Annotated in this window: 49 protein-coding genes and 1 other RNA gene (2 of these 50 cut by a window edge); 20 read left to right on the top strand and 30 right to left on the bottom strand. The window is 70.1% G+C overall.

What is annotated here, in order from left to right; translation table 11 throughout:
* Positions 1 to 178 carry the end of a BON domain-containing protein gene (locus EJ913_RS00455; RefSeq protein WP_126993769.1) on the top strand. It extends 1,007 nt beyond the left edge of the window, so only the last 178 of its 1,185 coding nucleotides appear in the window; its start codon lies beyond the left edge, outside the window; the stop codon is at positions 176 to 178.
* 237 nt (positions 179 to 415) lie between these two features.
* Here the strand turns inward: EJ913_RS00455 and glyS are convergent, their stop codons facing one another.
* From glyS to EJ913_RS00435, 4 genes are all read right to left on the bottom strand, one after another.
* Positions 416 to 2,506, bottom strand: coding sequence for a glycine--tRNA ligase subunit beta (gene glyS / locus EJ913_RS00450; protein WP_425321105.1), 2,091 nt, complete (start codon positions 2,504 to 2,506; stop codon positions 416 to 418).
* A gap of 16 nt (positions 2,507 to 2,522) precedes the next feature.
* Positions 2,523 to 3,404 (bottom strand): glycine--tRNA ligase subunit alpha, encoded by an 882-nt coding sequence (locus tag EJ913_RS00445; protein ID WP_126993765.1) that lies wholly within the window; start codon positions 3,402 to 3,404, stop codon positions 2,523 to 2,525.
* 69 nt (positions 3,405 to 3,473) lie between these two features.
* Positions 3,474 to 3,752, bottom strand: a complete 279-nt coding sequence (locus EJ913_RS00440; RefSeq protein WP_126993763.1) for a hypothetical protein — start codon at positions 3,750 to 3,752, stop codon at positions 3,474 to 3,476.
* Positions 3,753 to 3,896: 144 nt separating this feature from the next.
* The gene (locus EJ913_RS00435) at positions 3,897 to 4,289 is read right to left on the bottom strand and encodes a hypothetical protein (protein WP_244939194.1); all 393 of its coding nucleotides are present in this window, start codon (positions 4,287 to 4,289) and stop codon (positions 3,897 to 3,899) included.
* A 457-nt stretch (positions 4,290 to 4,746) separates the two neighbouring features.
* Here EJ913_RS00435 and EJ913_RS00430 point away from each other — a divergent pair, with 457 nt between their 5' ends.
* The 6 genes from EJ913_RS00430 to EJ913_RS00405 all read left to right on the top strand — a co-directional run bounded on the left by EJ913_RS00430 (position 4,747) and on the right by EJ913_RS00405 (position 10,824).
* On the top strand, positions 4,747 to 5,352 hold the full coding sequence (locus EJ913_RS00430; protein ID WP_126993761.1) for a hypothetical protein: 606 nt from the start codon (positions 4,747 to 4,749) through the stop codon (positions 5,350 to 5,352).
* Between the two features lie 31 nt (positions 5,353 to 5,383).
* On the top strand, positions 5,384 to 6,685 hold the full coding sequence (locus tag EJ913_RS00425; protein ID WP_126993759.1) for a YcaO-like family protein: 1,302 nt from the start codon (positions 5,384 to 5,386) through the stop codon (positions 6,683 to 6,685).
* Complete coding sequence (locus EJ913_RS00420) at positions 6,682 to 8,064, top strand: TfuA-like protein (RefSeq protein WP_126993757.1); 1,383 nt, start codon at positions 6,682 to 6,684, stop codon at positions 8,062 to 8,064. Before EJ913_RS00425 ends, EJ913_RS00420 begins: the two co-directional genes overlap by 4 nt.
* Complete coding sequence (locus tag EJ913_RS00415; RefSeq protein WP_126993755.1) at positions 8,061 to 8,357, top strand: MoaD/ThiS family protein; 297 nt, start codon at positions 8,061 to 8,063, stop codon at positions 8,355 to 8,357. The genes EJ913_RS00420 and EJ913_RS00415 overlap by 4 nt, the downstream gene beginning before the upstream one ends.
* Positions 8,358 to 8,368: 11 nt before the next feature.
* On the top strand, positions 8,369 to 9,526 hold the full coding sequence (moeB, locus tag EJ913_RS00410; protein WP_126993753.1) for a molybdopterin-synthase adenylyltransferase MoeB: 1,158 nt from the start codon (positions 8,369 to 8,371) through the stop codon (positions 9,524 to 9,526).
* A 161-nt stretch (positions 9,527 to 9,687) separates the two neighbouring features.
* Complete coding sequence (locus EJ913_RS00405; RefSeq protein ID WP_126993751.1) at positions 9,688 to 10,824, top strand: MFS transporter; 1,137 nt, start codon at positions 9,688 to 9,690, stop codon at positions 10,822 to 10,824.
* 27 nt (positions 10,825 to 10,851) lie between these two features.
* Here the strand turns inward: EJ913_RS00405 and EJ913_RS00400 are convergent, their stop codons facing one another.
* Positions 10,852 to 11,535 (bottom strand): LuxR C-terminal-related transcriptional regulator, encoded by a 684-nt coding sequence (locus EJ913_RS00400; protein ID WP_126993749.1) that lies wholly within the window; start codon positions 11,533 to 11,535, stop codon positions 10,852 to 10,854.
* Between the two features lie 230 nt (positions 11,536 to 11,765).
* On the bottom strand, positions 11,766 to 12,446 hold the full coding sequence (locus EJ913_RS00395; RefSeq protein ID WP_126993747.1) for a LuxR C-terminal-related transcriptional regulator: 681 nt from the start codon (positions 12,444 to 12,446) through the stop codon (positions 11,766 to 11,768).
* A 536-nt stretch (positions 12,447 to 12,982) separates the two neighbouring features.
* Here EJ913_RS00395 and EJ913_RS00390 point away from each other — a divergent pair.
* From EJ913_RS00390 to EJ913_RS00365, 6 genes are all read left to right on the top strand, one after another.
* Complete coding sequence (locus EJ913_RS00390; RefSeq protein WP_126993745.1) at positions 12,983 to 15,310, top strand: ATP-dependent helicase; 2,328 nt, start codon at positions 12,983 to 12,985, stop codon at positions 15,308 to 15,310.
* Between the two features lie 93 nt (positions 15,311 to 15,403).
* Positions 15,404 to 16,633 (top strand): DNA polymerase Y subunit UmuC family protein, encoded by a 1,230-nt coding sequence (locus EJ913_RS00385; RefSeq protein ID WP_244939193.1) that lies wholly within the window; start codon positions 15,404 to 15,406, stop codon positions 16,631 to 16,633.
* Positions 16,634 to 16,782: 149 nt separating this feature from the next.
* Positions 16,783 to 17,676: a 50S ribosomal protein L11 methyltransferase gene (locus tag EJ913_RS00380; protein ID WP_126993743.1), complete on the top strand. Its 894-nt coding sequence runs from the start codon at positions 16,783 to 16,785 to the stop codon at positions 17,674 to 17,676.
* 65 nt (positions 17,677 to 17,741) lie between these two features.
* Positions 17,742 to 18,212, top strand: a complete 471-nt coding sequence (locus tag EJ913_RS00375) for a tellurite resistance TerB family protein (protein ID WP_126993741.1) — start codon at positions 17,742 to 17,744, stop codon at positions 18,210 to 18,212.
* A gap of 88 nt (positions 18,213 to 18,300) precedes the next feature.
* Positions 18,301 to 20,316: an aminopeptidase P family protein gene (locus tag EJ913_RS00370; protein ID WP_126993739.1), complete on the top strand. Its 2,016-nt coding sequence runs from the start codon at positions 18,301 to 18,303 to the stop codon at positions 20,314 to 20,316.
* 255 nt (positions 20,317 to 20,571) lie between these two features.
* On the top strand, positions 20,572 to 20,937 hold the full coding sequence (locus EJ913_RS00365; RefSeq protein ID WP_085557122.1) for a chemotaxis response regulator CheY: 366 nt from the start codon (positions 20,572 to 20,574) through the stop codon (positions 20,935 to 20,937).
* On the opposite strand, the gene EJ913_RS31440 is transcribed toward EJ913_RS00365, so the two are convergent.
* A complete protein-coding gene (locus EJ913_RS31440) occupies positions 20,916 to 21,113 on the bottom strand; it encodes a hypothetical protein (protein ID WP_185909671.1) in 198 nt (65 codons plus the stop codon). The two genes, EJ913_RS00365 and EJ913_RS31440, sit on opposite strands and share 22 nt — an antisense overlap.
* A 39-nt stretch (positions 21,114 to 21,152) precedes the next feature.
* Here EJ913_RS31440 and EJ913_RS00360 point away from each other — a divergent pair, with 39 nt between their 5' ends.
* From EJ913_RS00360 to EJ913_RS00340, 5 genes are all read left to right on the top strand, one after another.
* Positions 21,153 to 22,175 (top strand): protein phosphatase CheZ, encoded by a 1,023-nt coding sequence (locus EJ913_RS00360; RefSeq protein ID WP_238521888.1) that lies wholly within the window; start codon positions 21,153 to 21,155, stop codon positions 22,173 to 22,175.
* Positions 22,176 to 22,331: 156 nt separating this feature from the next.
* On the top strand, positions 22,332 to 23,078 hold the full coding sequence (locus tag EJ913_RS00355) for a protein phosphatase CheZ (protein ID WP_126993735.1): 747 nt from the start codon (positions 22,332 to 22,334) through the stop codon (positions 23,076 to 23,078).
* A 108-nt stretch (positions 23,079 to 23,186) separates the two neighbouring features.
* Positions 23,187 to 24,002, top strand: coding sequence for an outer membrane protein assembly factor BamD (locus EJ913_RS00350; RefSeq protein ID WP_126993733.1), 816 nt, complete (start codon positions 23,187 to 23,189; stop codon positions 24,000 to 24,002).
* Positions 24,003 to 24,010: 8 nt separating this feature from the next.
* Entirely contained in the window at positions 24,011 to 25,678 is a 1,668-nt protein-coding gene (recN, locus tag EJ913_RS00345; protein WP_126994686.1) for a DNA repair protein RecN, read from the top strand.
* A gap of 178 nt (positions 25,679 to 25,856) precedes the next feature.
* A complete protein-coding gene (locus tag EJ913_RS00340; RefSeq protein ID WP_126993731.1) occupies positions 25,857 to 28,415 on the top strand; it encodes an HWE histidine kinase domain-containing protein in 2,559 nt (852 codons plus the stop codon).
* Positions 28,416 to 28,422: 7 nt separating this feature from the next.
* On the opposite strand, the gene EJ913_RS00335 is transcribed toward EJ913_RS00340, so the two are convergent.
* Positions 28,423 to 28,965, bottom strand: a complete 543-nt coding sequence (locus EJ913_RS00335) for a hypothetical protein (protein WP_126993729.1) — start codon at positions 28,963 to 28,965, stop codon at positions 28,423 to 28,425.
* Between the two features lie 130 nt (positions 28,966 to 29,095).
* On the opposite strand from EJ913_RS00335, the gene ligA reads away from it, so the two are divergent.
* Both ligA and EJ913_RS00325 read left to right on the top strand, forming a co-directional pair.
* Positions 29,096 to 31,477 carry an NAD-dependent DNA ligase LigA gene (gene ligA / locus EJ913_RS00330; RefSeq protein WP_126993727.1) on the top strand — a complete coding sequence of 794 codons (2,382 nt, stop codon included), beginning with the start codon at positions 29,096 to 29,098 and terminating at the stop codon, positions 31,475 to 31,477.
* A gap of 173 nt (positions 31,478 to 31,650) precedes the next feature.
* Entirely contained in the window at positions 31,651 to 32,070 is a 420-nt protein-coding gene (locus EJ913_RS00325; RefSeq protein ID WP_126993725.1) for a bacteriohemerythrin, read from the top strand.
* 323 nt (positions 32,071 to 32,393) lie between these two features.
* Here EJ913_RS00325 and lpxC read toward each other — a convergent pair whose 3' ends face one another.
* The 22 genes from lpxC to EJ913_RS00215 form a co-directional block, all read right to left on the bottom strand.
* Entirely contained in the window at positions 32,394 to 33,332 is a 939-nt protein-coding gene (gene lpxC / locus EJ913_RS00320) for a UDP-3-O-acyl-N-acetylglucosamine deacetylase (RefSeq protein WP_126993723.1), read from the bottom strand.
* A gap of 322 nt (positions 33,333 to 33,654) precedes the next feature.
* Positions 33,655 to 35,520, bottom strand: coding sequence for a cell division protein FtsZ (gene ftsZ, locus EJ913_RS00315; RefSeq protein ID WP_126993721.1), 1,866 nt, complete (start codon positions 35,518 to 35,520; stop codon positions 33,655 to 33,657).
* A 127-nt stretch (positions 35,521 to 35,647) separates the two neighbouring features.
* A complete protein-coding gene (gene ftsA, locus EJ913_RS00310) occupies positions 35,648 to 36,922 on the bottom strand; it encodes a cell division protein FtsA (protein ID WP_126994684.1) in 1,275 nt (424 codons plus the stop codon).
* Positions 36,923 to 36,972: 50 nt separating this feature from the next.
* Positions 36,973 to 37,935, bottom strand: a complete 963-nt coding sequence (locus EJ913_RS00305; RefSeq protein WP_126993719.1) for a cell division protein FtsQ/DivIB — start codon at positions 37,933 to 37,935, stop codon at positions 36,973 to 36,975.
* Positions 37,920 to 38,867 carry a D-alanine--D-alanine ligase gene (locus tag EJ913_RS00300; RefSeq protein WP_126993717.1) on the bottom strand — a complete coding sequence of 316 codons (948 nt, stop codon included), beginning with the start codon at positions 38,865 to 38,867 and terminating at the stop codon, positions 37,920 to 37,922. Before EJ913_RS00300 ends, EJ913_RS00305 begins: the two co-directional genes overlap by 16 nt.
* Positions 38,864 to 39,796: a UDP-N-acetylmuramate dehydrogenase gene (gene murB / locus EJ913_RS00295; protein ID WP_211098851.1), complete on the bottom strand. Its 933-nt coding sequence runs from the start codon at positions 39,794 to 39,796 to the stop codon at positions 38,864 to 38,866. Before murB ends, EJ913_RS00300 begins: the two co-directional genes overlap by 4 nt.
* 17 nt (positions 39,797 to 39,813) lie before the next feature.
* Positions 39,814 to 41,232: a UDP-N-acetylmuramate--L-alanine ligase gene (gene murC, locus EJ913_RS00290; protein ID WP_126993713.1), complete on the bottom strand. Its 1,419-nt coding sequence runs from the start codon at positions 41,230 to 41,232 to the stop codon at positions 39,814 to 39,816.
* A 7-nt stretch (positions 41,233 to 41,239) separates the two neighbouring features.
* The gene (locus EJ913_RS00285; protein WP_244939192.1) at positions 41,240 to 41,425 is read right to left on the bottom strand and encodes a hypothetical protein; all 186 of its coding nucleotides are present in this window, start codon (positions 41,423 to 41,425) and stop codon (positions 41,240 to 41,242) included.
* A gap of 62 nt (positions 41,426 to 41,487) precedes the next feature.
* A complete protein-coding gene (murG, locus tag EJ913_RS00280) occupies positions 41,488 to 42,669 on the bottom strand; it encodes an undecaprenyldiphospho-muramoylpentapeptide beta-N-acetylglucosaminyltransferase (protein ID WP_126993709.1) in 1,182 nt (393 codons plus the stop codon).
* 5 nt (positions 42,670 to 42,674) lie between these two features.
* Complete coding sequence (locus tag EJ913_RS00275) at positions 42,675 to 43,796, bottom strand: FtsW/RodA/SpoVE family cell cycle protein (protein WP_126993707.1); 1,122 nt, start codon at positions 43,794 to 43,796, stop codon at positions 42,675 to 42,677.
* Positions 43,793 to 45,229 (bottom strand): UDP-N-acetylmuramoyl-L-alanine--D-glutamate ligase, encoded by a 1,437-nt coding sequence (gene murD / locus EJ913_RS00270; protein WP_126993705.1) that lies wholly within the window; start codon positions 45,227 to 45,229, stop codon positions 43,793 to 43,795. Before murD ends, EJ913_RS00275 begins: the two co-directional genes overlap by 4 nt.
* Positions 45,230 to 45,239: 10 nt before the next feature.
* Positions 45,240 to 46,325, bottom strand: coding sequence for a phospho-N-acetylmuramoyl-pentapeptide-transferase (gene mraY / locus EJ913_RS00265; RefSeq protein WP_126993703.1), 1,086 nt, complete (start codon positions 46,323 to 46,325; stop codon positions 45,240 to 45,242).
* Between the two features lie 9 nt (positions 46,326 to 46,334).
* Entirely contained in the window at positions 46,335 to 47,828 is a 1,494-nt protein-coding gene (locus EJ913_RS00260; RefSeq protein WP_126993701.1) for a UDP-N-acetylmuramoylalanyl-D-glutamyl-2,6-diaminopimelate--D-alanyl-D-alanine ligase, read from the bottom strand.
* Entirely contained in the window at positions 47,825 to 49,312 is a 1,488-nt protein-coding gene (locus EJ913_RS00255; RefSeq protein ID WP_126993699.1) for a UDP-N-acetylmuramoyl-L-alanyl-D-glutamate--2,6-diaminopimelate ligase, read from the bottom strand. The genes EJ913_RS00260 and EJ913_RS00255 overlap by 4 nt, the downstream gene beginning before the upstream one ends.
* Complete coding sequence (locus tag EJ913_RS00250) at positions 49,275 to 51,086, bottom strand: peptidoglycan D,D-transpeptidase FtsI family protein (RefSeq protein WP_126993697.1); 1,812 nt, start codon at positions 51,084 to 51,086, stop codon at positions 49,275 to 49,277. The genes EJ913_RS00255 and EJ913_RS00250 overlap by 38 nt, the downstream gene beginning before the upstream one ends.
* Positions 51,083 to 51,817 carry a cell division protein FtsL gene (gene ftsL / locus EJ913_RS31435; protein ID WP_185909633.1) on the bottom strand — a complete coding sequence of 245 codons (735 nt, stop codon included), beginning with the start codon at positions 51,815 to 51,817 and terminating at the stop codon, positions 51,083 to 51,085. Before ftsL ends, EJ913_RS00250 begins: the two co-directional genes overlap by 4 nt.
* Positions 51,814 to 52,797 (bottom strand): 16S rRNA (cytosine(1402)-N(4))-methyltransferase RsmH, encoded by a 984-nt coding sequence (rsmH, locus tag EJ913_RS00240; protein WP_126993695.1) that lies wholly within the window; start codon positions 52,795 to 52,797, stop codon positions 51,814 to 51,816. The genes ftsL and rsmH overlap by 4 nt, the downstream gene beginning before the upstream one ends.
* Positions 52,797 to 53,243 (bottom strand): division/cell wall cluster transcriptional repressor MraZ, encoded by a 447-nt coding sequence (locus EJ913_RS00235; protein WP_338019138.1) that lies wholly within the window; start codon positions 53,241 to 53,243, stop codon positions 52,797 to 52,799. Before EJ913_RS00235 ends, rsmH begins: the two co-directional genes overlap by 1 nt.
* A gap of 662 nt (positions 53,244 to 53,905) precedes the next feature.
* Positions 53,906 to 54,312, bottom strand: an RNA gene (rnpB, locus tag EJ913_RS00230) — RNase P RNA component class A.
* Positions 54,313 to 54,401: 89 nt separating this feature from the next.
* Complete coding sequence (locus tag EJ913_RS00225) at positions 54,402 to 54,983, bottom strand: Uma2 family endonuclease (RefSeq protein ID WP_126993691.1); 582 nt, start codon at positions 54,981 to 54,983, stop codon at positions 54,402 to 54,404.
* A 70-nt stretch (positions 54,984 to 55,053) separates the two neighbouring features.
* Entirely contained in the window at positions 55,054 to 55,743 is a 690-nt protein-coding gene (locus tag EJ913_RS00220; protein WP_126993689.1) for an N-acetylmuramoyl-L-alanine amidase, read from the bottom strand.
* 13 nt (positions 55,744 to 55,756) lie between these two features.
* A protein-coding gene (locus EJ913_RS00215) for a DMT family transporter (RefSeq protein WP_126993687.1) crosses the window boundary here: on the bottom strand, positions 55,757 to 56,153 show its 3' portion. 482 nt of this gene lie beyond the right edge of the window; the window shows 397 of its 879 coding nt (coding positions 483–879); the start codon falls outside the window, past its right edge; its stop codon occupies positions 55,757 to 55,759.

Below are 56,153 nucleotides of genomic sequence, written 5' to 3'. Positions count from 1 at the left end.
CGGCGCCAGCAGCACTGGGGCTGGCGCCTCGGCGATGGCCGGGGCCGGCGGCACCAACCCGACGAACACGCTGGCCGGCGCCAACACGCTGGGCGGCACCACCGGGGGGGCGGCGGCCAGCACGGCGGGCACCGGGTCCTCGGTCGGCACGACCACGGGCACCGTGCGTCGGAGCTGACAGGACGGAAACGGGTGAGGTGGCTGCGGTTGCCCCCTCCCTAACCCTCCCCCGCCTCCAGCGGGAGAGGGAACTCCGCCGAATGCCGACAAGCGTCCAACCCCCTCTCCCGCGAAGCGGGGGAGGGATGGGGAGGGGGCAAGCGGCGTGCATACCCCGCCGGCCGCTCCACCAAACGAAAAAGCCCTCCCCCGCATCCAGCGGGGGAGGGCTTTTTCCGTTCCGAAACGCCGTCGCCTACCCTTCGATCTTCGAGAAGTCGGCCACCGCGTTCAGCGTCGTGCGGATCTGCGTCAGCAGGCGCAGGCGGTTGACGCGCAGGTCCTTGTCCTCGGCGTTCACCGTCACCTTCTCGAAGAAGGCGTCCACCGGACCGCGCAGAGCGGCCAGCGCCGCCATGGTGCCGGTGAAGTCCTTGGCGTCGAGCAGCGGCTTGGCGGTGGCCGAGGCTTTGTTCAGCGCGGCGGCGAGCGCCTGCTCCTCCGGCACGGCCAGACGGGCGGCATCGACCGGCTGGTCGAAGCTGGCGCCGTCCTTTTTCTCCTCGATGCGGACGATGTTCGAGGCGCGCTTGTAGGCGGCCAGCAGGTTGGCGCCCTCGTCGGAACTGACGAAGTTTTGCAACGCCTTGACCCGCGCCAGCAACTGAACCAGATCGTCCTGCTTGCCGAGCGCGAAGACCGCGTCCACCAGATCGTGCCGCACGCCCCGCTCACGCAGCACCACCTTCAGGCGGTCGGCAATGAAAACGAGCAACTGTTCGGCAACCGCGCCCGGAGCGCCGATGTCGCCGCGGTTATAGGCCTGGACTCCATCGCGAAAAGCCGCCGTGAGGTGGAGCGGCAACCCGTTCTCCAGCACCAGCCGGATCACGCCCAGCGCCGCGCGGCGCAGCGCGTAGGGATCCTTCGACCCCGTGGGCTTCTCGTCGATGGCGAAGAAGCCGACCAGGGTGTCGATCTTGTCGGCCAGCGCCACCGCGACCGAGACCGGCGCGGTCGGGCAGCTATCCGACGGACCCAGCGGCTTGTAGTGGTTGGCGATGGCGTCGGCCACCTCCGCGCTCTCGCCCTGGCCCAGCGCGTAGTAGCGGCCCATGATTCCCTGAACCTCGGGGAATTCGCCGACCACCTCCGACACCAGATCGGCCTTGGACAGCAGCGCCGCGCGGGACGCGGCGACGGCGTCGGCGCCGATGGTGCGCGCGATTTCGGCGGCCAGCGCCTGGACGCGGGCCACCTTCTCGGCGACGGTGCCGAGTTTGGCGTGGAAGGTGATCTTTTCCAGCGCCGGCAGGCGGGCTTCCAGCTTGGTCTTGCGGTCCTGGTCCCAGAAGAACTTGGCATCCGACAGACGGGCGCGCAGCACGCGCTCGTTGCCGGCGACGACGGCCTTGCCGCCGTCCACCGTTTCCGTGTTCGCCACGACGATGAAGCGCGGGGCCATCGTCCCCGCCTTATCCAGCGCCGCGAAGTATTTCTGGTGCGTGCGCATCGAGGTGATCAGCACCTCCGACGGCACGTCCATGAAGCTCTCGTCGATGGAGCCGATCAGCACCACCGGCCATTCGACCAGCCCGGCAACCTCCTCCAGCAGGGCGTCGTCGGGGGAGAGCGTCAGGCCCTCCTTCGCGGCGAGTGCCTCGGCGTCGGCCTTGATCTTGGCCTTGCGCTCCTCGCGGTCGAGCACGACCTTGGCGGCGCGCAGCTTCTCCTGGTAGTCGGCGAAGCTCTCCACCGTGAAGGCGTCGGGCGCCAGGAAACGGTGGCCGCGCGTGGCGTTGCCGAAGGCGATCCGCCCCTGCGTGCCGCCCAGGTCGAAGCCGCCGTCGAGCACCCGCCCGCCGAACACAGCGACGATCGAGTGCAGCGGGCGCACCCAGCGGACGGTGCCCGTGCCCCAGCGCATCGACTTGGGCCAGGGCAGCTCGGCCATCACCGCCGGGATCAGTTCCGCCAGAACCCCGGCGGTCTCGCGGCCCTTCTTCTCGGCGACGGCGAAATAGAAGACGCCCTTGCCGGTGTCGCGCTGCTCGCACTGGTCGAGACTGGTCAGCCCGGCCGATTTCAGGAAGCCGGTGACGGCTTGCTCGGGCGAGCCGACGCGCGGACCCTTCTTCTCCTCGCGCACGTCGGCGGTGCGCTCCGGCAGCCCGTCGACCACCAGCGCCAGACGGCGCGGGGTGGAGTGCGCCTCGGCCTTGGTGAAGGTCAGACCGTTGGCGGTCAGCCTCTCGGTGACGAGGCGCTTCAAGTCCTCGGCGGCCCGCGCCTGCATGCGGGCGGGGATCTCTTCGGAAAAGAACTCGACGAGAAATTCGTTGGTCATGGTGTTGGGCATGGTCTTACTTGGCCCCCGTCCAGGCTTCGCAGCAGGCCTTCGCCAGCGCGCGGACGCGGCCGATGTAGGCGGCGCGCTCGACGACGCTGATGACGCCGCGCGCGTCCAGCAGGTTGAACAGATGCGACGCCTTGATGCACTGGTCGTAGGCGGGCAGGGCCAGCCCCTCGGCGACCAGCGCCTGGCATTCGCCCTCGGCGTCCTTGAAATGCTGGAGCAGCATGTCGGTGTTGGCGAACTCGAAATTGTGCTTCGAGTATTCGACCTCGGCCCGCTTGAACACGTCGCCGTACTTCACGCCGTGGCCGTTGAAGTCGAGGTCGTAGACGTTCTCCACGCCCTGGACATACATCGCCAGACGTTCCAGCCCGTAGGTCAGCTCGACCGCGACCGGGTCGCACTCAATGCCGCCGACCTGCTGGAAGTAGGTGTACTGCGTGACCTCCATGCCGTCGCACCAGACTTCCCAGCCCAGCCCCCAGGCGCCCAGCGTCGGGCTTTCCCAGTCGTCCTCGACGAAGCGGATGTCGTGCAGCGACGGGTCGATGCCGATGGCCCGCAGGCTGTCCAGGTAAAGCGCCTGCGGATCGGCCGGCGAGGGCTTCATGATGACCTGGTACTGGTAATAGTGCTGGAGCCGGTTCGGGTTCTCGCCGTAGCGGCCGTCCTTGGGCCGGCGGGACGGCTGCACGTAGGCGGCCTTCCAGGCGTCGGGACCGAGCGCGCGCAGCGTCGTCGCCGGGTGGAAGGTGCCGGCCCCCACCTCCATGTCGTAGGGCTGGAGGATGACGCAGCCCTGCTCCGACCAGAACTGGTGGAGCTTGAGGATCAGGGACTGGAACGACAGCCCGCGGCTGTCGGCGGAGGTCCCGCTTTGGGAGGCCATGGACGGTCCACAAGCAAAAAGGTTGAAACGCGCCGCACGATAGGCGGGCGTGCCTGTGGAATCAAGCCGTCAGCGACCGTAGGGGCAGGCCGGACGGCCGCAGGACACCGCCGAGTAGGGGGCGACGTAGGCGCCGCATTCCGGGCATTTCTCCATGTCCTCGGCGTCGCCGGCCGGGCTCGGAGGCGGCGCGGCGCTGCGCCGGGCCGGGCCGGCGGCGGCGGAGTCGCGGCGCTTGGCGGCGGCGCGGTCGCGGCCGATGGCGTTGACGCGGGTGACCCAGCGCCAGCCGAACCATACGGCGCCGATCACCAGCGCCAGAAGAAGAAGCTTGGAAAAGGAGAGCATCGCGCCGGCCGCCTGGGTGGGTGGGCCGGCGCCGCGCCCGATGTTTTCAAGGCGCGGCGCCGCCGTTCAGGCATTCAGCCCGCGTCCGGCGCGATGTCAAGGCCGCAATGCCGGGACCGGAGAGAGCCGGCCAAGCCGCTCGCGTTACTTCGCGGCGACGGCGGGCTGCCAGCTGTAGGTCGGCGTCACGCCGAAGGTGCGGGTGGCGTCGGCCTGACGCACCGTGCGGACCAGCGTCTCGGTGCCGGTGGCGACCCGGACGTTCTGGCCGATCGGGCCGCAGTCGGTCGCCACGATGTTGACGCAGTCGGTGGCGTCCACCCGCGTCAGCACCACGTCGAAGGGGAACCCGTTGCGGACGTAGACGCCCAGAGTGCCCGGCGCGGTGGAGGCGGTGCGGACGGTCAGCGTGCCGGCCGGCAGGGCGGCGTCGCTGGGCTTCGCGCTCTGCGCCGCCGCCGGGGAACCCAGCGCCAACCATCCGCCGGCAAGAGCGGCGGTCAAGGCCAGCGATGCGATGCGAAAACGAGCCATCATCATTCCTCAATCCTGCTGTCGTCGGTGCCGGGAAAGACGAAGAACCGCAGCCCCCGTCATTCCCTGGGCACCGGCAATCTAGCAGCAGGGGAATGCGCCTCAAAAGAGAATATCGGACGATGAAGGCTGGTCTGCTTGGCATCGGACGGATGTCGATTTGCCCGGACGGGGCTTATGCGGCGGGAATTGTTCATAGGACCGTCATAGCCCATCGGTGAAGTCGACATACGCTCCGAGTCGTGGCTCGCCGGTCGCGCGGCGCCGGATTGCGGTGACCGTGCCGCCGGGCAGGGTTTGGGGGAAGCGGCAGCCGCACGCACACCAGCGTGTGTTTCGAGGGGCGATCGCGGGTATCACGCATTTTCGGTGGTATTCCCCCAGAGTGCCTATGCTAGTGGTTTAGCCATTCCATCCGATTGCGGCAATCCATCCGGCACGCCTGGCTTAGGGAGGCATCATGGCCAACGAACGCGCACTCGACCTCATCAAGCGTCTCGCCACCGACGGCGATTTCCGTGACCAGCTCAACGCTTTGGACGCCGCCGGAAAGCAGGCGTTGCTTGAACAGAACGGGTTCGGCGGCGTGTCCGCCGACGAGGTGCGCGGGGCCGCCGCCGAGGCGTTCGGCAGCCTGTCCGGCCAGAAGGGCGGCATCGACGCGTCGGTGACCGTCGAGTCCATCGCCACGGCCGCCTCGGTCGCCGCCGTCGCCACGCCAGCGGCTGCGATGCCGGCGACGGCGAACCCGGCTGCGGCGATGCCAGCGGCTGCGATGCCGGCGACGGCGAACCCGGCTGCGGCGATGCCAGCGGCTGCGATGCCTGCGACGGCGAACCCGGCTGCGGCGATGCCAGCGGCTGCGATGCCTGCGACGGCGAACCCGGCTGCGGCGATGCCAGCGGCTGCGATGCCGGCGACGGCGAACCCGGCTGCCGCGATGCCAGCGGCTGCGATGCCCGCGACGGCGAACCCAGCTGCCGCGATGCCCGCCGCCGCGATGCCGGCGGCGTCCAACCCGGCCTCCGCCACCCCGGCGGCGGACTCCACCAAGTCGGACTCGTGAACAGGCTGGAACCGGACACTCTGATCCATCCATGAGCGACAGCGCATCGTCGTCGCACGCCGAGCCGGGGATCCGGCTCGGCGATGCGGTCCACCGCGCCGCCAAGCGTTTCTTCATCGGCACGCACCGCACCGCGACGCCCGAGGAAACGCTGGCGCGCATCACTCCGCATCTCGGCCGCTGCGGCATCACGCGGCTGGCCGACGTGACCGGGCTGGACCGGCTGGGCATCCACACGGTGCTCGGCCACCGGCCCAACAGCCCGACCCTGTCGGGAAGCGCCGGCAAGGGATTCAGCCTTGCCGCCGCCACCGTTTCGGCGGCGATGGAGGCCATCGAGTTCCATCACGCCGAGGCGATCCGGCTGCCCTACACCGAGGCGAGCTGGAACGAGCTTCCCGCCGACGCCCGCATCCCGGTGGACCGCCTGCCGGGCACCAAGAACGGCTCCTTCCGCCCCGACCGTCCGGAGTTCTGGGCCTGGGGCTGGGATCTGATGACCGACCGGCCGGTCGCCGCGCCCTGGACCTCGGTGGCGCTGCTCGGCAACCCGGTGGCGCGGCCGGGGCTGCGCAGCTTCTACGCCATGGGCACCAACGGCTTGGCCAGCGGCAACCACATCCTGGAGGCGGTCGCCGCCGGGCTCTACGAGGTGATCGAGCGCGATTCGGTCGCCTGCTGGCGCTACGCCGCCGAGGCGTTGCGCTGGCCCACCCCGCGCGTCGCTCTCGAGACCATCGACAGCCCGGTGATCCAGGATCTGCTGCGCCGCTTCGACGAGGCCGGCATCCGCCCGCTGCTGTTCGACGTGACCTCCGACATGGGGGTGCCGACCTACATGGCGATGGTCTACGACCGTGACGTGCGGAAGACCGGCATGCACCGTGGCTACGGCACCCATCTGGAGCCGGCGGTCGCCATGTCGCGCGCCCTGACCGAGGCGGTGCAGTCGCGCCTCGTGCTGATCGCCGGGTCGCGCGACGACTTCTTCCGGCGCGACCTGATCCGCAACCAGAACGCCGACGGCACCGCCGAGATCGCGGCGCTGGAAAGCCAGCCGGCGACGGTGGACGGGCGCCGCTTCGCCAATCTGGCGACCCCGACCTTCGAGGGCGACATCGCGCTGCTGCTGAACGTCCTGCGCCGGGCGGGCATCGAACAGGCCCTGGTCTTCGACCTGACGCAGCCGGAGATGGACATCCCGGTGGTGCGCGTGGTGGTGCCGGGGCTGGAAGGCTACAACTTCGACTTCTACGCGCCGGGCGCCCGCCCGCTGGCCTTCGCGGGCGCTCTGAAGGCCCAGATGGCGGCCCACACAGGGGTGGTGGCATGAAGATCTGCGTCTTTCTCGGCCCGACCATGCCGGTGGCGGACGCGCGGGCGTTGCTTCCGGACGCGGTCTATCTGCCGCCCGCCGCCCAGGCCGACATCCTCAGCGCCCTGACCATCCACCGGCCGGACGTGATCGCGCTGATCGACGGGGTGTTCGGCCAGTCGCTGTCGGTCTGGCACAAGGAGATCCTGTTCGCCCTGCACAGCGGCGTCGCGGTATACGGCTCCTCCAGCATGGGCGCGCTGCGCGCCGCCGAATGCCACCCCTTCGGGATGGTGCCGGTGGGCGAGGTGGCGCGGCAGTACATTGACGGCCGGCTGACCGGCGACGACGAGGTGGCGCTGGCCCACGCCGGGCCGGAGGACGGCTATTTTCCGCTGTCGGAGCCGCTGGTCAACCTGCGCGCCAGCCTTGCCGCCGCGCGGGCCGCCGGGGCGATCGACGCGGAACTGCACGACCGGCTGGTCGCCGCCGCCAAGCGCCAGTACTTCACCGAGCGCACCCGCGACCGCGTCTGGGCCGAGGCCAAGCTGACCGACGCCGAGTCGGCGACGCTGGACGCCTTCCTGGCGACCGGCTCGGTCGACCAGAAGCGGCTCGACGCCGAGGCGCTGCTGATTCACCTGCGCAGCCTGATCACACCGCCTCGCCCGGCGCCCTTCGGCTTCAACGCCTCGCATTACTTCGACGTGCTGTACGAGCGTGACCGCCGCGTCGCCCATGGCGGGCACGAGGTGCCGCTGTCGGAGGTGGCGACCCACGCGGCGCTGCACCGGCCCGACTTCGCGGAGATCAACGCCGCCGCGTTGGGCCGGCTGCTGACCGTGCAGCTCGCCGACACGGTCGGAGTCACCGTGGACCAGGAGGCGGTCGCCGCCGAGATCCGCCGCTTCTGCGCCGCGCGTGGCCTGCCCGACGCCCCGGCGCTGGCCGCGTGGTGCCGGCGCAACGACCTGACCGACGCCGAGTTCACCACGCTGGCGACCGAACTGGCCATCGAGCGGGCGATGCGGCATTGGCTGATCCCGCGCCGTTTCCTGGCCCGCACCACCAAGCCGGTGCTGAACGAGTTGCGCCTGCGCGGCCTCTACGAGAAGACCGCCGGGGAGGCGGCGCTGATCGAGCGGGTGATGGCGCTGCATTTCGGCGACGCCGGCCTCCAGCCCAAGGACACGCTGGAGGAGCTGATCGCCGACCACCTCGCCCACACCGACTGCCGGATGGACGCCGCGCCCGACGCGTGGTCGTTTGAAGCCGGCTTCAAGGACGTGCATGATCTGCGCATCGACCTGATGCGCGCCAAGCAGGTGCGCGACCTGTTCCGCCAACTGGCCGAGGAGGCCGGGACGGCGCTGCGCGAGGAGGAGACGCCGGCATGAGCGAGACGACCACCACCGCTGAAGCGGTCATCCGCGTTCCGACCCCGCTGCGCGGCTTCGTCGGCGGGCGGGACCAAGTGACGGTGCCGGGCGCCACGGTGCGCGAGGCGCTGGCCGCGCTGACGGCCGGGCAGGAGTCCTTCCGCGACCGGCTGTTCACGGCGGAAGGCGAGCTGCGCCGTTTCGTGAACGTCTATCTCGGCCGCGACGACGTGCGGCGGCTGGGCGGGCTGGACGCGGCGCTGCCGGCCGGCGCCACCCTGACCGTCATGGTCGCCCTGGCCGGCGGCTGAGGAGAGCGGCCATGAGTCTGAAGGACCGCCGCCTCGCCGAGCTGCGCGCCCGCATCCCGGAGGTCGCCGCCGCCGAGGCCCTGGACCTGCAACAGGGCGGCGCCCTGCTGGTCGATGTCCGCGAGGACGAGGAGACCGCGCCCGGCAGCCCGGCCGGGGCACTGCGCCTGCCGCGCGGCTTCCTGGAACTGCGCATCGAGGACAAGGCGCCCGACCCGGCGCGGACGATCCTGCTGCTGTGCGCCGGCGGCACGCGGTCGCTGTTCGCGGCGGAGGATCTGGCGCGGCTCGGCTACGCCGACGTGCGCTCGGTCGCCGGGGGCTTTTCGGCCTGGAAGGCGGCGGGGCTGCCGGTGGAGGTGCCGCCGACGCTCGACGCCGCCCAGCGCGAGCGCTACCGCCGCCACCTGACCATGCCGGAGGTGGGGGAGGCCGGGCAGCACAGGCTGCTACGCTCCCGCGTCGCCCTGATCGGGGCGGGCGGGCTGGGCTCGCCCATCGCGCTGTACCTCGCCGCCGCCGGGGTCGGCCGCCTGACCCTGATCGACGACGACCGGGTCGAGCGCAGCAATTTGCAGCGCCAGATCCTCCACGCCGAAAGCCGGCTCGGCCAGCGCAAGGTGGAGAGCGGGCGGACGGCCCTGCTCGACCTCAACCCGACCATCGAGGTGGTGGCCCACGACACCCGCCTGGACTCCACCAACGTGCTGGAGCTGCTGGGCGGCCACGACGTGGTGGTGGACGGGTCCGACAATCTGCCGACGCGCTATCTGGTGAACGACGCCTGCCAGCGGCTGGGCGTGCCGAACGTCTACGGCGCGATCTTCCGCTTCGAGGGGCAGGTGGCGGTGTTCGGCGGCGGCGCGCCCGGCGAGCGTCCCTGCTACCGCTGCCTGTTCCCGGAGCCGCCCCCGTCGGAGTTTGCGCCGTCCTGCGCCGAGGCCGGCGTGCTGGGCGTGCTGCCCGGCGTGATCGGCACGATCATGGCGGCGGAGACCGTCAAGCTTCTGCTGGGCTTGGGTGAACCGCTGGCCGGGCGGCTGCTGCTCTACGACGGCCTGCGCGGCGAGTTCACCGAGATCGCGGTCCCGGCCGACCCGGACTGCCCGTCCTGCGGGCCGGGCGGGACGGTGACGCTGTCCGACATCGCGGCGGTGTGCGGGGCGTAGCCGTATCGGGGGCGATCCGGCCACCACCTTGACCTGAATTTTGCTCATGGTCTAAACAGGACCTTCCACCGGCGGTTTTCGGCCGACAGAACGGTTGGCAATTCGACCCCGGCTTTCCGCGTGGCTTCCGGCGCGGCTGTCCCTCCTTGGAAGGTTCGACCATGACTGGCTCCGCCAATCGTCCGGCCACACGGCTCGCGACGCGTCTGTCCTTTCTGGTCGCGGGCTTCGGCATGGCGTGCTGGGCGCCGCTGGTCCCCTTTGCGAAGGCGCGGCTCGGGGTGGAGGACGCGCAGCTCGGCGTCCTGTTGCTCTGCCTCGGCGTCGGTTCGCTGGCGGCGATGCCGGTGACCGGCGCCCTGACCGGCCGTCTGGGCTGCCGGCCGATGATCCTGCTCGGCGGGGTGGGGCTGTGCGTCGCGCTGCCGTTGCTGACGCTCGCCTCCAGCGCGCCCGGACTGGCGGCGGCGCTCCTGCTGTTCGGCGCGTCGCTGGGCATGATCGACGTGGCGATGAACATCCACGCGGTGGCGGTGGAGCGCGAGTCGGGCACGCCCCTGATGTCCGGTTTTCACGGCCTGTTCAGCGTCGGCGGTTTCGCCGGGGCGGGCGGCATGACGCTGCTGCTGTCGGCGGGGCTGGCGCCCTTTCCGGCGACGGTCGCCGCCGCGCTGCTGGGGTTCGCCCTGCTGGCGGTGGCGGGGCCGCGCCTGCTGGCGGCCAAGCCGGATTCGGCGGGCGGCGGCTTCGCCCGGCCGCGCGGGATCGTCCTGCTCCTGGCCTCGCTCGCCGCCCTGGTCTTCCTGGCCGAGGGCGCGATCCTTGACTGGAGCGCGCTGCTGCTGACCGAGCGGGGGCTGGTCGGCGCTGGTGGCGGCGGGATCGGCTACATGGTCTTTTCGGTCGCGATGACCGTGGGCCGGCTGCTCGGGGACCGGGTCGTGTCCCGGTTCGGCGGGCCGCAGGTGTTGGCCGGCGGCGGGGCGGTGACGATCGCCGGCTTCGCCGTTCTGTTGCTGTCGCCCTCGGCCGTGCCGGCGATCGGCGGGTTTCTGCTGATCGGCCTCGGCGCGTCGAACATCGTTCCGGTGCTGTTCAGCGCGACCGGGCGGCAGACGGCGATGCCGGCGTCGCTGGCGGTCGCCGCCATGACGACCGTCGGCTACGCCGGTATCCTGGTGGGCCCCGCGATCATGGGCTTCGTCGCGCAAGGGGTGGGGTTGTACGGCGCGTTCTGGCTGCTGGCCGCCCTGATCGGGGTCGTGCCGCTCGCCGCTCGCCACGTCCGGACAGTCTGAGCGCGGACGGCCTGACGCCGGGAGTTTCTACAGGCTCTGCGCCGTCAGCGCCGCCTGGGTGCGGTTGCGCACGCCGAGATGCCGCAGGATCGCGGTGACGTGGACCTTCACCGTTCCCTCGGTCAGACCCAGCTCGTGGGCGATCTGTTTGTTGGATTTGCCGTCGCGCAGGCGGGTCAACACGTCGCGCTGGCGGGGGGTCAACTGGTCGCCGTTGCTGTTGGCGAAGCCCCCCAGCCCATCGTCGGCCACCGCCTCCGGGGCGTGCCCGTTGACGCCATGGACATGACCGTGGCCGGTGTCGAGCCGGTCGCCGCCCCGGATGGCCTGCTCGGGCAGATAGATTCCGCCGGCCAGCACCAGTTGCAGCGCGCCCAGCAGCACCTTCGCGCTGGAGGATTTCGGGATGAAGCCGGCGGCGCCGTTCTCCAGCGCGGCCAACAGGTCGGAGCGCCGTTCAGAGCCGGACACCACGACCAGAAGCGCCTTGGGCAGCCTGGCGTGGATGTCGCCCAAGGCCGCGAAGCTGGTCCAGCCCGGCATGCCGAGGTCGAGAAGGATCAGGTCGTACTCCTGCGACCCATCGCACATCGCGTGCACCTCGTCATAGGTGCTGGCCTCGAAGAAGGTCATGTCGTCGTCGAATTGCGCCAGCAGCCGGCGCAGACCGTCGCGGAACAGCAGGTGATCGTCAGCGATCAGCACGTTCATCGCAGGCATTTCCACAGGTGAGGCGTCGATGGGTTGCCGAATTGGCTGGGCCGTCCGGCCCATGCGTTCACATAAGTGCCCCCGAATCCGCGCAGTAGTGCGCTTTTCGTCTTAGGCCGGACCCCCTATGCCCGTCCTGGTCGTGTCGAAACGCGAACGGTCCGGGGCCAGGCTTCGGCGGGCCGGGGACGGGGCTCTCCGCCCCATCCATCCCGCGCGCCCGTTTCCTATCAGACGGTGGCGGCGACGTTCTCGGCCGTCTGGTCGCCGATGCCGTTGTTCAGCGCCCAGATCGCCGCCTGGGTGCGGTTGGAGGCGTTGATCTTGCGCAGCAGGCTCTTGAGGTGGACCTTCACCGTCGCCTCGGTGATGCTCAGGTGGTTGGCGATCATCTTGTTGCTGTTGCCGTTCAGCAGGCAGCGCAGGATCTGCACCTCGCGCTGCGACAGGCCCTTGCGGCGGGTCGGAAGCTCGGCGCCCAGGTCGTCGGTGCGGCCGCTGACCAGCAGGGCGGCCAGATGGGTCGGGAACACCTTCTCGCCCATCATCACCAGCTTGAGCGACTGCATCAGCGCCTCGCAAGCGATGTCCTTCAGCAGATAGCCGCCGGCCCCGGCGCCCAGCGCGGCCGACAGGCGGCGGGTGTCCAGGTCGGTGGTCAGGATGACGGTCTTGATCTCCGGGTGCTGCTCGCGCACGTTGCGCATCGCCTCCACGTCCTCGTCCACGCCGCTCGGCAGGTCAACCAGGATCATGTGCGGGGCGGCCTCCCCGGCGTTCACCGCCGACAGGCCTTCGCGCAGGTTTCCGGCCTCGCCGACCACGGTGAAGGGGGTGCCTTCGAACAGACGCTTCATGCCTTCACGGAAAAGCTTGTTCGCATCGATGAGGAAAACGTTGATGGCATCCATGGTCGCTGCCCGCCTTATGTTCCGTTCCGAATGTCGCGCCGGGTGACGCTTCGGTGTCATCCCCTCCGTTCCGTTCGGCGCCTTGCGCCTGACCGTTCGGTTCCGGGGGTGCCACGATCTGCACCGAACATACCCCCGATTTGCGCGTTGCAAAATTTCTCTAAGGTAAAAATCGCGTCCGGCAATGGGCATATGCCCTAAGCGGAACTAAGACGAGGTGCCGAAGAGAAAAAGGTCGCACGCCTATATGGGAATAACGTGTTGTGACAGAAATGGGGTTTTGGCCATGGATGCGGCGTTTGTCTGAAAAATGACTGTACGGTAATCGACCGTGATTTGCCGTCCACGCGCTCTAGGACGTGGATGCTGCGCCTCGACCGTTGGACGATGAAGGCATAGGCACTGGCCTCGGCCGTTCGTCCGGGTTCGGGGGGGACGGCCTGCGGCGGGTCGCCCCCGCGTGGAGGGGCGCGGATGGGCTTCGGTCGCGGCGCGCGCGTGCTATATACGGTCCCGCCGCAGGAGAAAGCTTTCCCATGTCCGACCATTTCGACGACGATCCGCTCAGCAACGCCGCCCCCGCCGACGCGTTTCCCACGCCGGCCCAGCGCTTCGCCTATCTCGACGGGCTGAACCCGTCGCAGCGCGAGGCGGTGGAGGCCCTGGACGGTCCGGTGCTGGTGCTGGCCGGGGCCGGGACCGGCAAGACGCGCGTGCTGACCACCCGGCTGGCCCATCTGCTGATGACGCGGCGGGCGGCGGCCTTCCAGATCCTGGCGGTGACCTTCACCAACAAGGCCGCCCGCGAGATGCGCGAGCGCGTCGCCAAGCTGGTCGGGATCGAGCCGGAGGGCTGGTGGCTCGGCACCTTCCACGCGCTGGCCGCCCGCATCCTGCGCCGCCACGCCGAACTGGTCGGGCTGAAATCGAACTTCACCATCCTCGACACCGACGACCAGGTGCGCCTCATCAAGCAGTTGCTGGAGGCCGAGAACGTCGATTCGAAGAAATGGCCGGCCCGCCAGGTGCTGGGCGCCATCGAGCGTTGGAAGGACCGGGCGCTGACGCCCGACCGGCTGAACGACGGCGACGGCGGCGACGTGGCCGGCGGGCGGGTGGTGGCGATCTACCGCGCCTACCAGGACCGGCTGCGCACGCTGAACGCCTGCGACTTCGGCGACCTGCTGCTGCACAACATCACGGTCTTCCAGAAGCACCCCGACGTGCTGGCCGAGTATCACCGCAAGTTCAGATACCTGCTGGTGGACGAGTACCAGGACACCAACGTCGCGCAGTATCTGTGGCTGCGCATCCTGTCGCAGGCCAACAAGAACATCTGCTGCGTCGGCGACGAGGACCAGTCGATCTACGCGTGGCGCGGCGCCGAGATCGGCAACATCCTGCGCTTCGAGACCGATTTCCCCGGCGCCAAGATCGTCAAGCTGGAGCAGAACTACCGCTCGACCGGCCACATCCTGGCCGCCGCCTCGGGGCTGATCGCCAACAACCAGGGGCGGCTCGGCAAGACGCTGTGGACCCAGGCCGACGGCGGCGAGCCGGTCCGCGTCAAGGCCGTCTGGGACGGCGAGGAGGAGGCCCGCTGGGTCGGCGACGAGATCGAGACCCTCCAGCGCAAGGGCACCTCGCTGGCGCAGATCGCCGTGCTGGTCCGCGCCGGCTTCCAGACCCGCGAGTTCGAGGAGCGCTTCATCACCCTTGGCCTGCCCTACAAGGTGCTGGGCGGTCCGCGCTTCTACGAGCGGCAGGAAATCCGCGACGCGATGGCCTATTTCCGGGTGGTCAACTCGCCCGACGATGATCTGGCCTTCGAGCGGATCGTCAACCTGCCCAAGCGCGGCGTCGGCCCGGCGGCCATGCAGACGCTCTACACCGCCGCGCGCGCGCGCGGCATTCCGCTGACCGAGGCCGGTTGGGCGCTGACCGAGACCGACGAGCTGAAGCCCAAGCTGCGCGCCACCCTGCGCGGCCTGCTGCAGGACTTCTTCCGCTGGCGGTCGCTGATGGAGACCCTGCACCACACCGATCTGGCCCGCATGGTGCTGGACGAGAGCGGCTACACCCGCATGTGGCAGGAGGACAAGACTCCGGAAGCCCCCGGCCGGCTGGAGAACCTGAAGGAACTCGTCACCGCCATGGCGGAGTTCGAGAACCTGCCGGGCTTCCTGGAGCACGTCGCCCTGGTGATGGAGAACGCCGAGGCCGCCGGCGTCGATCAGGTGACGGTGATGACCCTGCACGGCGCCAAGGGGCTGGAGTTCGACCGCGTCTTCCTGCCCGGCTGGGAGGAGGGCGTGTTCCCCAACCAGCGCGCGCTGGACGAGACCGGCATCGCCGGGCTGGAGGAGGAGCGGCGGCTGGCCTATGTTGGGCTGACCCGCGCGCGCAAGCGGGCCTATGTCAGCCACGCGGCGAACCGGCGGCTCTACGGCAACTGGGTCAGCGCCCTGCCGTCGCGCTTCGTGGACGAGCTGCCCAAGGACGACATCGAGACCGAGGCGGCGCCCGGCCTGTTCTCCGGCAGTGGCGGCGGGGCCGGCACGTTCCGGGACACGGCCGGCGGCTTCGGCGGCGGTTTCGGGGGAGGGGGCGGCTTCCAGTTCCGCGGCTCGACCCGCCAAGCCCCGGCGCCCAAGACCATCACGCTCGACCAGGGCGCCTACGCGGTGGCCCCGCGCCCGCGCCCCAACGCCCCCTTCGCCAAGGGGGAGCGGGTGTTCCACCAGAAATTCGGCTACGGCACCGTCGTGGCGGTGGAGCAGGACAAGCTGGAGATCGATTTCGAGATGTCCGGAACCAAGAAGGTCATGGACAGTTTCGTGGTCGCCGCCGACAAGGCCGGCTGACGGACCCGGCGGAAGCGGGGCGGCTGCGACGAAGCGTCCGCCTGTGACGGCCGTCACAGGCGTTCCGGCGACCGCCGGGGCAGGCTTGGCGCAATGGTCGTGGATGGAGGGGCGGTTCCCGTGTTCGGCAAGGGCAGCAGCAGTTACGAGGTGCAGAGCCGTCGCGATGGCCGCTGGCAGATTGAGGGCGCCTTCACCGACCAGGAGGCGGCGCTGTCCTGCGCCCGCTCGCAGCTGGCGGGCGGCGGGGTGGAGGAGGTCAAGGTCGTCAAGTTCCGCACGTTGGCCGGCCTCAGCCTGGAAACCGTCATCCTGAACAAGAAGGTGCCGGTGGGCGTCAAGAAGGCGCTGGTGCTCGGCGGCTCGGCGGAGGGCGCGCCGTTCTGCCGGACGCTCGACGACCTGTACGGCTTCGAGAGCCGGGTGGTCATCGGGCGGCTGCTGCGCCCCTTCCTTGACGCCCAGCGCCTGACCCCGACCGAGCTTCTGCATTCCTGGCCGGCCTACCGCAAGCTGGAGGAGCAGGGCGCGCTGCTCGGCGCGGCGGTGCACGCGGTCGCCCGGCACCACGGCGACCTGCACGGCATCGCCGTTCCGGACCGTGTGCGTGTGCTGCGCGGGCTGGTGGTGTCCGCCTCGTCCCGCGCGCGGGATTTCCTGGCCGAGCGCAAGCGGCTGCCCGGCTTCGACGACCGCGACCTCGACGCCACCAGCCGCCGCATCGACGCCGTGGTGGGGGAGGGTGGCCACGACACCCTGTTCCTGTCGCTGCTGACCCTGCATCTGGCCGAGGGCGGCACGCTGCCGGGCAAGCTCGAACAGCTCCTGGTGCTGATGCACAACGCCGAGCCGCGGCATCTGGCGCTGTTCGACGGGGTGGCCGCCGACGTCGTCGGTTCGGCCGACACGCTCAAGGAACTGCTGGGCGAGCAGCCGAGTCTCGCCATGGGACTCTGCGCGCTGGCCGACGCGCTGCACGGCCGCGACCCGGAGCCGGGTGGCCTGCTGGGGGCCCCGCCGTCCTCCGCCCTGACGCGGCTGTGCGATCTGGCGATACGCGAGCGGGCGCCGCTGAGCCGGATCGTCCTGATCGACCGTCTGCGTCAGGCGCTGGCCGGCGACCAGCCGCTCGACCGCCGCGACCCGAAGACCGAGGGCGCGCTGCTCCGCACGATCACCGAGCGGCTGACCGGCGCCGACGGGCGGCTGCTGGGCGGCGCCGCGATGAGCAAGGCGCTGGACCGCCGGATGCTGCGGCACCGCCAGACGGTTTTGCGCGACCAGGGCATGCACGACATCGCGGACCGGTTGTCGATGCGGTGAGGAGGAGGGGTGGCGGGAGCGGCGGACGGGGCCTCCGCCCGCCCGGCGACGGTCGGTCGCGGCCCGCCTTTGGAAATGTCTTTGTGTCTTGGTTCCTTCACGGTTAGAAAACCGGACCGTCCAAGCGCTCTACCCTGAAAGCCCCGCCTATGTCCCCCTCCGTGCTCTGGCGCATCGCGCTCGTCGTTCCCGAGGTCCACGCTCCGGCATTCGCCGAGGCGGTGGGCGATCACGCCGACGCGGTCTCGACCTTCGAGTTGGAGGAGGACGGCGGCGACTGGCTGGTCGAGGCCACGGACCAGTCGCCCCCCGACGAGGCCCGCCTCGCCTCGCGCGTCGCCGTGCTGGCGGAGGCCGTGGGCATCCCCGAGCCCAAGCTGATCATCGAGCGGCTGCCCCCCATCGACTGGGTCTCGCACAGCTACCAGGGCTTCCCGCCGATCCGCGCCGGGCGCTTCTTCGTCCATGGCTCGCACCATGAGGGCACGGTTCCGGCCGGCAGCATCGCGCTGCTGGTGGACGCCGCCACCGCCTTCGGCACGGGGGAGCACGGCTCGACCAACGGCTGCCTCCAGGCGCTCGACCGCCTGTCGCGCCACCTCAAGCTGCCGCGCGGTGGGCGGGGCGGCGCGCTCGACATGGGCTGCGGCTCCGGCATCCTGGCGCTGGCGGTGGCCAAGCGCTGGCGCGTCCCCGTCACGGCGGTGGACATCGACCCGGAGGCGGTGCGCGTCACCCAGCTCAACGCCGCGATCAACGGCCTGACCGGCCGCATCCGGGCGCGCGGCGGCGACGGCTACCACACCCGCATCGTCGGGCAGCACAAGCCCTACACCCTGATCACCGCGAACATCCTGGCCCGCCCGCTGGCCCGCATGGCGCCGATGCTGCGCCGTCATCTGAAGAAGGGCGGCTACGCCGTGCTGGCCGGGCTGTTGAACCGGCAGGAGCGTCACGTCATCCAGGCCCACCGCAACCAGGGCCTGCGTCTGGTCGCGCGCATCCCGGTTGGGGAATGGACCACTCTTGTGGTGAAGCGTTGAAACTTTAGCCCGTCGTTTCGACTTCCTCTGGGATCGCGCCCGCGCGGCCCCCAGAGGAAGACGACATGCTGAACCGGATCAAGGCGTTCTTCATCAGCGACGAAGCCCCGGAGCGGGAGGAGGACGCGGTCCACGCCGCCGCCGCCGCCCTGCTGGTGGAGGCCGCCCGCACCGACAACACCATCACCGAAAGCGAGCGCGAGCGCATCCTCGCCGTCACCCGCCGGTGCTTCAACCTGAGCGAGGAAGAGGCGCAGGACCTGCTGTCCGCCGCCGTCTTCGACACCGAGGGCACGTCGCCCTACCACCGCTACGTCTCCGTCATCATGGAGCGCTGCCCGCCCGACCAGCGGTTGTGGATCGTCGAGATGCTGTGGGAGGTCGCCTACGCCGACGGACAGTTGAACGACCTCGAAGCCAGCCTGCTGCGCCGCATCGGCGGCCTTCTGCACGTCTCCGACCTCGACCGGGGCGAGGCCCGCAAGCGGGTGCTGGCGCGGCTGGGGCTGCCCGAGGACACCGGCCTGCCGGTGTGAGCGTCCCGGCAATCGCCGTTCGTCCGCTTGCGCGCGTGGCGCGGGGTGCCTAGCCTAGGGGAACCATCCCTCGAAGGAGCACTCCCCCGTGCCCAGCGCGTATCGCGGCGACGACGCCCTCGCTTCCCTGTTGACCGAGGCCGGCATCGGCCACACGCCCACCGACATCCGGGCGCTCGCGGCCGGCGTGCTGGCGGCGCCGGAGGGAGAGGATCCCGCCGCGTGGCTCGAACTGGTGGGGGATTCCCTGCCGGCCCCGCTGATCGACCAGCTCCAGGCACTCAAGGCCGCTCTCGCGTCGGCGGAGACCAACACCCCGCCCGACGCCGCCGCCCGGCTGGCCGCCCTGCGCGGCGCGCTGAAACGCCGTGGCCTCGACGGCTTCGTGATTCCGCGCGGCGACGAGCATCAGGGCGAATACGTGCCCCCGCGCGCCCAGCGTCTGGCGTGGCTGACCGGGTTCAACGGCTCGGCCGGCAACGCGGTGGTCACCGCCGACCGCGCCGCGATCTTCGTCGACGGCCGCTACACCCTCCAGGTCCGGACCGAGGTCCCGGCCGCCCTCTACGACTACAGGCACCTCGTCGAGGATCCGCTGGCCGACTGGGTGATCGACGCGCTGCCCGACGGCGCGCGGCTCGGCTACGATCCCTGGCTGCACACCATCGGCTGGGTGGAGAAGACCCGCGCCGCCCTGGAGCGCGCCGGCATCCTGATGATCGCCTGCGAGGACAACCCGCTCGATTCCGTGTGGCCCGATCAGCCGCCGGCCCCGCTGGCGCCGGTGGTGCCGCAGGACGCCGCCTTCACCGGCGACGGCTCGGCCGACAAGCGCGCCCGCATCGCCGGGGAACTGTCGGCCAAGGGCATCGCCGCTGCCGTGCTGACCCAGCCCGACAGCGTCGCGTGGCTGCTGAACATCCGGGGCGCCGATGTGCCCTGCACGCCGCTGCCGCTGTCCTTCGCCATCCTCGCCGACGACGGCGCGGTGGAACTGTTCCTCGACCCGCGCAAGCTGGCGCCCCGCACCGCCGCCCATCTGGGCCCCCAGGTGCGCGTGCGTCCGTTGGCGGAGTTCGGCCCGGCGCTCGACGCCGTGGCGCGCGGGTCCGCGCGGGTGCTGGCCGACCCGTCCTGCACCTCGGCCTGGATCGTCGACCGCCTGCACATGGCCGGGGCGAAGGTGGAGCGCGAGACCGACCCTTGCGCGCTGCCCAAGGCGTGCAAGAACGCGGCGGAGCTGGCCGGCACCCGCGCCGCCCACGCCCGCGACGGCGTGGCGCTGGTGCGCTTCCTGCGCTGGTTCTCCCAGGAGGCCCCGAGGGGCGAGTTGACCGAGACCGCCGCCGCCGAGCAACTGCTGGCCTTCCGGCGCGGCAACGAGCGGTTCCAGGGCCTCAGCTTCGAGACCATCGCCGGGGCCGGGCCGAACGGCGCCATCGTCCATTACCGCGTCACGCCGGAGACCGACCGCCGGCTCGACCCCGACAGCCTGTTCCTGCTCGACAGCGGCGCCCAATATCTCGACGGCACCACCGACGTCACCCGCACGCTGGCGGTCGGTACCCCCGGCGCCGAGATGCGTGACCGTTTCACCCGCGTGCTGAAGGGCCACATCGCGCTGTCCACCGCGCGGTTCCCCAAGGGGACGACCGGGTCGCAGCTTGACGCGCTGGCCCGGCTGCCGTTGTGGGCGGCGGGGCTGGACTACGACCACGGCACCGGCCACGGCGTCGGCAGCTTCCTGTCGGTGCACGAGGGGCCGCAACGGATCTCCAAGATCGGTAACACGGTGGCCCTGCAACCCGGCATGATCCTGTCCAACGAGCCGGGCTACTACAAGACCGGGGAGTACGGCATCCGCATCGAGAATCTCGTGGTGGTCGAGCCGGTCGAGGTGGCTGGCGCGGAACGGCCGATGCTGGGCTTCGAGCCGCTGACGCTGGCCCCCATCGACCGCGCGCTGATCGAGACAGCGCTGCTGACCTTGGACGAGCGGAACTGGATCGACGCCTACCACGCCCGCGTGCGCGAGGCGCTGACGCCCCGGCTGGACGCGGAGGACGCCGTCTGGCTCGCCGCCGCCACGGCGCCGCTGGCTTAAGGCGAAGGAGACGGGAACGGTCTATGCCGATCGGCGAAATGCCCCGTGCGTTCCATGGGAAAATCTGGCAAGGTCCGTCGCTGTCGGTAACCCGTTCTTTACCCGCCGGCCTCAGTGTGTCTCAAGGGGATGACTTTTCAGCAAAGTTAAGGCATCACACACGGCACACTTCCCGGATTACGGCGCGGCCTTGAGCGCCGGGTGAGCGTAACGCCGGATCATTCACCGGCAACGGACATTTGCGGAGACGTCTAGATGAAGATCCTCGTCGTCGATGATTACGCCACCATGCGGCGCATCGTGCGGAACCTGTTGACCCAGATCGGCTACACCGACATCGACGAGGCCGGCGACGGCGTGTCGGCGCTGGCGAAGCTGCGCGAAAGCAAGTTCGGCCTCATCATCTCCGACTGGAACATGGAGCCGATGACCGGCCTCCAGCTCCTGAAGGAAATCCGCGCCGACGCCAAGCTCGCGCCGACGCCGTTCATCATGGTCACCGCCGAGAGCAAGACCGAGAACGTCATCGCCGCCAAGCAGGCCGGCGTGAACAACTACATCGTCAAGCCCTTCAACGCCGACACCCTGAAGCAGAAGATTCAGGCCGTCATCGGCGGTTGATGGGCGGCGGTTGATGGGCGGTGGTTGATCGACGGCCGATCGGCGGGCCATCGTTGCAAGGTCGGGGAGTGGACGGGTTGGAGCAGCTTCCACAGCTGTCCGAGGAAGAGTTCGAGCAGATCGAAGAAGCGATCGCTCGGTCGACCAAGGGGCGGGCTTTTCTGCGTCGTCTCCATCGCCGGTCCCTCGGGGCCGCGACGGAGGAGGTCCGCGCGATGCTCCAGGAGTTCCGCACCTCCTGGAGCCGCCAGAGCGAGGCGGTGGAAGCCGGCAAGCACGTCGGCGTCCTGCGGCGCGAGCTGATGGAGATGGCGGCCTCGATCGAGCAGGCCCGGCGCGAGGTCGCGGCCCTGCGCCCGGCTGATGGGGCCGGCGACAAGATCCTGTCCGCCACCAACGAGCTGGACGCCATCGTCATCTCGACCGAGCGCGCCTCGTTCGAGATCCTGAACGCCGCCGAGCGGCTGATGGATCTGGCGGGCAAGCTGCGGGCGGCGGGCGCCGATCCGACCCTGTGCGGCGAGATCGACGGGGAGGTGAACAACATCTTCACCGCCTGCTCGTTCCAGGACCTGACCGGCCAGCGCACCAGCAAGGTCGTCAACGCGCTCCGCTACATCGAGCAGCGCGTCATCGCCATGATCAACATCTGGGGCGAGGACGGTCTGGCCGGCATGGTCGCGCCGGAGGAGAACACCGACACCCGGCCCGACGCCCATCTGCTGAACGGCCCGCAGCTCGACGGCCTCGGCGTCAGCCAGGCCGACGTCGACAGCATGTTCGACACGGTCCCGGCGTCGCCGCCTCCGGCGCCTGCGCCCGCCCCGCCGCCCGAACCCGCGGCGGCGGCTCCGGTCAAGTCGAGCCAGTCCGACATCGACAGCATGTTCGACGCGCCGGCCCCGGCGGCCCCCGCCAAGGCGAGCCAATCGGACATCGACAGCATGTTCGACGCCCCGGCTCCGGCGGCCCCCGCCAAGGCCAGCCAGTCGGACATCGACAGCATGTTCGATTCCCCGGCCCCGGCGAAGGCGAGCCAAGCCGACATCGACAGCATGTTCGACGCCCCGGCGCCCAAGCCGGCGGCGCCACCGGCCAAGAAGCCGGTGCCCAAGCCGCCCGGAGCGCCGGTCAAGGCCGCGCCGCCCAAGCCGGCCCCCAAGGCCGCGCCGCCCCCGGCCGCCGAGGAGCCGCCGACACCGCTCGACCAGGCCGCCATCGACGCCTTGTTCGGGTGAGCGGACGGCGGTGACAACGGAGGGCCGGAAGTCTTGCGAAGGTCCAATCGTTAAGGTTTTCCATGCGATAAATCACGCGCCGGCGCGCGGTGTTTCCGTGCGCCCTTCCGACCACCCGGGCCGAGAACGGCCGTTCGACAGAGGCGGGATCCGAGCATGAAGCAGATGACCAAGCCCTTCATGGCCGAGCTTCAGAAGGCCCGCAGGACGGGGAACCCCTTCCAGGGGATCATCGACGATTCGGTCGCCGCGTCGGGCACCGCCGTCGTCGCGGCGCCGGTCCAGACCGTGACGATGGACAACACCGACGTCCTGCGCGCCATCGGCGACCTCGGCGCCAAGCTCGACCGCTTCCTGGCGATGGACGCCGCGCAGATCGACCAGATCCAGGTCGAGATCGCCGACATCTCGGGCCGCATCAAGGCCACCAAGGTGGAGATGGCGGCGATCCGCCACCCCCTGGCCGGCGGCGAGGACAAGTTCCAGCAGGCGAGCCAGGAGCTGAGCGCCGTGGTCTCCGCCACGGAGGCCGCCACCAACACCATCATGGCCTGCGCCGAAGAGCTGGAAGAGGTGGTGTCGGAGCTGAAGTCGTCGATGCCCGAAGGTTACAGCCGCGACCGCGTCAACGACATGACCGACGTGATCGTCCGCATCTACGAGGCCTGCAACTTCCAGGATCTGACCGGCCAGCGCATCACGAAGGTCGTCCGCGCGATGTCCTTCATCGAGGAGCGCGTCGACGCCATGATGGGCCTGTGGAACAAGCGCGAGTTCGAGGCGATGCCGCTGCCCCCCTCGGTCACCAAGAAGGACGAGAACCTCGACCTGCACGGCCCGGCCGAGGCGACCCCGGAAAGCGGCAACATCAGCCAGGCCGACATCGACGCCCTGTTCGGCTGATCGGATGCTTCGCCCTCCCTCGGAGCGGGGGAGGGCACCAGAACCGCTTGCCCCGCCCGCGCCCCGGCGTGCTATACAGGGGCAACTCTGAAAGAGCCCAAGACGACGATGCTTTTCCGCTCCCACCGCCTGCCGCTGACGGCCGTTCTGCTGTCCGCCGCCCTTGCCGCCTGCTCCTCCACCAAGGAGGACGCGTATGTCGAGCGTCCGGCCGACCAACTCCTTTCGGAAGCCGATTCGGCGATGAAGGAGGAATCGTTCAAGAAGGCCGCCAAGCTGTACGACGAGGTGGAGCGCCAGCACCCCTATTCGGAATCGGCCAGCAAGGCGCAGCTTCTGGCCGCCTACGCCCATTACCAGGATTTGAAGTACGACGACGCCATCCTGGCGCTCGACCGCTTCATCCAGCTTCACCCCGGCAGCCCGGACGTCGCCTACGCCTACTACATGCGGGCGCTGTCCTATTACGAGCAGATCACCGACGTGCGCCGCGACCAGCGGATGACCCGGCTGGCGCTCGACGCGTTGTCGGAGGTGGTGCGCCGCTTCCCGGAAAGCCAGTACGCCCGCGACGCCAAGCTGAAGATCGACCTGACCGCCGACCATCTCGCCGGCAAGGAGATGGAGGTCGGGCGCTTCTACCTGCGCCAGCAGCAGTACACCTCGGCCATCGGCCGTTTCCGGGCGGTGATTGAAAACTACCAGACCACCTCCCATGTCCCGGAGGCGTTGCACCGGCTGGTGGAATGCTATCTGGCGCTGGGCGTGACCGAAGAGGCGAAGACCGCCGCGGCCGTGCTCGGCCACAACTTCCCCGGCAGCGAATGGTACACGGACAGCTACGCACTGCTGGTGGACGCCAACCTGCGTCCCGAGCGAGACGAGAAATCGTGGCTCAGCAAAGCCTGGAACTCCCTGTTCTAGGCCGTTCCATGCTGGCCTCGCTGACGATCCGGGACGTCGTCCTGATCGAACGGCTGACGCTGTCCTTCCGGCGGGGCCTCTGCGCCTTGACCGGCGAGACCGGCGCCGGCAAGTCGATCCTGCTCGACGCGCTGGGCCTCGCGCTCGGCGCGCGGGCCGAATCGGGGCTCGTGCGCCACGGCGCCGACCAGGCCGCCGTCATCGCCGAGTTCGAGCTGTCGGGTGACCACCCGGCGCTGGCCATCCTGAAGGAGCAGGGGCTGGAGGCCGACGAGCATCTCGTCGTCCGCCGCACCGTCAGCGCCGACGGGCGCAGCCGCGCCTGGGTCAACGACCAGCCGGTCGGCGTCGGCCTGCTCAAGAAGCTGGGCGAGGAGTTGGTCGAGGTCCACGGGCAGTTCGACACCCATGGCCTGCTGAACCCCCAGACCCATCGCGGCGTGCTCGACGCCTACGCCGGCCTCGCCACCCAGGCGGCCCAGGTCGCCGCCGCCCACCGGGCGTGGCGGCAGGTCGAGGACGCGCGCCATTCCGCCGCCGCCGAGATCGCCCGCGCCCGCTCGGAGGAGGAATACCTCCGCCACGCCGTCGCCGAGTTGGACGCCCTCTCGCCCAAGCCGGGCGAGGAGGCCGAACTGGCCGACACCCGCGCCGTCCTGATGCACCGGGAAAAGCTGGTGGACGGCATGAACGCCGCCTACGCCGAGCTGTCCGGGGACCGGGGCGTTGAACGGGCCTTGTCATCGGCCATCCGCACGCTGAGCCGCATCGCCGACAAGGCCGCCGGCACGCTGGACCCGGTGATCGCCGCGCTCGACCGCGCCGCGACCGAGGCGGGGGAGGCGATCGCCGCGCTCCAATCCGCCTCCAGCGGCGTCGACATGGATCCGCGCGCCTTGGAAAAGCTGGAGGAGCGGCTGTTCGCGCTGCGCGCCGCCGCCCGCAAGCACGGCGTGGACGTGGACGCGCTGGCCGCTCTGCGCGACGACATGGCCGGGCGCCTGCTGCTGATCGAGGACCAGGGCGATTTGCTGGCCCGCCTCGCCAAGGAGGCCGAACTCGCCCGCGCCGCCTACCGCAGCGCCGCCGAGACGCTGAGCGCTGCCCGCCAGGAGGCCGCCGGCCGGCTCGACGTGGCGGTGGCGGCGGAGCTGAAACCGCTGAAACTCGACCGGGCGAAGTTTCGCACGCTGGTGGAGCCGCTGGGCGAAGCCGAATGGACGGCGGCCGGCACCGACCGCATCGCCTTCCAGGTGGCGACCAACCCCGGCGCTCCGGCTGGCGCGCTCAACAAGATCGCGTCGGGCGGCGAACTGGCCCGTTTCATGCTGGCGCTGAAGGTGGTGCTGGCCCAGACCTCCACCGTTGGCACGCTGGTGTTCGACGAGGTGGACACCGGCATCGGCGGCGCCGTCGCGGCGGCGGTCGGCGAACGGCTGGAAACGCTGGGCCACGGCCTGCAAATCCTGGTCGTGACGCACAGCCCGCAGGTCGCCGCGCGCGGTGCGGTTCACCTGAAGGTCCAGAAGTCGCTGAAGGGCGAACAGGTCACCACCGGAGTTGCCGAGCTGGACGGCGACGAGCGCCGCGAAGAGATCGCGCGCATGTTGTCCGGTGCGACCGTGACGGCGGAAGCACGGGCGGCAGCGGACAGCTTGATCGCCGGGCGCGGGTGAAACACAAGCTTAAACTTAACCTATGTTAAAAGCGTGGTAGGGGTTCGAGGCATAGGCCTAATCCCTTTTGCGCGTTGCGGCGGACCTTTCGAATTCTTACAGTGCAAAGAAGACGCCTCCGTGGGAGCGGCGTTGTCCAGAGCCGCCAGAGGTCGGGTTTGTCGAAAGAACGCACACGATGAGTGGGACCCCGCCGTCCACTCCGTACACTCTGACCGATTGCGACCGCGAACCCATCCATCAGATCGGCAGCATCCAGCCCAATGGCTTTCTGATCGGCGTCTCGGCCGATTGGATGGTCCTGCATGTCTCCGCCAACGTGAAGGATTGGCTTGGGGTGGAGGCGGACGACGTCCTGGGCCTCCCTCTGAACCGCTTCGTCGAGATGGAGGCGCTGCACCTGATCCGTGGCCGCCTCCAGATCGCGCAGATCAACGGCGAGGTCGAGCGCGCCTTTTCCGTGGCGCTGATCCCCGGCGGCGTGCCTTGCGACATCGCCGTCCACCTCTCCGAAAGCACCATCGTCATCGAGGTGGAGAAGAGCGAGCCGGGGCCGGTGCAGGACGCCGGCACCATGGTGCGCGCCATGGTCGGCCGGGTGGAGCGCACCGGCGATTTCGACGCCTTCTGCCGCGAGGCCGCGCGGCAGGTGCGCGCCCTGACCGGCTTCGACCGGGTGATGGTCTACCGCTTCGCCCCCGACGAATCGGGCGAGGTCATCGCCGAATCGGCGGTGCACGGGATCGGCTCCTTTCTGGGGCTGCGCTACCCGGCCTCCGACATTCCCCAGCAGGCCCGCCGCCTCTACGAGCGGACGTGGCTGCGCAGCATCGCCGACATCGGCGCCACGCCGGTGCCGCTGGTGCCGCCGGTCGATCCCTATGGGACGCCGCTCGACCTGTCGCTCAGTTTGTTGCGCAGCGTCTCGCCGATCCATGTGGAGTATCTCCGCAACATGGGGGTGTCGGCCTCGCTGTCGGTGTCGATCCTGCGGCACGGCAAGCTGTGGGGGCTGTTCGCCTGCCACCATTACAAGCCGCGCGCCCTGTCCTTCGAACGGCGGGCCACGGCCGAGCTGTTCGGGCAGATGTTCTCGCTGCTGCTGGAAGGGCGCGAGCGCGAGCGCGACACCCAGCACGAGGCGGAGGCGAGGCGCGCCCACAACCGCATCCTGGCGCTGCTGGCCGACAGCGAATCGCCCATCGACAGCATGCAGACCTTCGCCGCCGAGTTCCGGGCGCTGATCCCCTGCGAGGGCTTCGCCTGCTTCATCAACGACCAGTTGATCCTGGAGGGGCAGACCCCAACGCGCGAGGAGGTGCTGGGCGTCGTCCGTTTCCTGAACCGCGCGCCGCCCAGCCGCATCTATCTGACCGACGGGATCGGCGCGGTTCACCCGCCGGGCCGTGACTTCACGGACCGCGCCTGCGGCATGATGGCGATTCCGGTGTCGCGGGCGCCGCGCGATTACCTGATCTTCTTCCGCAAGGAGGCGGTGCGCACCGTGACCTGGGCCGGCGACCCGTCGGGCAAGCCGGTCGCCTACGGCCCCAACGGCCCGCGCCTGACTCCGCGCAAGAGCTTCGAGGCTTGGGCGGAGACTGTGCACGGCCGGTCGCTGCCGTGGAGCGAAGTGGATCTCCGCATCGCCGAATCGCTGCGGGTCACCTTGCTGGAGGTCGTGCTGCGGCTGGCCGACGTCGCCGTGCGCACCCGCAAGGAGTCGCACGAGCGCCAGGAACTGCTGATCGCCGAGTTGAACCACCGGGTCCGCAACATCCTCGGCCTCGTCCGCGCGCTGGTCCGCCAGAGCCAGGGCAATGCCAGGAGCGTGTCCGACTTCGCCGCCATCCTGTCGGGCCGCATCGATTCGCTGGCCCGCGCCCATGACCAGATCACCGCCGAGAACTGGGGGCCGGCCTCCCTGCGCAGCCTCGTGGTGGCGGAGATCGCCGCCTACCTCCACGAGGGAGGGGGCGAGCGCGCCCGGCTGTCCGGGCCGGAGGTGCTGCTGTCGCCGCAGGCCTTCTCCGTCTTCGCGCTGGTGGTGCACGAACTGGTGACCAACTCCGCGAAATACGGCGCGCTCAGCGACCGGCGCGGGCACATCGAGATGGGCTGGTCCTTCGCCCCCTCCGGCCGTCTGGTCATCCACTGGCAGGAGCATGGCGGCCCGCCGGTGCGGGTGCCGTCCCGGCGCGGCTTCGGCACCACCGTGATCGAACGCTCGGTGCCGCACGACCTCCGCGGCGAGGCCGAGGTGACCTACGCGCTGTCCGGCCTCCAGGCTCGTTTCGTCCTGCCGGAAAGCCACGTCACCGTCCTGGACTCGCCGATCCCGGTGGAGCCGGAGGCCGTGGCGGCCTCGGGCCGTCCCGACTTCTCCATCGGTGGCCCGGTGCTGCTGCTGGAGGACAACATGATCATCGCGCTGAGCACGGAGGACATCCTGCTGTCCCTGGGGGCGACGCGGGTGACGATGGCCTCCACCACCCGCCACGCCCTGGAGACCATCGCGGAGGATCCGCCCGTCGTCGCGGTCCTCGACATCGATCTGGGCGAGGAAACGTCCTTCGTCGTGGCGGAACGGCTGCAGGCGCTCGGCATCCCCTTCGTCTTCGCCACCGGCTACGGCGAATCCGCGGTGGCGCCGGACGGGCTGGCCGACGTGCCGGTCCTCAAGAAGCCCTACGCGTCGGATCAGGTTCTGCGGGCGCTGGCGGCGGTCCTGCGCTGACGGGGCGCTACGCCGAGCCGGCGGCCGGCGTGCCGTCGCCGGCCCATTTCCAGGGCTGCCAGCCGCCCAGCCGCACGCCCACGGCGAAGCTGGTGAAGGGAATCCGCAGCTCGATGTCGCGCGGCTGGAAGAAGGTCAACCGTTCCGGCCGCCCGCCCGCGTCGAACTCCAGCCGGGCGCCCTTGGGTTCCTGGGCGAACTCGTCGCTCATCACCTGCCAGATCTCCAGGTCGCCGCCGTGGTTGGAGATCTTGTACTGGCCGCAGCGCCACACCGTCGATTCGCCGAGGTTGCCCTCGACCACCGACTTGTCGCCCTCCATCCGCACGTCGCCGATCCCGGCGGCCTCGCCCTTCATCGACGGCCCCTGCCGCTCCGCGCGGAAGCCCAGCCGCAGCCAGGACGACCGGCTGTGCGGGATCAGCCGACGCACGGTCCGGGCGTCCTCCGGCTGAAAACGGTCGGGGTCGTCGTAGAGGATGCGGTCCAGCGCGGCGGCGATGACCAGCCGGTCGTCGATGGTCAGGCTGGGGGCGGGCGGCTTGGGCATGCGGGGGTCCGGAGGTCTGTCGCGCCGCATCATACACCGGTCCGGGTCATCCGTCCCGAGACTCCCCCCGGCGGACGACTGGCGCTATGCTGCCCGGCCCATTCAGGCCCCGGTACCCGAGAGACGCGCGATGATGGATCTGTTCGACACGCCCCCCACCCCCCGCTCCGTCGCCGTCGAGGCGCTGACGCTGGAGCAGGCGCAGGCGGAGCTCGCCGCCCTGGCGGCGGAGATCGCGCATCACGACACGCTCTATCACCAGCAGGACCAGCCGGCGGTCAGCGACGCCGAGTACGACGCGCTGGTCCGCCGCAACAATTCCATCGAGGCGCGCTTCCCCGAGCTGCGCCGCGTCGATTCGCCCTCGCTGAAGGTCGGCGCGGCGCCGGCCGCCGGCTTCGGCAAGGTGCGGCACGCGGTGCCGATGCTGTCGCTCGGCAACGCCTTCTCGCCCGAGGATCTGGCGGAGTTCGTGGCGCGCGTCCGCCGCTTCCTGGGGCTGGTCGAGGACGCGCCGGTCGGCTTCGTCGCCGAGCCGAAGATCGACGGGCTGTCCTGCTCGCTGCGCTACGAGAAGGGCGAGCTGGTGCTGGCCGCCACGCGCGGCGACGGGGCGGAGGGCGAGAACGTCACCGCCAACGTCCGCACCATCCGCGACGTGCCGCACCGCCTGCCGGCGCCCGTCCCGGACGTGCTGGAGGTGCGTGGCGAAGTCTACATGAACCGCGACGACTTCCGCGCCATGAACGACGCCCGCGCGGAGAAGGGCGAGCCGCTGTTCGCCAACCCACGCAACGCGGCGGCGGGCAGCTTGCGCCAGCTCGACTCGTCGATCACGGCGGCGCGGCCGCTGTGCTTCTTCGGCTACGCGCTGGGCGAAGTGTCGGAACCCATCGCCGACAGCCAGTGGCATATTCGCGAGCGGTTGAAGGCCTGGGGCTTCCAGTTGAACCGCCCGGCCGAGCTGTGCGACGGGCCGGACAAGCTTCTGGCCTATTACGAGGGCATCGGGCGGCGGCGCGGCGGGCTGCCCTTCGACATCGACGGCGTCGTCTACAAGGTGGACAGCCTGGAGCTTCAGCAACGGCTGGGCTTCGTCAGCCGGGCGCCGCGCTGGGCCATCGCCCACAAGTTCCCGGCGGAGCAGGCGCAGACCCGGCTGAAGGCGATCACCATCCAGGTCGGGCGCACCGGCGCGCTCACCCCCGTCGCCGAGCTGGAGGACATCACCGTCGGCGGCGTGGTGGTCAGCCGCGCCACCCTGCACAACGAGGACGAGATCGCCCGCAAGGATGTCCGCGTCGGCGATCTGGTGGTGGTGCAGCGGGCCGGCGACGTGATCCCGCAGATCGTCGAGGTCGTGCTGTCGCAGCGCCCCGCCGACAGCGTGGCCTACGCGCCGCTGGAGACCTGCCCGGTCTGCGGCAGCCTCGCCGTCCGCGAGCCGGGCGAGGTGGTGCGGCGCTGCACCGGCGGCCTGATCTGCGCCGCCCAGGCCAAGGAACGGCTGCGCCATTTCGTCTCGCGCAACGCCTTCGACATCGAGGGGCTGGGCGAGAAGATCATCGAGGAGTTCTGGGACGAGGGTTTCATCAAGTCCCCGGCCGACATCTTCACGCTGGAGGAACGGGTTGGGGAGGGCCGCGTCGAGCTGGTCGGCCGTTTCGGCTGGAAGGAGAAGTCGGTCGAGAACCTGTTCGCCGCCATCAACCAGCGCCGCAACGGCATCGAGCTGCACCGGGTGATCTTCGCGCTCGGCATCCGCCACGTCGGCGAGGTGACGGCCAAGTCTCTGGCCCGCCACTACAAGACGATGGAGGCCTGGATCGCCGGCATGATCGAGGCGGGGCAGGCGATGCCGGGCCAAGCGTGGCGCGACCTCCATGAAATCGACGGGGTCGGGCCGACCACGGTCAACGCGATCCTGGCGTGGTTCGCCGACCCCTCCCATCAGGAAAAGCTGGACCAGTATCCGGGCAAGGAACTGTTGCGGCCGGAAACCGTTATCGGTGGTCTCGGCATCAAGCCGCTGAACGTCAAGGCGGCCCGCGCGCTGGCCGAGCGCTATGGGACGCTGGACGGCTGGGCGGCGGCGATGCGGGACGCGGTGGCGCATTCCCCGGCCGAGGCCTGGAACGAGCTGGTCGCCACCCCCGACGTGGGCGAGGTCGCGGCGGGGGAGGTCGCGTCCTTCTTCCTGGAGGACCAGAACCTGACCATCGTCCGCGAATTGGCCGACCGACTGACCGTGCTGGAGGCCGAGGCACCGAAGGCCGGCAATTCCCCGGTGGCGGGCAAGACGGTGGTGTTCACCGGCACGCTGGAGAAGATGACGCGCTCCGAAGCCAAGGCGCGGGCCGAGTCGCTGGGGGCGAAGGTCGCCGGGTCGGTGTCGGGCAAGACCGACTATCTGGTCGCCGGGGCCGACGCCGGCAGCAAGGCCGCCAAGGCGCGCGATCTGGGGGTGACCATCCTGACCGAGGACGAGTGGTTGGACAAAATCGGCGGGTGAATTGCCCCAGGCCATAATGTCGCATCGACTTCTGTCCAAGTTGACCGGAGCAAGGGAACGAGATCACATAAGGAAACACTGCTATTCCGCCGCGCCCCTTCCACGGAACAGACGGGTGGGAAACACCCGCATGGGGCGTCGGCGCACCCAATGGCTTGAGGGAAGGAAACGCCATGGAACCCATACAGTGGTCACGCTGGATGAGCGTCGGCAACGACGACCTCGACGAGGATCACCGCGTCCTGATCGAGATCGTCAACCGGCTCTGCACCGAGGCGAGCCAGCACGATCCCGCCGTGATCGAGGCCACCCTCGACGAACTGATCGCCTACACCCGCCACCACTTCGCGGCGGAAGAGGCCTGCATGCGGGAGGCGAATTATCCGACCTACGCGGCCCACAAGGCGCTGCACGACGCCCTGACCCGTCAGGTGGAGCGCTACCGCGAGACCTTCCTCGCCAACCGCGAGGGCATTTCCGGCGAGGAGGTCTTCATCTTCTGCGCGGACTGGCTGGGAAAGCACATCCTGAAGGAGGACACCCGCTTCGGCGAATACGCCATGACCGGCGAGCCGGAACGAGCGGTGGGGTAGGGGCGGACGCTTCCAGAGGCGCTGACTGAGCCCCTCTTCCTCAAGGGGAGAAGGGGCTTGCGAGGGAAGAAGGACCTGATCGATTCGTTGCTAAGAAAGTTTCTGAAAGAAATTCCATAAAATATTGATTCAATTCAATATAATTTACTGACCATTGATTTTGAGCAACATGGACCTGCAGCGCCCTACCCCGAAAGGGGAGGGCGCTTTTTCTTTTCAACGCCGTTCCAAGCACCGGCAGGGGAGGGGAGCGGCGCAAACAAAAAGCCCTCCCCGGTAGGGGAGGGCAGGCTGCGGAGAAAACGGAACGTGAAGCTTGGGCGTCAGGCGACGGCGAGCTGGTCCATGGCGCGGCGGGCCAGCGGCAGGACCAGCGCGGCGGTGTCGTAGCGCCACGCGCTGCGGTCGGCGAACAGCGCGCGCAGCAATTGGTTGTTCAGCGCGTGACCGGAGCGCACGCCGTGGAAATGCCCGACGATGGGCGCGCCGGCCAGATACAGGTCGCCGACCGCGTCGAGGATCTTGTGGCGCACGAACTCGTCGGTGAAGCGCAGGCCGTCGGCGTTCATCACCGTGTCGCCGGAGATCACCACCGCGTTGTCCAGCGAGCCGCCACGGGCGAGACCCATCTTGCGCAGCCCCTCGACCTCGTGCAGGAAGCCGAAGGTGCGGGCGCGGCTGATCTCGTCCTTGAAGACGTCGCTGTCCATCTCGACGGCGCGCGACTGGCGGGCGATGGCGGCGCTGTCGAAATCGATGTCGAAGCTGTAGGTCGTCGCGTCGTCGGGCGCGAAGGACGCGCTCTTGATGCCGTCGCCGACGCTGACCGGCTTCAGGATGCGGATGACCCGGCGCGGCGCCTTGGTCACCGCGACTCCGGCCTGCTCGATGGCGGCGACGAAGGGGGCGGCGCTGCCGTCCATGATCGGCACTTCGGCGTTGTCGAGCGACACCACGGCGTTGTCGATGCCGCAGCCGGCCAGCGCCGACATCAGATGCTCGATGGTGCCGATGGTCGTGCCCTGGGCGTTGCCGATCACCGTGCACATGCGCGTGTCGACCACCGCGTCCCAGCGCGCCGGAACGACGGCGGCGGCCCCGCGCAGGTCGGTGCGGATGAAGGTGATTCCGGAATTCGCATCGGCGGGTGCAATCGTCAGCGTGACGATGGCGCCCGAGTGCAGCCCGATGCCGGCGATAGTCACCGACTTCTTCAGGGTCTGCTGGAACAGTCCGTCCGCATTACCACGATTGTTGGCCACGATGTTTTACCCATCTTCGTCGCGTTCCGGTCCCCGGTGACTTTTTCCGGCCTTTGCTCTGGGGAGAGCCATGTGCCGGTCGCCGTCGCCTTTGACCATGCTTGTTGGTAACACCGGCCTCGGGCGATGGGCAAATCACTCATTGTTACCGTTTGTTGCAGAGCAAAAGAGGTAAGCGGACTATGCCGGATGGGACACAAAAAAACCCCCGGAGCGGCGCGAACGCCTCTCCGGGGGCCGAAATTTTCGGTCAGGTTGTGGAGCCGCCGATGCCGCGTTTGAGGCGGCGGCGACCGGCGGTTATCTCCGGCTTACGCCGGGATCAGTTGGCCTGGCGACGCAGGAAGGCGGGGATGTCCAGCTCTTCCTGGGCGTGCTCGGCTTTCGGCTGGCCGCCGTCGGCGCGCGGCGCGGGGGCCATCGGCGGCGGGGCGGCCGGGTAGGTGGCCTGCTGCGGCGCCGGCTGGTAGGCCGGCGGCTGCTGCGGGGCGGGCTGATAGGCGGGCGCCGCCGGGTACTGGGGCTGTTGCGGCGCGGCCGGCTGCTGCTGGTAGGCCGGCTGTTGCGGGGCCGGCTGGTACTGCGGGGCCGGCGCGTAGGTCGGCTGCGGGGCCGGCTGCGGCGCCGGGTCGGCCTTGCGGCCCAACCCGGTCACGAGGCCGAACAGGAAGTTCGGCTTGCGCGGGGCGGGGGCGGGCTCCGGGGCCGGGGCGTGCCCGACCGACAGGCCGGCCGGATGGGCCGGGGCCGCCTGATGGTGCTGGTGCTGCTGAGGCTGCTGCTGCGGGGCGGCCATCGCCGGGGCCTGCGGCGGCTGCGGGGCGGGCTGGGGCGGGTAGGACGGCGCGGGCTGGGCGCCCAGCGTCACCGGGTGGCGCGGCCCGGCGTCGGCCGGCTTGGGGGCGAAGAAGTGGCCGCCCTGATTCTCGCCGTGCAGCGGGCCGGAGGCCGGCTTGGCCGCTTCCTGGGCGCTGGCGTCGTGCTGCGGCTGCGCGTGGCCGGTCTGGTAGGCCGGGTCGTGCTGCAGGGCGCTCGAACCGGCGGTGACCGGCTGGGGCTGGCGCAGCGCGGTGGCGGCGCTGGGGATGGCGGGGGCGGCGGGGGCGGCGCCCGGCATCGCCGGGGAGGCGGTGGTCAGGCCGGCGGGCGCGCCCGGCTTCTTGGCGCGGTCGGAAACCAGGGCCAGGTTGACCGGGTGCAGGGTGCGCGGGTTGCTCATCGCGGCGGCGTCGATGCCGGTGGCGACGACCGACACGCGCATCACGCCGTCCAGCGAGGCGTCGAAGGTCGAGCCGAAGATGATGTTGGCGTCGGGATCGACCTCGTCGCGGACGCGGTTGGCGGCCTCGTCGACCTCGAACAGGGTCATGTCGTAGCCGCCGGTGATGTTGATGAGGACGCCGCGCGCCCCCTTCATCGACACGTCGTCGAGCAGCGGGTTGGAGATCGCGGCCTCGGCGGCCTCGATGGCGCGGCGCTCGCCGGCGGCCTCGCCGGTGCCCATCATCGCCTTGCCCATCTCGGTCATCACCGAACGGATGTCGGCGAAGTCGAGGTTGATCAGGCCCGGCATCACCATCAGGTCGGTGACGCCGCGCACGCCCGAATGCAGAACGTCGTCGGCCATCTTGAAGGCGTCCGCGAAGGTCGTCTTCTCGTTGGCGATGCGGAACAGGTTCTGGTTGGGGATGATGATGAGGGTGTCGACGTATTGCTGGAGTTCGGCGATGCCGCCCTCGGCCAGACGCATGCGGTGGCCGCCCTCGAAGTGGAAGGGCTTGGTCACGACGCCGACGGTCAGCAGGCCGCGCTCGCGCGCCGCGCGCGCGATGACCGGGGCCGCGCCCGTGCCGGTGCCGCCGCCCATGCCGGCGGTGATGAACACCATGTTGGCGCCTTCGAGGAACTGGCAGATCTCCTCCATCTGCTCCTCGGCCGAGGCGCGGCCGACGTCGGGCTTGGACCCGGCGCCCAGACCCCGCGTGGTCGCGGTGCCGAGCTGGAGGCGCTTCTCGCAGAGCGAGCCCTTCAGCGCCTGGGCGTCGGTGTTGCCCACGACGAAATCGACGCCTTCGAGGTTCGACTTGATCATGTTGTTGACGGCGTTGCCGCCGGCGCCGCCGACACCGAAGACGGTGATGCGGGGCTTCAATTCGGGTTCGATCTGGGGAATGGTCACGTTGATCATCTTTAGGTCTCCACAACCTGTTTTGATTTGGGTTTGCTGTTCACTCGCGATCGGTCCCCGGTTGGATCCGGGGTGTGCCCGATCGGAATTCCTGGAAAAGCTTGGGACGGCGTGGCGGGGAGGATCATCACAGATTCTCCCGCAGCCACAGGCCGACGCGGCCCAGCAGGCCGGTGTTCGACACCGCCTCCTGGCCCGTCACCATCAGCTCGGTCGGGTTGCGCACGGCGTGCAGCAGAAGCCCCGCCGCCGTCGAGAAGGCCGGGCCGCCATGCACCTCGTTGAGGCCGGCGATCCGCGTCGGGCGGCCGATGCGCACCTGCTTGTCGAGGATGTGCTGCGCCAGCTCGCGCGTGTTGGGAAGCTGGCTGGCGCCGCCGGTCAGCACCACGCGGCGGCCGACCAGCCGGGCGTAGCCGGAATGCTCCAGGACGCTGCGGATCTCCTCGAAGATCTCCTCCATCCGCGCCTGGATGATGTTGACCAGGAAGGAGCGCGGGGTGCTGGCGGTGCTGCTCTCGCTGCGCTCGTCCTCGCCGACCTGCGGCACCTCGATCATCTCGCGCTCGTCGGCCGGGTTGGACCGGGCGCTGCCGTAGAGCGCCTTCAGCCGTTCGGCGTGGACCAGCGGCGTGGCGAGACCGTGGGCGATGTCGTTGGTGACGTGGCGCCCCCCCAAGGGAACGGCGCCGGTCCACACCAGGTTGCCCTCGGAGAAGATGGAGATCGTCGTGCCCCCGCCGCCGATGTCGATGCAGGCGGCGCCCATCTCCATCTCGTCCTCGACCAGGCAGGCGAGCCCCGACGCGAAGGGGCTGACCACCATGCTCTCGATGTCGAGGTGGCAGCGGGCGACGCAGGTGCGCAGCGTGCGGATGGCGCCCGACGAGGCGGTGACGACGTGGAGCTGCGCGCCGAGCTGGTTGCCGTACATCCCCCTGGGGTCGCGGATGCCGCGGGCGGCGTCGAGGTTGAATCCCAGCGGGATGGTGTGGATCAGCGTCTGGTCGGGGCCGGCCTGGAGCGTGCGGGCGTGCGCCATGGCGCGGCGGATGTCGCCCTCCGTCACCTCCTGGCCGTAGACCGGGATCTGCGCGTTGAAGGCGTGGGAGCGCGGGTGGCCCATCGACAGGTTGGCGACCACGTCGCGGATCGTCTCGCCGGCCATCTGCTCGGCGGCGTGGACGGCGGCGCCGATCGAGGTCTCCGCCGCCTCCATGTCGATGATGGAGCCGGCGCGGATGCCCGTGGCGATCTGGTGGCCGACACCGATCACGCGGAACGACCCCGGTTCGTCCATCCGCGCGATGATGCAGCACACCTTCGTCGAGCCGACGTCCAGCGCCGCGACGATGCCGCCGCGGGTCGGTCGTTTCGGCTTCTTGGCGCCGTTGAATCCCATACCGAACATGCCTTCCCAGCCCAACCCGCTGCTGCTGCCGTCTTACGCGATCACGTCTTCTTGCCGTTCGGCTTCTTCTTGGACTCGTCCTCCCAGCCGGGAAGCTGGGCGGTGGCGTTGGTCTGCAAGACTGCACGCTCGGGCTGGCGCAAGTCGATGGCGACGATGTCGCGGTCGAGCACCTTGCCGGTCGCCTCCAGCTCCGCCAGCTGGCGCAGCGCCATCGGCATCCCGGCGCCCTCGGGCAGCTTCACCGTCACGCCGTTGTCCAGTTGCAGGTTCCAGCGGCGGTCGCTGATCCAGCTGGCCGAGGTGACGCGCGGCCGGATCGCCGGAACGCGGTCGAGCGCGGCCAGCAGCGACTGCACCTGCTGCGGCGCGTTGGCGCCGATCACCTGGGGCAGCGTGTCGATGCGCTGGTTGCCGCGCCGGGCCAACTCCACCGCGTCGGCCAGCGGGCGGCCGGCGCGGTCGATCACGGTGAACTGGCGGTCGTGCTGCCAGATCGCCATCGGCTGGCGCTCGGACAGGCTGATGTAGAGGATGCCCGGCAGGCGGCGCTCGACCGAGGCGCCCGACACCCAGGGCAGCTCCTCCAGCCGCTGCTTGGTCTCGGCGAGGTCGATGGCGAGGATCGGCTCGCCCCGGCGCACGCCGAGCGCCTCCATCACCGCCTCGCGCTCCGTCTCGGTGCGGCCGACGACCAGGATCTCGTTCAGCGTGAAGCCGAGCGCGCCGCTGGCGTCCATCACGCTCTCGCGCGCCGCCGCCACCGTCTCGGCGAGGCTGGCGCGCTTCCAGGCCGATCCGGCGGCGCCGGCCAGCAGCAGGACCGGCACCAGCACCAGCGCCGCCTTGACGGCGGGCCGGGTCCAGCGCGGCCAGGCGCGGCGGCGGTTGCCCTTCTGCGCCGAGGCGGCCATGGCGCGGGGCGGCGCCGGCATCTCGTCGCGGGGCGCGCGCCCGCCGAGCGTCGGGCGGAACTGCGGGTTGGCCATCAGGCGAGCTGACATCCGGCGTTCTCCACGAGCCAGCCGACCAGCGCGCCGTAGGAGATTCCCACATGCGCGGCCTGTTCGGGCACCAGCGACAGGGGCGTCATGCCCGGCTGGTTGTTGATCTCCAGGAAATACAGCCCGGCGCTTCCCGGCCGGCTGTCGTCCCAACGGAAGTCGCTGCGCGACACGCCCCGGCAGCCCAGGGTCTGGTGCGCCAGGATCGCCATCCGCTTGGCCTCCTCGGCGACATCCTCGGGGATGGCGGCGGGGATGGTGTGGACGGCGTGGCCGGCGCTGTACTTCGCCGTATAGTCGTAGACCTGGGCCTGGAAGACAATCTCCGTGACGGCCAGGGCGCGGTCGCCCATCACGCCGACGGTCAGCTCGCGGCCGGGGATGAACTCCTCGACCATCGCGCGCTCGCCGAAGGTCCAGGCGTCGCCGACCGGGCTGTTCTGCCCCTCGCGCACCAGGGTGACCCCGACGGTCGAGCCCTCGTCCACCGGCTTGACGATGTAGGGGGCCGGCATCGGGTGGGCGCCGCCGGTGATCTCGCCGCGCGTCACCACCACGCCACGCGGCGAGCGGACCCCGGCGGTGTCGAGCACCCGCTTGGTCATCACCTTGTCCATGGCGATGGCGGACGCCTGGACGCCGGAATGGGTGTAGGGCAAGCCCAGGAACTCCAGGATGCCCTGGATCGTCCCGTCCTCGCCGCCGCGCCCGTGCAGGGCGTTGAACACCACGTCGGGGCGCGGGTGGCTGAGCGCCTGCATCAGCCCGGCGAGGTCGCGCTGCACGTCCACGGCGGTGACGCGGTAGCCTTCCTCCTCCAGGGCCTTGGCGACGCCGGCCCCGCTGACCAGCGAGACCTCGCGCTCGGCCGACCAGCCGCCCATCAGGACGGCGACGTGCTTCTTGAAGGGGGGGAACAGGGCGTCGGTCATCGGGCGTCTCCGGTCGCCGGAACACCGACGCGCTTGATTTCCCACTCCAGCGTCACGCCGGAGGTCTCGAACACGCGGCGGCGGACCTCGTCGCCCAGCGCCTCCAGATCGGCGGCGCTGGCCGCTCCCTGGTTGATCAGGAAGTTGCAATGCTTCTCCGACACCTGGGCGTCGCCGATGGACAGGCCACGGCAGCCGGCCTTGTCGATCAGCTCCCAGGCCTTGTGGCCATCGGGGTTCTTGAAGGTCGATCCCCCCGTGCGCGAGCGGATCGGCTGGCTGTCGGCGCGCTTGTCCGCGATCTCGGTCATCCGCCGGGCGATCTCCAGCGCGTTGCCAAGCTCGCCGCGCAGGGTGGCGCCGGTGAAGACGCAGCCCTCCGGCACGGCGGCGTGGCGGTAGGTGAAGCCCATCTCTTCGCGGGTGAAGCTCAGCATCGCGCCGTCGCGGCCGACCGCCTGGGCGGAGACCAGCGCGTCGGCCATCTCGCGGCCGTAGGCGCCGCCGTTCATGCGCAGCGCGCCGCCGATGGTGCCGGGGATGCCGGACAGGAACTCCAGCCCGGCGATGCCGGCGTCGCGCGCCACGGTCGCCACGTTGAGATCGAGCGCGGCGGCGCCCACGGTCAGGGTGTCGCCCTCCGCGACGATGTCGGTGAAGCCGCGCCCGAGCCGGATCGTCACGCCGGGGATGCCGCCGTCGCGCACCAGCAGGTTGGAGGCGACGCCGATCACCGTCACCGGCACGTCGTGGGGCAAGGCCGCCAGGAAACCGGCCAGATCCTCGGGGTCGGCGGGGCGGAACATCACCTCCGCCGGGCCGCCGACGCGGAACCACGTCACCGGCGCCAAGGGCGCATCGGCGGTCAGCCGGCCCCGGCAGGCGGGCATCCGGTCGATCAGGTGGCCAGTCATGGGCCGTTCGGTCATGGAGGGAGCCGCCGCCGTCATGCCTTCGCCCCGTGCAGCGCGGTCAGCTCGCCCGGCAGCGCGTTGGCCCATTGGGTGATGTTGCCGGCGCCCAGGCAGACCACGAAGTCGCCAGGGTTCACCATCTCGTGGACGATCTGCGCCAGCTCCTGCGGGCCGTGCAGCGCCACGACGTGGCGATGGCCATGCATGCGCAGACCCTCGACCAGCGCGTCGCGGCTGACGCCCTCGATGGGCTGCTCACCGGCGGCGTAGACGTCGGCGACGATCACCGCGTCGGCGTCGTTGAAGCAGGTGCAGAAATCCTCGAACAGGGCGGCGAGGCGCGAGTAGCGGTGCGGCTGGACCACGGCGATGGTGCGGCCGGTTCCGGCGGTGCGCGCGGCCTTCAGCACGGCGGCGATCTCAACCGGGTGGTGGCCGTAGTCGTCGATCACGGTGACGCCGTTGGTCTCGCCGGTCTTGGTGAAGCGGCGCTTGACGCCCTGGAACTTCACCATGCTGTCGCGCATCACCACGTCGGGCAGGCCCATCTCGTTGCCCACCGCGAAGCAGGCCAGCGAGTTCTGCACGTTGTGCGGCCCGTGCATCGGCAGGCGCACCCCGGCGATGGCGCGGGTCTCGCCTGTGTGGCGGTCGTAGATCAGCACGTCGTACTTGGCGCCCTGCGGACCCAACTCGACGTTGACCGCGCGGATGTCGGCCTGCGGCGAGAAGCCGTAGGTGATGATGCGGCGGTCGGACACGCGCGGGATCATCGCCTGCACTTCGGGATGGTCGATGCAGAGCGCGGCGAAGCCGTAGAAGGGGATGTTCTGGACGAAGCTGTCGAAGGCGGCGCGCGCGTTGTCGAAGGTGCCGTAGAAGTCCAGGTGTTCGGGATCCATGTTGGTGACGACGGCGATGCAGGCCGGCAGCTTGGTGAAGGTGCCGTCGCTCTCGTCCGCCTCGACCACCATCCAGTCGCCGGTGCCCAGCCGCGTGTTGGAGCCGTAGGCGTTGATGATGCCGCCGTTGATGACGGTGGGATCGAGGTTGGCGTGCTCCAGCATGTGGCCGACCATCGAGGTGGTCGTGGTCTTGCCGTGGGTGCCGCCGATGGCGATGGCCCATTTCAGGCGCATCAGCTCGCCCAGCATCTCGGCGCGGCGCACCACGGGAACCAGCGCCGCGCGGGCGGCGACGACCTCCGGGTTGTCGCGCTTGACGGCCGAGGACACGACGATGACGGCGGCCCCGGCGATGTTCTCCGCCCGGTGGCCGATGGAGACGGCGATGCCGAGGTCGCGCAGGCGCTTGACGTTGGCGCTCTCCGCCAGGTCGGAGCCCTGGACCGTGTAGCCGAGGTTGCGCAGCACCTCGGCGATGCCGCTCATGCCGATGCCGCCGATGCCGACGAAGTGGATGGTTCCGATGGAGAGGGGAAGAGCGCGCATCTGAACTTTACTTTCCGCGGCGAAGCATCAGGCGAAGGGTGGCGTCCACCGCCTCGTCGGTGAGGTCGGAGGGCAGGGGCTTGGACCCATGAATGACATGCAGGCGGTCGCGGAGGAAGCCCTCGCCGACGATGGCGCGGGGCACCAGCGGGCAATAGGGCCGGTTGAACCAGCCGCCTTCCGTCCGCGTCATGTCCGCCGGGTAATCCCGGAGGGGACGTGGCGTCGGCCGCGTCAAATGGCGCATGACCTTGTTCATTCCGCTGCCCCCTTGGCAATGGTGTCGGCGTCGAGGTGGTGGGTTCCGTTGGCGCTGGCGTCGCGGGTGTTCAGCATGCTCAGCACGGCGTCGGCCAGCGACGCGGCGGCGTCGGCGCTACCCCAGCGGTGTGCGGCGGCGGCGGCGGCGGCCAGCGCGCCGGGCTCCGCCAGCAGGCCGGTCAGACGCTCGGCCAGAGTCTGCGCGGTGAAGTCCGGCTGCGCGACGAGCCACGCGGCGCCGGCCTCGGCCAGTTGGCGGGCGTTGGCGGTCTGGTGGTCGTCGGTGGCGTGGGGGTAGGGCACCAGGATCGCCGGACGGCCGACGCAAGTCAGCTCGGCGATGGTCGAGGCCCCGGCGCGGGTGACGGCGAGGTGGCAGGCGGCCAGACGGTCGGGCACGTCGCGGAAGAAGCTCTGCAACTCCAGCCCGCCGAGGCCCAGCGGGGCGAGGGCCTGCCGCGCGGCCTCCAGATCCTCCGGCCGGCATTGCTGCGACAGGTGGACGCGGGCGCGCAAGGCTTCCGGCAGGCGGACCAGCGCCTGGGGCACGATGTCGGAGAAGATCCGGGCGCCCTGGCTGCCGCCCATCACCAGCAGGTGGACCGGGCCGTCCCCGACGGGCGCGGCGTAGGACGCGTCGCGGCGGGCGGCGATGGCCGGGCGGACCGGGTTGCCGGTGCGGACGATCTTGGCGCGGTCGGCCTCGTCGATGCGGGTGACGCCGGTGAAGGCGACGGCCAGCCGCTTGGCCCCGGCGATCAGCATGCGGTTGGCGCGGCCGAGCACGGCGTTCTGCTCGTGCAGCAGCGCCGGGATCTTGGCGTGGGCGGCGGCGTAGACGGTCGGCACCGAGGGGTAGCCGCCGAAGCCGACGACCGCCGCCGGACCCAGCCGGCGCAGCAGCGCGCGCGCCTCCAGCAGCCCGAGCCCCATCTGGAGCGCCGCCGTCAGCTTGCCCAGGATTCCACTGCCGGGGGAGGCGGCGCGGATGCGGTGGACCGGCACTTCCGGCAGGCTGTCGCCGAAGGCGTGGCCGCGCCGGTCGGTGACCAGCGTCACGGCCCGGCCGCGCGCCAGCAGCTCGCGCGCCAGGGCCTCGGCCGGGAAGATGTGCCCGCCGGTGCCGCCCGCCGCCAGCACGATCACCTTGTGGGAGGACTCCATCGCCGCCGTCATCGCCGTCACTCCGTCGGGCCGTAGCGCTTGCGCGTCAGCGCCAGCACCATGCCCATGCCGAAGCCGAGCGCCAGCAGCGACGAGCCGCCGTAGGAGATGAAGGGCAGCGTCATGCCCTTGGTCGGCATCAGGTGCAGCGACGACCCCATGTTGATGGCGGCCTGGAGCCCGAACTGGATCAGCAGCCCGGCGGTCGCCAGCAGCACGAAATAGTTGCTGTCGTTGAAGACCCGCGCGAAGCCGCGCAGCACGACGAAGGCGAACAGGGTGATCAGCGCCAAGCAGAAGATCAGCCCCATCTCCTCGCCGGCGACGGCGAAGATGAAGTCGGCGTGGCTGTCGGGCAGCGAGAACTTCACCGTCCCCTGGCCCGGCCCGGTGCCGAGCAGCCCGCCGTTGGCGAACGCCTCCATCGAGCGGTTGACCTGATAGTTGTCGCCCGCCGCCGGGTCGAGGAAGCGGTTGATGCGGCTGGTGACGTGGGGAAGCGTGTAGTAGGCGCCGATCAGCCCGGCCACGCCCAGCCCGCCCAGTCCCATCACCAGCATGATGTTCAGCCCGGCCAGGAAGAACTGGGTGAACCACACCGCCGAGACGACGAAGGTCATGCCGAGGTCGGGCTGCAGGATCAACCCGGCCATGGTCAGGCCGTAGAGCGCGATGGACACCAGCGCGCCGGGGAAGCCGGGGGAGGTCTTCGACAGCGAGAACAGCCACGCGGCGACCACGGCGAAGGCCGGCTTGACGAACTCCGAGGGCTGGATCGACAGGCCGGGGATGTGGATCCAGCGCCGCGCGCCCTTGATCTCCACGCCGACGACCAGCGTCGCGTAGACCAGCAGCACCGCGATCACGAACACCCCCAGCGCCACCCGCCGCACCCCGCGCGGGCTGAGCAGCGAGACGCCGCCCATGATGGCGATGGCCGGGACCAGCATCATCAGATGCCGCTCGACGAAATAGAAGGTGTCCTGGATGCCGATGCGCTCGGCCACCGGCGGGCTCGCCGCCGTGATGAGGACGGTCCCGAGGAACATCAGGATCGCCACGGCGCCGAGCTGCCAGCGGTCCACGGTCCACCACCAGCGCCCGAAGATCGACTGGTCGGTGCGGTCGAAGGTGATCATTCGTCCGCGCTCCCGCTCTGTTGCTGGGCCTTGGCGATGGCGGCGGCGTAGGCGGCGAAGGCCTCCCCGCGCTTCTCGAAATTGGCGAACTGGTCCCACGACGCGCAGGCCGGCGACAGCAGCACGCAGGCGCTCGGCTTGGCCTCCGCCAGCGCGAGGCCGGCGGCCTTACTGGTGGCGATGTCCAGCGTCCCGCAGCGGGTGTGGGCGACGCCCTGGGCGTCGAGCCACGCGGCGAATTGCTCCTGCGCCTCGCCGATCAGGAAGGCGTGGCGGACGCGGCCCATGTAGCCTTCCAGCCCGGCGAGGCCGGTGTCCTTGGCCTGACCGCCGAGGATCCAGTAGATCGGGTCGAAGGTCGCGAGCGCCTTCTCCGTCGCGTCGGCGTTGGTCGCCTTGCTGTCGTTGACGAAGCGCACGCCGCCATTCCCAGTTGGGACGGTCGCGACCAGCTGCTGCCGGTGGGCGAGGCCGGGGAAGCTCTCCATCGCGGCGGCGATGGTCGCGGCGGGCACCCCGGCCGCCTTGCAGGCGGCGTAGGCGGCGGCGGCGTTCTGGTGGTTGTGGGCGCCCAGCAGCGCTGGGAAGCGCGCCAGCTCGGCCACCCGCTCGGCCGTTCCCTCGGTGTCGTCGACCAGCCAGCCGTCCTGGGCGTAGACGCCGCCGGCGACCGGGCCTTGCGCCGAGACCGGCCAGACGCGCTGGGCGCCGGTTTCGGCGAGGTCGTCGTAAATCTTGCGCGACAGCGCGTCGTCCACCCCGACCACCGCCGTCCGGTTGCCGGTCTGGCCCCGGAAGATCAGCTTTTTCGCCGCGACGTAGCCGTCCATCCCGCCATGGCGGGCCAGATGGTCGGGCGTGATGTTCAGCAGCACCGCCACGTCGAAGACGATGGAGTGGGTCAGCTCCAGCTGGTAGCTCGACATCTCCAGGATGTGGGTGCCGCCGCTGCCCAGCGGGTCGAAGCTCAGGACGGGCGTGCCAAGGTTGCCGCCGACGCGGATGGCGCGCCCGGCCGCCGCCATGACGTGGCCGATCAGGGTGGTGGTGGTCGACTTGCCGTTGGTGCCGGTGATGCCGATGAAGGCGGCGTCGCGCTCGGCCCGGCCCAGCAGGTCGACGTCGCAGACCGGCTCGATCCCGGCGGCGCGGGCGCGCAGGGCGACGGTGTGCGGTTTGGGGTGGGTGTGGGGGATGCCGGGCGACCAGACGAGGGCGGCCAGCCCCGCCAGATCAAAGCCTGACAGGTCGGCGGCGGCGAGATCGACCACGCGGAAACCATCCGCCTCGGCGGCGGCGCGCGAGGCGGGGTTGTCGTCCCACACCATCACGTCGGCGCCGCTGCGGCGGAGCGCCGTGGCGGTGGCGAGGCCGGACTTGCCCAGCCCCATCACCGCCACCGGCAAGCCGTCCAGGAACGCGAGGTCGATCATCGTCGGCTCCTCACCGCAGCTTCAGGGTGGAGAGGCCGACCAGCGCCAGGATCGACGCGATGATCCAGAAGCGGATCACCACGGTCGGCTCGGCCCAGCCCTTCTTCTCGAAATGATGGTGCAGCGGGGCCATGCGGAAGACCCGCTTGCCCGTGAGCTTGAAGGACGCGACCTGCACGATGACCGAAACCGTCTCCAGAACGAACAGGCCGCCGATGATGGCGAGCACGATCTCGTGCTTCGTCACCACGCTGACGGCGCCCAGCGCCCCACCGAGCGACAAGGACCCCGTGTCGCCCATGAACACCATGGCGGGCGGGGCGTTGTACCAGAGGAATCCCAATCCCGCACCAACAAGCGCGCCGCAAAACACCGCCAATTCACCGGACCCCGGAACATGGTGGATTTGCAGGTAGTTGGCGAAGATGGCGTTGCCCGACAGATAGGAAATCAAGCCGAAGCAGCCGGCCGCGATCATCGTCGGCACGATGGCCAGCCCGTCCAGCCCGTCGGTCAGGTTCACCGAGTTCGAGGCGCCGACCATGATGAAGGCGCCGAAAGGCACGAAGAACCAGGAGAGCTGGATCAGGAAATCCTTGACGAAGGGCACGGCGACGCCGCCCGACAGCGGCGGGGCCGAGATCCACATGATCAGCGCCGAGGCGGTCAGGCCGATGGCGATCTCCCAGCCCAGGCGGAAGCGGCCCGACAGACCCTTGGTGTTGCGCTGGGTCAGCTTCAGGTAGTCGTCGCCGAAGCCGATCAGGCCATAGCCGATGGTCACCAGCAGCACGACCCAGATGTAGGCGTTGGTCAGATCCGCCCACAGCAGGGTGCTGACCGTCATGGCGATCAGGATCATCAGCCCGCCCATGGTGGGCGTGCCCTTCTTCTTGAAATGGGTCTCCGGCCCGTCGGCGCGGATGGGCTGGCCCTCGCCCTGCTTGCGCTTCAGCCAGGCGATCAGGCTGGGAAAGCACAGGAAGCTGATGACCAGCGCGGTGATCATGGCTCCGCCGGTCCGGAACGTCAGGTACCGGAACAGGTTGAAGGGCGTGAAGACGTCGGCCAGCGGGAAGAGGAGGTTGTAAAGCATCGAATCCTGTCAGCCTCGCGGGCCGTTCGCGGCCTGGGGCTGTGCCGTGGTGGAGGTGGAGGGGGAGGCGTCGCTGCGGCTGTCGAGCGCGGCGAGCGCCTCGACGATCAGCCCGGTGCGGCTGCCGAGCGAGCCCTTGACCATCGCCACGTCGCCGCCCTTGACGGCGGCGGTCACGATGGGGGCCAGCTCGACGCTGGTCTCGGTCCAGGCGCCGCGCATGGCGGCGGGCAGGCGGTCGAACAGGGCGCGCATGTGGGGGCCGCAGGCGTAGACGGCGTCGACGTGGGCGGCGATCAGCGGCTCGGCCAGCGCGGCGTGCAGCGCGTCGGCGCGCTCGCCCAGTTCGCGCATGTCGCCGAGCACGGCGATGCGCCGCCCCCCGGCGCCGGGGTCGAGCGTGCCCAGCACCTCCAGCGTCGCGGCCATGGCGGCCGGGCTGGCGTTGTAGCTCTCGTCGATCAGGGTGAAGGCGCCCCGCGTCGCGTGGATGCGCTTGCGGGTGCCGCGCCCCTTGACCGGTTGCAGGGTGGCCAGCGACCGGGCCGCCGTGGCGACATCGGCGCCCAGCGCCTTGACGGCCAGCAGCACGGCGAGGCTGTTCATCACCCAATGCCGGCCGGGCAGGGACAGGCAGTACTGGATGCGCTCGCCGTGGATCGCGGCGGTCACGGCGCTGCACGTCGCGTGCAGCGACACGTCGAGCAGCCGCGCCTCGGCGTCGTCCTGGGCGCCGAAGCTCCAGATCCGCGTCAGGCCCTGGGCGCGGGCGGCGTCGCGTAGCCGGGCGAATTGCGGGTTGTCGCGGTTCAGCACGGCGACGCCGTCGCGATCCAGCCCCTCGAAGATCTCGGCCTTGGCGTCGGCGATGGCGTCGACCGAGGCGAAGAACTCCAGATGCGCGGCCTCGACGTTGGTGACGATCGCCACATGCGGGCGGACCTGACGCGACAGCGGCCCGAGTTCACCCGCGTGGTTCATCCCCAGCTCGAACACGCCGTAGCGGCTGTCGACCGGCAGGCGGGCCAGCGACAGCGGCACGCCCCAATGGTTGTTGAGGCTGCCCTCGGTTGCGTAGGTGGCGCCTTGGGCGGAAAGGACGTGGCGCAGCGTCTCCTTGGTGCCGGTCTTGCCGACCGAGCCGGTGACCCCGACCACCCGCGCGTCGCAGCGGGCGCGGCCGGCGGCGCCCAGCGCCCCCATGGCGTCCAGCGTGTCGCCGGCCAGCAGCAGCGGCGCGCCCTCGCCCAGCCCGTCCGGGACGTGCGAGACCAGCGCCGCCGAGGCGCCGGCGGCCAGCGCCGCGCCGACGAAGGCGTGCCCGTCGAAGTTCGGTCCCTGCAACGCCACGAACAGGTCGCCGGGGGCGACCTTGCGGCTGTCGATCGACACGCCGGTGGCGGTCCAGCCGGCGGCCACGCCCGTCCGGCCCCCGGTGGCGGCCAGGGCGTCTTCGGCGGTCCAGAGGACCGGCTTGGGGAGCGTCGTCGCGTCGTCGCTCATGATCCAACCTCCGCTACGGCTTTCCGGGCCTCGTCCGCGTCGTCGAACGGACGGATTTCGGTGCCGATCGTTTGTCCCTGTTCATGGCCCTTGCCGGCGATCACCAGCACGTCGCCGGGCTGGAGCCCGCGCACCGCGACCCGGATGGCCTCGGCGCGATCCCCGACCTCCTCCAGCTTGGCCCGCCCGCCCGCCAGCACCTCGCCCCGGACGACGGCCGGATCCTCGGTGCGGGGGTTGTCGTCGGTGACGATGGCGCGGTCGGCCAAGCGGGCCGCCAGCTCCCCCATCACCGGGCGCTTGCCCCGGTCGCGGTCGCCGCCGCAGCCGAACACCGTCACCAGATGGCGGCCGGCATGCGAACGCAGCGCCGTCAGCACCGTTTCCAGCGCGTCGGGCGTGTGGGCGAAATCGACGTAGACCGCCGCTCCGTTCGGGTGGGTGGCCACGTGCTGGAGCCGGCCCGGCACCCCCTCCAGCGAGGAGAGCGCCGCGACGGCCCCGTCGATATGGGCGTCCGTGTCCGCGCCCGCCCCGATGACCAGACCCAGCGCGCACAGCACGTTCCAGGCCTGGAAGCGGCCCGCCAGGGGCAGGTCCACGGTGACGTCGCGGCCGAGCACGGTCAGGGCGAGGCGCTGGCCATGCGCCAGCGGCTCCACCCCGTTCACCCGCAGCTCGGTGCCGGCCAGACCATAGGACAGGAGGCGGTGACCGCGTTGGGTACAAAGGTCGGCGAAATGTTGGAAGTCGTAGGAATCGGCGTTCAGCACGGCGGCGGCGCCCGGCGGCAGCACGCGGCCAAACAGCATCGCCTTGGCGTCGCGGTAGGCCTCCATCGACCCGTGATAGTCGAAATGGTCGCGGGTCAGGTTGGTGAAGCCGGCGGCCTTGAGCGCGACGCCGTCCAGGCGGAACTGCTCCAGCCCGTGGCTCGACGCCTCCATCGCCAGATGGTCGATGCCGGCGCTGGCGACGGCGGCCAGATCCTTGTGGAGCGTCACCGGGTCCGGCGTGGTCATCCCGCCATAGCCGTCCAGCCCCGGCCCGATCAGCCCCAGCGTGCCGAGGCTGGCCGCCTTCAGGCCCAGCCGCTCCCAAATCTGGGCGGCGAACTGAACGGTGGAGGTCTTGCCGTTGGTGCCTGTGACGGCGATCACTGTGCCGGGCTGGCGCCCGTGGAAGGATGCCGCCATGCGGGCGAAGGTCAGGCGCGGTTGCGCGGCGGTCACCAGCACGGCGCCGGATCCGTCGAGCGACCCGGCCGGCAGCTCCGTGCCCTCGGCCGCCAGGATGGCGGCGGCGCCCTTGGCGAGCGCGTCGGCGATGTAGGCGCGTCCGTCCGCCTTCGCGCCGGCCAGGGCCGCAAAGACAAAACCGGGCTTGACGGCCCGGCTGTCGGCGGTCAGCCCGGTCACCTCCGGATCGCGCGATCCGGTGACGGTGTCAGCGCTGCTGCTTGGCAGGAGGTGGGAAAGACGCAACGGTGCTGCCCTTCGCGGTTGTGGCGGTGGCGGGGGGATGCGGCGGCGCCACCCAGTTGGTGGAGCCGGCGGCGTTCAGGAAGGTCGCGTTCAGGATCTCGGGCGAGGCCTCGTCCTGGATCGGCACGTTCAGCAGCGGGCCGACCTGCTTGATGATCCGCCCGACGGCGGGGGCGGCGACCCAGCCGCCGGTGGCGTAGCCGTAGGTCTTCGCCGTCGCCTTCGGTTCGTCGACCAACACGTAGACGATGTAGCGCGGGTCGTTCATCGGGAACGCGCCCAGGAAGGACGACATGCGCGAGTTCTTCTGGTAATGGCGGCCCTTCTGCTTGTCGGCGGTGCCGGTCTTGCCGCCGACGACGTAGCCCTTGACGCCCGCCGACTTGCCGGTGCCTTCCGTCACCACGAAGCGGAACATCCGGCGCATCATCTCGGAGGTCTGGCGCGAGACCACCTGTTCGCCGGGAACCTCGGCGCCGGGCGCGCGTTTGATGAGCGTCGGCTGGTGCATGACGCCGCCGTTGATCACCGACGCCGCCGCCGTGACCGTGTGCATCGGGCTGACCGAGATGCCGTGCCCGAAGGAGATCGTCATGCTGTTGACTTCGCGCCACGGGTTGGGCACCAGCGGCCAGCCGTTCTCCGGCAACTCCAGGGCGGTGGGCCGGGTGAAGCCCATCTTCGCCATGAAGGCCTTCTGCGCCGGGATGCCGACCTGCTGCACCATGCGGACGGAGCCGAGGTTGGACGAGTGCTGGAACACCTCCGCCACCGTCAGCGCGCGGCCGAGGCCATGATACTCGTTGATGGTGAAGCGCCCGATCTTGATCGGGTGGATCGCGTCGAAGTAATCCGACACCTTGATCTTGCCGGATTCGAAGGCCAGCGCCGAGTTGAAGATCTTGAAGGTCGAACCCATTTCGTACACGCCGAGCGTCGCCCGGTTGAACAGCGTGTCGGGGTCGAGGCCGGTCGGGTCCTGGGGATCGAAGTCGGGCAGGGAGGTCATCGCCATGACCTCGCCCGACCGCACGTCGAAGATGATGCCGGCGGCGCCGATGGCGCTGAATTCCTGCACCGTCGCGGCCAGTTCCTTCTTCAGGACGTGCTGGAGCCGCAGGTCGATGGAGAGTTGCAGCGGGGTGGCCGGATCCTCGGTCAGCCGCTTGTTGAAGGACTGCTCCAGCCCGGACAGGCCGTTGTTGTCGACGCCGGTGAAGCCGACGACGTGCGAGGTCAGGTTGCCCGCCGGGAAGAAACGCCGCTCCTCCCGCTCGAAGGACACGCCGGGGATGCCGAGACGGTGGACGGCGTATTGCTGCTTGGGGGACAGGTTGCGCTTGAGCCAGACGAAGCGCTTGTCGCCGCTGAGCTTGGCGTAGACGTCCTTGTAGTCCAGCTCGGGCAGGGCGGAGACCAGCTTGCGCGCGGCTTCCTCCGGCCGCGAGACCAGCTTGGGATCGGCGTAGAGCGACTGGGTGACCAGGGAGGTCGCCAGCAGGTTGCCGTTGCGGTCGAGGATGTCGGCGCGGTTGGTGGTCGTGCCGTCGACCTCCAGCGCGTGGTGCTGGCGCGGCTCCCCCGCCGGGACGAAGACGGTGGCGGCGACCAGCTTGACGCTGATCGCGGAGAAGACCGCCGTGACCACCGCCGCCGTGACCATGAGCCGGTAACGGCTCTGCTCCATCGCGACGGCCAGCGTCGTCCGCGGCCGGGAGGCCGGCGGGGGCTGAGTGTCCTGCGGGGCTTGGCCGTAGGGCGGCGGCTGGGTCATTGGTTGGCACCCAGGCGGGCGACCAGCAGGCCCAGGCTGTCGGTGGGCTTGGGCGTGTACGCTTGGCCCTTCACCGGGGTCAGCTTGATCGGGGCGGGCATCGGACGCGACGCCACGTCGGTCGGACGGTTCAGCGACGGCAGCGGCGCGTTGGGCGCCAGCTTGCCCGGCGTCGCGGCGGCGGGGGCCGGCGGCGACGGGGGCAGCGCCGGCGCGCGGGCCGAGGCGGGCACCAGGGCCGACGGCTTGATCGGCGCCGCCCGGACCGGGGCGGGGACGGGCAGGGAGGCCGGCGTGATGACCGGCGCCTTCTCCAGCGCGGCCTCCATCGGCACCCGGGCCGAAGGCACGCGGGCCGACGCGAGCTGCGGCGCGGCAAGCCCGGCCATCGGCGGCGGCACCGGCGTCAGGCCACGGCCGGGAACCGGCGCCGGAACGGCGTCGGGCGCCGGGGCGGGGCGCATCGGGATGGTGTCGAGCGCCAGGAACTGCCGCGCCTCGATCGGTTGCAGGGCGAGGTGGGCGGTGGCCAGCTCCTCCAGCTTGGTCGGGTCGTTCAGGTAGCTCCACTCGGCCTTGAGGACCTGGATGGATTCCTGCTCGGTCACGATCTTGCGGTTCAGCCCGGCGAGCTTGTCCTCAAGATCCTGAACGTCGTAGCTGGTCTGGAACAGAACCCCGCCGGCGGCGGCGATCAGACCGCCCCAGAACAACCAGGTCTTGCCTTTCATGCCGCCTCCTTGCCGGACGCCGGAAAGCCGGGCGCCTCGGTGCGTTCAGCCGCGCGCAGCCGGGCGGACCGGGCGCGGGGGTTGTGTCGGGCTTCGGCCTCGCTCGCGGCCTGCGGCTTGCGGGACAGGAGGCGGAAGGATGGGGCGAGCGCCGCGGCCGGGGCCGAGGGCGTGTGTCGGGACGGGGAGGGCGGCGGCGAGGAACGCTCCTTCAGGAACGTCTTGACCTCGCGGTCCTCCAGCGAATGGAAGGAGACGACGGCCAGCCGGCCGCCGGGGGCCAGCAGCGACTCGGCGGCGGCCAGCCCGCGCCGGAGTTCGCCCAGTTCGTCGTTCACATGGATGCGCAGCGCCTGGAAGCTGCGGGTCGCCGGGTCGATGGCGTCGCCCTTCCCCTTCGGCACCACCGCGCGGACGACGTCGGCCAACTGCTTGGTGCGCAGGATGGGGGCGGTCTGGCGCGCGGCGACGATGGCGCGGGCGACCTGGTAGGCCCGGCGCTCCTCACCCAGGTGGTAGAGGATGTCGGCCAGTTCCGATTCGTCGGCGTGGTTGACCACGTCGGCGGCGGTCGGCCCGTCGCGGCCCATCCGCATGTCGAGCGGGCCGTCGAAGCGGAAGGAGAAGCCGCGCTCCGGCTCGTCGATCTGGGGGGAGGAGACGCCGACGTCCAGCGCGATGCCGTCCACGCCCGCGACTCCGCGCTCGCCCAGCAGTTGGGCCATGTCGCCGAAGCAGCCCTCGATGACCTCCAGCCGGCCGGGGAAGCGCTGGGCCAGGGCCTGCCCGCGCTCGATCGCCGCCGGGTCGCGGTCGATGCCCCAGACGCGGCAGTCGGCCGACTCCAGCAGGGCGCGGCTGTAGCCGCCGGCGCCGAAGGTGCCGTCGACATAGACGCCGCCGTCGCGCGGCGCGAGCGACTCGACGACCTCGTGCAGCAGCACCGGGATGTGGGGGGAGGGGGCGGGAGACTCGGTCATCAGGCGTCGCCCCCGTTGCGGGCGGCGGCGCCGCGCGACGCCTTGGCGACGATCTGGCTCAGCGAGATGTCCTTGCGCACGACCTGCTCGCGCAGCGCCGCCTCGTGGGACTTCAGCGCCTCGGGCTCCCAGAGCTGGAAGGTCTTGCGGCGGCCGATGAAGGAGGCCTCCTCGCCGATGCCGGCGAATTCGGCGAGTTCCCGGGGCAGGACGATGCGGCCTTCGGCGTCGAGGGAGACGGGGACGAGCTTGCCGAAGATGAAGGTCTCAATCATGTCGCGTTCGTCGGCGTCGAGGTCAGGGGATTCGAGGCTGTCGGACAGGACGTCGAGATAGTCCTGGTCGGCGCCTTCGAGGGCTTGGTGGTTGAGCGAGGGCCAGAGATACACGGTGGTGGGGGCCGAAGTCTTGGCAAGCGACTGCCGGAACTGCGCCGGGATCGACACGCGTCCTTTCCTGTCAACCTTGTTGACGTATGTGGACAGGAAAACGGCCATTGGCCCGGTGGTCCCCCCTCCAGCTACCTCCCGCGCGGATCACCGCCCCGCGCCAGCCCTGCCCCAGCTCCTCCCCGCCGGTGTTAACCAGATTGGGTAGGAGCCCCCCTTAAATGGGCATTCTTGGGATAGCATGGGACGGCATGGGCGTCAACGGGACCCTAGTATTCAAAACGGCGTGTCAAGACTTTTGGCCCGTGGTGTGGCTTTGGCGCAAATATGGGAGCCATTTCTCCGAGTCTCAGCAGTATTTCGTGAACGCCCAAGGGTGTGGATAAGGTTATCCACAGCAGTTCGGTGATTGTTCCAGGCATTTGTGCGAATTCATCCGAGTCATAACATTGTCACGGCCCGAATCGATTCATCCAAACGGGCTATTCCTTAGGAGCGGAATAGCCGGTCGGCCATGGGACGGCATGGGAAACCGCCCCACAGTTATCCACCGCCTGTGGATCGTTCTGGGGACAAGGTGAACGAATGGCGGAAACGCTGGGGTCGGGTTGGGGATGGCCGGTGTGAATGAAGCGTGGACTGTGGAGCGGCATACCGTCGCGCCCGCTTCGGTCGGCGGCCGCCCATCCCGGAAGGGTGGGATGGGTCCGCATGGGAAAAGCGCCAGATGGCCTGTAAGCCGGGTTCTGTGTCCCGGACCCGAAGGTCCGGGCGATGGCCATTCGTCTGGGACGCCGGTTGCCCGGACGCCTCGCGCGACCAACCCGAGCGGCGGCGCGGAAACGCGCTTGGCCCCATGCCATCCCGTTTGACGGGGATGGATGGCCGGGCCGCTCCTATTCGGTCTTGCTCCCGGTGGGGTTTACCGTGCCGTTCCTGTTGCCAGGAACGCGGTGCGCTCTTACCGCACCCTTTCACCCTTACCGGTGTCGAAACACCGGCGGTCTGCTCTCTGTGGCACTGTCCCTAGGGTCGCCCCCGCCGGCCATTAACCGGCACCGTGTTTCCGTGGAGCCCGGACTTTCCTCCCCCGGTTTTCACCGAAGGCGGCCATCCAGCCATCTGGCGAGGCCGTTCTTATAGAGTTGCGGCGGTGGGGGCAAATCCCAAATCGACCCGCTTTCCGAATCCTTTGCGTGGAGTCGCCAGTTCGGATCATCCCGCCGGATCGGGGCCGAGTTCGACGTTGGCGTAGAGCGCCGGCAGCGGGATTTCCACGGCGACGCTGTCCAACCGCAGCACGGCGTCGGAGTCGACCAGCAGGTCGGATTGCCAGCGCGTGTCGTCGAGCCGGCGGTGAACCTCGACGAAGAGGAAGTCGCTGTGGACCAGCACGATCTCCTGCACCGAGGGGATCGCGCGGTAGACCGGCAGCTTGACCTTGCGGTCGTGGTCCTCGGTGGAGCGCGACAGCACCTCGACGATCACCACCGGGTTGGGCGTGTCGTATTGCCCATGCCGGTGCGGCGTGCAGGTGACCGCGAGGTCGGCCTGGAAATAGCTGCGGAAGCTGTTCGGCTTGAGAATGCCGGCTTCGGAGCGGGCATGGCAGGGCGGGCGGGCTTCCAACGCGTTGCCGATGTGCCGGCCGATGTTGCCGGCGATGATCTGATGCGCGCCGTAGCTGGGCGCCATCGCCACCGGGACGCCGTCGATCAGTTCATAGCGCGTGTCGGTGCCGTCGCTCCAGACGAGGAACTCGTCCAGCGTCATGCGCTTGAAGGCCAACTCCGACATGACGCTCTCCAGCCCTGTCCGATGCGACGCTCTTAATATAAGCGAGGAACCCCGCTTCGGCGAGGCGCGATCAGCGCCCGGTCATGCGCAGCAGCGCGCGCAAACGCCGCACGGTCTCCCCGTCCGGCGTGCCGTCCAGCCTTTCGGGGTGGAAATGCCGCTGGAAGGCCAGAAGCGCTCTCGGTTCGGCGGGGTCGTACCCATAGCGTCCCAGCAGGGCCGGGATCTCCCCATCCGTCCAAGGCCCGTCGTCGGCCTGGGACGGCGTGGGCCACAACCCGATTCCCTGCGCGGCGAGGCCCGGCCAGTCGAACAGCTCGCCCGGATCCTCCTTGCGCGCCGGGGCCACGTCGCTGTGGCCCAGCACGTCGGCGGCGGCGATGCCGTGGCGCGCGACGATCTCCCGGCACAGCGCGGCGACCGCCGCCATCTGCGCGGCGGGGAAGGGGCGGTAGCCGAACTCGTGGCCGGGGTTGACGATCTCGACGCCGATGGAGCGCCCGTTCACGTCGCCCAACCCCCGCCAGCGCGACACCCCGGCGTGCCACGCCCGGCGGTCCTCGGGGACATGGGCGTAGACGGTCCCGTCCTCGTCCACCGTGTAATGGGCGCTGACCTGGGCGGCCGGGTCGCAGAGCCGGGACAGGGCGTGGGCCGCCGTGGGCATGCCGGTGTAATGGAGGATCAGCAGCTCCGCCCGCGCGCCGTCGGGCCGGGGGCCGTGGTTGGGGGAGGGGCGGTCGATCCTTTCCCCCGTCATGTCGGGACCGGGATCATGTCGGGTTCGTCACCGTCTCGTTGACCGTGCGCGGCCGGCGCTTCACGATGATCCCGACTCCGCCGATGGTGAGCGCCCCGCCGAGCAGCAGGTTCACCGTCAGCGGGTTGTCCATCAGCAGCACGCCCGCCGCCACGCCGAAGACCGGCACGGTCAGCAGGTAGGGCATGGTCTGGTTCACGTCGTAGCGGTTGAGCAGCGGGTACCACAGCCCGTAGGCGATGATGGTCACACCCACCGCCATGTAAACGATGGAACCCCAGCCGAGCCACGTGGCGTTCGCCAGCGACTCCATCTGCCCGTGCTCGAACAGCAGCGACAGCACCAGCAGCTGCGGCGCCGCCATCAGCGCCATCCAGCCGTTGACCGCGAAGCCGTTGACCGAGCCGATC

Source organism: Azospirillum doebereinerae (genome assembly GCF_003989665.1).
In the GTDB taxonomy this organism is placed as follows: Bacteria; Pseudomonadota; Alphaproteobacteria; order Azospirillales; family Azospirillaceae; genus Azospirillum; species Azospirillum doebereinerae.
This window is presented reverse-complemented; position numbering and strand designations above follow the sequence as displayed.

Excerpts from the sequence above, each read along its gene's own strand:
- glyS (WP_425321105.1), bottom strand. The coding sequence starts at position 2,506 with ATGACCAACGAATTTCTCGTCGAGTTCTTTTCCGAAGAGATCCCCGCC.
- EJ913_RS00445 (WP_126993765.1), bottom strand. The coding sequence starts at position 3,404 with ATGGCCTCCCAAAGCGGGACCTCCGCCGACAGCCGCGGGCTGTCGTTC.
- EJ913_RS00440 (WP_126993763.1), bottom strand. The coding sequence starts at position 3,752 with ATGCTCTCCTTTTCCAAGCTTCTTCTTCTGGCGCTGGTGATCGGCGCC.
- EJ913_RS00435 (WP_244939194.1), bottom strand. The coding sequence starts at position 4,289 with ATGATGGCTCGTTTTCGCATCGCATCGCTGGCCTTGACCGCCGCTCTT.
- EJ913_RS00430 (WP_126993761.1), top strand. The coding sequence starts at position 4,747 with ATGGCCAACGAACGCGCACTCGACCTCATCAAGCGTCTCGCCACCGAC.
- EJ913_RS00425 (WP_126993759.1), top strand. The coding sequence starts at position 5,384 with ATGAGCGACAGCGCATCGTCGTCGCACGCCGAGCCGGGGATCCGGCTC.
- EJ913_RS00420 (WP_126993757.1), top strand. The coding sequence starts at position 6,682 with ATGAAGATCTGCGTCTTTCTCGGCCCGACCATGCCGGTGGCGGACGCG.
- EJ913_RS00415 (WP_126993755.1), top strand. The coding sequence starts at position 8,061 with ATGAGCGAGACGACCACCACCGCTGAAGCGGTCATCCGCGTTCCGACC.
- moeB (WP_126993753.1), top strand. The coding sequence starts at position 8,369 with ATGAGTCTGAAGGACCGCCGCCTCGCCGAGCTGCGCGCCCGCATCCCG.
- EJ913_RS00405 (WP_126993751.1), top strand. The coding sequence starts at position 9,688 with ATGACTGGCTCCGCCAATCGTCCGGCCACACGGCTCGCGACGCGTCTG.
- EJ913_RS00400 (WP_126993749.1), bottom strand. The coding sequence starts at position 11,535 with ATGAACGTGCTGATCGCTGACGATCACCTGCTGTTCCGCGACGGTCTG.
- EJ913_RS00395 (WP_126993747.1), bottom strand. The coding sequence starts at position 12,446 with ATGGATGCCATCAACGTTTTCCTCATCGATGCGAACAAGCTTTTCCGT.
- EJ913_RS00390 (WP_126993745.1), top strand. The coding sequence starts at position 12,983 with ATGTCCGACCATTTCGACGACGATCCGCTCAGCAACGCCGCCCCCGCC.
- EJ913_RS00385 (WP_244939193.1), top strand. The coding sequence starts at position 15,404 with ATGGTCGTGGATGGAGGGGCGGTTCCCGTGTTCGGCAAGGGCAGCAGC.
- EJ913_RS00380 (WP_126993743.1), top strand. The coding sequence starts at position 16,783 with ATGTCCCCCTCCGTGCTCTGGCGCATCGCGCTCGTCGTTCCCGAGGTC.
- EJ913_RS00375 (WP_126993741.1), top strand. The coding sequence starts at position 17,742 with ATGCTGAACCGGATCAAGGCGTTCTTCATCAGCGACGAAGCCCCGGAG.
- EJ913_RS00365 (WP_085557122.1), top strand. The coding sequence starts at position 20,572 with ATGAAGATCCTCGTCGTCGATGATTACGCCACCATGCGGCGCATCGTG.
- EJ913_RS31440 (WP_185909671.1), bottom strand. The coding sequence starts at position 21,113 with ATGGAGACGACGCAGAAAAGCCCGCCCCTTGGTCGACCGAGCGATCGC.
- EJ913_RS00360 (WP_238521888.1), top strand. The coding sequence starts at position 21,153 with ATGCTCCAGGAGTTCCGCACCTCCTGGAGCCGCCAGAGCGAGGCGGTG.
- EJ913_RS00355 (WP_126993735.1), top strand. The coding sequence starts at position 22,332 with ATGAAGCAGATGACCAAGCCCTTCATGGCCGAGCTTCAGAAGGCCCGC.
- EJ913_RS00350 (WP_126993733.1), top strand. The coding sequence starts at position 23,187 with ATGCTTTTCCGCTCCCACCGCCTGCCGCTGACGGCCGTTCTGCTGTCC.
- recN (WP_126994686.1), top strand. The coding sequence starts at position 24,011 with ATGCTGGCCTCGCTGACGATCCGGGACGTCGTCCTGATCGAACGGCTG.
- EJ913_RS00340 (WP_126993731.1), top strand. The coding sequence starts at position 25,857 with ATGAGTGGGACCCCGCCGTCCACTCCGTACACTCTGACCGATTGCGAC.
- EJ913_RS00335 (WP_126993729.1), bottom strand. The coding sequence starts at position 28,965 with ATGCCCAAGCCGCCCGCCCCCAGCCTGACCATCGACGACCGGCTGGTC.
- ligA (WP_126993727.1), top strand. The coding sequence starts at position 29,096 with ATGATGGATCTGTTCGACACGCCCCCCACCCCCCGCTCCGTCGCCGTC.
- EJ913_RS00325 (WP_126993725.1), top strand. The coding sequence starts at position 31,651 with ATGGAACCCATACAGTGGTCACGCTGGATGAGCGTCGGCAACGACGAC.
- ftsZ (WP_126993721.1), bottom strand. The coding sequence starts at position 35,520 with ATGATCAACGTGACCATTCCCCAGATCGAACCCGAATTGAAGCCCCGC.
- ftsA (WP_126994684.1), bottom strand. The coding sequence starts at position 36,922 with ATGGGATTCAACGGCGCCAAGAAGCCGAAACGACCGACCCGCGGCGGC.
- EJ913_RS00305 (WP_126993719.1), bottom strand. The coding sequence starts at position 37,935 with ATGTCAGCTCGCCTGATGGCCAACCCGCAGTTCCGCCCGACGCTCGGC.
- EJ913_RS00300 (WP_126993717.1), bottom strand. The coding sequence starts at position 38,867 with ATGACCGACGCCCTGTTCCCCCCCTTCAAGAAGCACGTCGCCGTCCTG.
- murB (WP_211098851.1), bottom strand. The coding sequence starts at position 39,796 with ATGACCGAACGGCCCATGACTGGCCACCTGATCGACCGGATGCCCGCC.
- murC (WP_126993713.1), bottom strand. The coding sequence starts at position 41,232 with ATGCGCGCTCTTCCCCTCTCCATCGGAACCATCCACTTCGTCGGCATC.
- EJ913_RS00285 (WP_244939192.1), bottom strand. The coding sequence starts at position 41,425 with ATGACGCGGACGGAAGGCGGCTGGTTCAACCGGCCCTATTGCCCGCTG.
- murG (WP_126993709.1), bottom strand. The coding sequence starts at position 42,669 with ATGACGGCGGCGATGGAGTCCTCCCACAAGGTGATCGTGCTGGCGGCG.
- EJ913_RS00275 (WP_126993707.1), bottom strand. The coding sequence starts at position 43,796 with ATGATCACCTTCGACCGCACCGACCAGTCGATCTTCGGGCGCTGGTGG.
- murD (WP_126993705.1), bottom strand. The coding sequence starts at position 45,229 with ATGATCGACCTCGCGTTCCTGGACGGCTTGCCGGTGGCGGTGATGGGG.
- mraY (WP_126993703.1), bottom strand. The coding sequence starts at position 46,325 with ATGCTTTACAACCTCCTCTTCCCGCTGGCCGACGTCTTCACGCCCTTC.
- EJ913_RS00260 (WP_126993701.1), bottom strand. The coding sequence starts at position 47,828 with ATGAGCGACGACGCGACGACGCTCCCCAAGCCGGTCCTCTGGACCGCC.
- EJ913_RS00250 (WP_126993697.1), bottom strand. The coding sequence starts at position 51,086 with ATGACCCAGCCGCCGCCCTACGGCCAAGCCCCGCAGGACACTCAGCCC.
- ftsL (WP_185909633.1), bottom strand. The coding sequence starts at position 51,817 with ATGAAAGGCAAGACCTGGTTGTTCTGGGGCGGTCTGATCGCCGCCGCC.
- rsmH (WP_126993695.1), bottom strand. The coding sequence starts at position 52,797 with ATGACCGAGTCTCCCGCCCCCTCCCCCCACATCCCGGTGCTGCTGCAC.
- EJ913_RS00225 (WP_126993691.1), bottom strand. The coding sequence starts at position 54,983 with ATGTCGGAGTTGGCCTTCAAGCGCATGACGCTGGACGAGTTCCTCGTC.
- EJ913_RS00220 (WP_126993689.1), bottom strand. The coding sequence starts at position 55,743 with ATGACGGGGGAAAGGATCGACCGCCCCTCCCCCAACCACGGCCCCCGG.